The 41,397-nt window shown below is 56.9% G+C and carries 37 protein-coding genes; 8 read left to right on the top strand and 29 right to left on the bottom strand.

From position 1 onward, the window contains the following. Nucleotides 1-268: 268 nt before the first annotated feature. The 21 genes from glmS to rpmH form a co-directional block, all read right to left on the bottom strand. The gene (gene glmS, locus DW49_RS0108945; RefSeq protein WP_005613583.1) at nucleotides 269-2,104 is read right to left on the bottom strand and encodes a glutamine--fructose-6-phosphate transaminase (isomerizing); all 1,836 of its coding nucleotides are present in this window, start codon (nucleotides 2,102-2,104) and stop codon (nucleotides 269-271) included. A gap of 9 nt (nucleotides 2,105-2,113) precedes the next feature. Next, nucleotides 2,114-2,881: a DeoR/GlpR family DNA-binding transcription regulator gene (locus tag DW49_RS0108940; RefSeq protein WP_005613581.1), complete on the bottom strand. Its 768-nt coding sequence runs from the start codon at nucleotides 2,879-2,881 to the stop codon at nucleotides 2,114-2,116. Nucleotides 2,882-3,184: 303 nt separating this feature from the next. Then, on the bottom strand, nucleotides 3,185-4,552 hold the full coding sequence (gene glmU / locus DW49_RS0108935) for a bifunctional UDP-N-acetylglucosamine diphosphorylase/glucosamine-1-phosphate N-acetyltransferase GlmU (RefSeq protein ID WP_019333719.1): 1,368 nt from the start codon (nucleotides 4,550-4,552) through the stop codon (nucleotides 3,185-3,187). 124 nt (nucleotides 4,553-4,676) lie between these two features. After that, complete coding sequence (locus DW49_RS0108930; RefSeq protein ID WP_004882435.1) at nucleotides 4,677-5,102, bottom strand: F0F1 ATP synthase subunit epsilon; 426 nt, start codon at nucleotides 5,100-5,102, stop codon at nucleotides 4,677-4,679. A 44-nt stretch (nucleotides 5,103-5,146) separates the two neighbouring features. Then, nucleotides 5,147-6,526: a F0F1 ATP synthase subunit beta gene (gene atpD, locus DW49_RS0108925; protein WP_003377898.1), complete on the bottom strand. Its 1,380-nt coding sequence runs from the start codon at nucleotides 6,524-6,526 to the stop codon at nucleotides 5,147-5,149. Nucleotides 6,527-6,553: 27 nt separating this feature from the next. Next, the gene (atpG, locus tag DW49_RS0108920) at nucleotides 6,554-7,414 is read right to left on the bottom strand and encodes a F0F1 ATP synthase subunit gamma (RefSeq protein ID WP_005613576.1); all 861 of its coding nucleotides are present in this window, start codon (nucleotides 7,412-7,414) and stop codon (nucleotides 6,554-6,556) included. A 50-nt stretch (nucleotides 7,415-7,464) separates the two neighbouring features. Continuing rightward, the gene (atpA, locus tag DW49_RS0108915; RefSeq protein WP_003377895.1) at nucleotides 7,465-9,009 is read right to left on the bottom strand and encodes a F0F1 ATP synthase subunit alpha; all 1,545 of its coding nucleotides are present in this window, start codon (nucleotides 9,007-9,009) and stop codon (nucleotides 7,465-7,467) included. Between the two features lie 21 nt (nucleotides 9,010-9,030). Further along, nucleotides 9,031-9,567 (bottom strand): F0F1 ATP synthase subunit delta, encoded by a 537-nt coding sequence (locus DW49_RS0108910; RefSeq protein WP_003315956.1) that lies wholly within the window; start codon nucleotides 9,565-9,567, stop codon nucleotides 9,031-9,033. A gap of 12 nt (nucleotides 9,568-9,579) precedes the next feature. Then, nucleotides 9,580-10,050: a F0F1 ATP synthase subunit B gene (locus DW49_RS0108905; protein ID WP_005613564.1), complete on the bottom strand. Its 471-nt coding sequence runs from the start codon at nucleotides 10,048-10,050 to the stop codon at nucleotides 9,580-9,582. 57 nt (nucleotides 10,051-10,107) lie between these two features. Beyond that, entirely contained in the window at nucleotides 10,108-10,365 is a 258-nt protein-coding gene (gene atpE / locus DW49_RS0108900; RefSeq protein WP_002555987.1) for a F0F1 ATP synthase subunit C, read from the bottom strand. A 138-nt stretch (nucleotides 10,366-10,503) separates the two neighbouring features. Beyond that, the gene (atpB, locus tag DW49_RS0108895) at nucleotides 10,504-11,373 is read right to left on the bottom strand and encodes a F0F1 ATP synthase subunit A (RefSeq protein WP_003377888.1); all 870 of its coding nucleotides are present in this window, start codon (nucleotides 11,371-11,373) and stop codon (nucleotides 10,504-10,506) included. A 16-nt stretch (nucleotides 11,374-11,389) separates the two neighbouring features. Further along, nucleotides 11,390-11,797, bottom strand: coding sequence for a F0F1 ATP synthase subunit I (locus tag DW49_RS0108890; protein ID WP_003377886.1), 408 nt, complete (start codon nucleotides 11,795-11,797; stop codon nucleotides 11,390-11,392). Between the two features lie 146 nt (nucleotides 11,798-11,943). Further along, on the bottom strand, nucleotides 11,944-12,816 hold the full coding sequence (locus DW49_RS0108885; RefSeq protein WP_005613560.1) for a ParB/RepB/Spo0J family partition protein: 873 nt from the start codon (nucleotides 12,814-12,816) through the stop codon (nucleotides 11,944-11,946). Between the two features lie 9 nt (nucleotides 12,817-12,825). Continuing rightward, entirely contained in the window at nucleotides 12,826-13,617 is a 792-nt protein-coding gene (locus DW49_RS0108880; RefSeq protein WP_003377884.1) for a ParA family protein, read from the bottom strand. An 18-nt stretch (nucleotides 13,618-13,635) separates the two neighbouring features. Beyond that, complete coding sequence (gene rsmG, locus DW49_RS0108875) at nucleotides 13,636-14,280, bottom strand: 16S rRNA (guanine(527)-N(7))-methyltransferase RsmG (protein ID WP_003377883.1); 645 nt, start codon at nucleotides 14,278-14,280, stop codon at nucleotides 13,636-13,638. Next, nucleotides 14,277-16,169, bottom strand: coding sequence for a tRNA uridine-5-carboxymethylaminomethyl(34) synthesis enzyme MnmG (gene mnmG, locus DW49_RS0108870; protein WP_020318274.1), 1,893 nt, complete (start codon nucleotides 16,167-16,169; stop codon nucleotides 14,277-14,279). The genes rsmG and mnmG overlap by 4 nt, the downstream gene beginning before the upstream one ends. 580 nt (nucleotides 16,170-16,749) lie before the next feature. Continuing rightward, nucleotides 16,750-18,120: a tRNA uridine-5-carboxymethylaminomethyl(34) synthesis GTPase MnmE gene (gene mnmE, locus DW49_RS0108865; RefSeq protein WP_005613553.1), complete on the bottom strand. Its 1,371-nt coding sequence runs from the start codon at nucleotides 18,118-18,120 to the stop codon at nucleotides 16,750-16,752. A gap of 78 nt (nucleotides 18,121-18,198) precedes the next feature. Next, complete coding sequence (gene yidC, locus DW49_RS0108860) at nucleotides 18,199-19,887, bottom strand: membrane protein insertase YidC (protein ID WP_005613551.1); 1,689 nt, start codon at nucleotides 19,885-19,887, stop codon at nucleotides 18,199-18,201. A gap of 2 nt (nucleotides 19,888-19,889) precedes the next feature. Continuing rightward, a complete protein-coding gene (gene yidD / locus DW49_RS0108855) occupies nucleotides 19,890-20,135 on the bottom strand; it encodes a membrane protein insertion efficiency factor YidD (protein WP_003377879.1) in 246 nt (81 codons plus the stop codon). Beyond that, a complete protein-coding gene (gene rnpA / locus DW49_RS0108850; RefSeq protein WP_005738536.1) occupies nucleotides 20,128-20,529 on the bottom strand; it encodes a ribonuclease P protein component in 402 nt (133 codons plus the stop codon). The genes yidD and rnpA overlap by 8 nt, the downstream gene beginning before the upstream one ends. 16 nt (nucleotides 20,530-20,545) lie before the next feature. Next, nucleotides 20,546-20,680 carry a 50S ribosomal protein L34 gene (gene rpmH / locus DW49_RS0108845; RefSeq protein ID WP_002551315.1) on the bottom strand — a complete coding sequence of 45 codons (135 nt, stop codon included), beginning with the start codon at nucleotides 20,678-20,680 and terminating at the stop codon, nucleotides 20,546-20,548. A 582-nt stretch (nucleotides 20,681-21,262) separates the two neighbouring features. Between rpmH and dnaA the strand changes: the two genes are divergently transcribed. The 5 genes from dnaA to DW49_RS0108820 all read left to right on the top strand — a co-directional run bounded on the left by dnaA (nucleotide 21,263) and on the right by DW49_RS0108820 (nucleotide 29,993). Then, nucleotides 21,263-22,798, top strand: coding sequence for a chromosomal replication initiator protein DnaA (gene dnaA, locus DW49_RS0108840; protein WP_024419722.1), 1,536 nt, complete (start codon nucleotides 21,263-21,265; stop codon nucleotides 22,796-22,798). Nucleotides 22,799-22,836: 38 nt separating this feature from the next. Then, nucleotides 22,837-23,940 carry a DNA polymerase III subunit beta gene (dnaN, locus tag DW49_RS0108835; RefSeq protein WP_003377873.1) on the top strand — a complete coding sequence of 368 codons (1,104 nt, stop codon included), beginning with the start codon at nucleotides 22,837-22,839 and terminating at the stop codon, nucleotides 23,938-23,940. Nucleotides 23,941-23,962: 22 nt separating this feature from the next. Continuing rightward, nucleotides 23,963-25,066, top strand: a complete 1,104-nt coding sequence (gene recF / locus DW49_RS0108830; protein ID WP_003377871.1) for a DNA replication/repair protein RecF — start codon at nucleotides 23,963-23,965, stop codon at nucleotides 25,064-25,066. Nucleotides 25,067-25,070: 4 nt separating this feature from the next. Next, a complete protein-coding gene (gyrB, locus tag DW49_RS0108825) occupies nucleotides 25,071-27,488 on the top strand; it encodes a DNA topoisomerase (ATP-hydrolyzing) subunit B (RefSeq protein WP_005613516.1) in 2,418 nt (805 codons plus the stop codon). 132 nt (nucleotides 27,489-27,620) lie between these two features. Then, nucleotides 27,621-29,993 carry a TOTE conflict system archaeo-eukaryotic primase domain-containing protein gene (locus DW49_RS0108820; RefSeq protein WP_024419696.1) on the top strand — a complete coding sequence of 791 codons (2,373 nt, stop codon included), beginning with the start codon at nucleotides 27,621-27,623 and terminating at the stop codon, nucleotides 29,991-29,993. Between the two features lie 688 nt (nucleotides 29,994-30,681). On the opposite strand, the gene DW49_RS1000000132820 is transcribed toward DW49_RS0108820, so the two are convergent. The 4 genes from DW49_RS1000000132820 to DW49_RS0108795 form a co-directional block, all read right to left on the bottom strand. Next, complete coding sequence (locus DW49_RS1000000132820; protein ID WP_154655494.1) at nucleotides 30,682-30,855, bottom strand: hypothetical protein; 174 nt, start codon at nucleotides 30,853-30,855, stop codon at nucleotides 30,682-30,684. A 260-nt stretch (nucleotides 30,856-31,115) separates the two neighbouring features. Next, a complete protein-coding gene (locus DW49_RS0108805; RefSeq protein WP_005613512.1) occupies nucleotides 31,116-32,003 on the bottom strand; it encodes a transporter in 888 nt (295 codons plus the stop codon). Between the two features lie 28 nt (nucleotides 32,004-32,031). Next, nucleotides 32,032-33,063, bottom strand: a complete 1,032-nt coding sequence (locus DW49_RS0108800; protein WP_005613510.1) for a phenylacetaldoxime dehydratase family protein — start codon at nucleotides 33,061-33,063, stop codon at nucleotides 32,032-32,034. A 1-nt stretch (nucleotide 33,064) separates the two neighbouring features. Beyond that, complete coding sequence (locus tag DW49_RS0108795; RefSeq protein WP_005613509.1) at nucleotides 33,065-34,075, bottom strand: nitrilase; 1,011 nt, start codon at nucleotides 34,073-34,075, stop codon at nucleotides 33,065-33,067. Nucleotides 34,076-34,242: 167 nt separating this feature from the next. Here DW49_RS0108795 and DW49_RS0108790 point away from each other — a divergent pair, with 167 nt between their 5' ends. Continuing rightward, on the top strand, nucleotides 34,243-35,190 hold the full coding sequence (locus DW49_RS0108790) for an AraC-like ligand-binding domain-containing protein (RefSeq protein ID WP_024419694.1): 948 nt from the start codon (nucleotides 34,243-34,245) through the stop codon (nucleotides 35,188-35,190). 170 nt (nucleotides 35,191-35,360) lie between these two features. Here the strand turns inward: DW49_RS0108790 and DW49_RS0108785 are convergent, their stop codons facing one another. Genes DW49_RS0108785 through glyQ form a run of 4 tightly spaced genes read right to left on the bottom strand, consistent with a single transcriptional unit; the run spans nucleotide 35,361 to nucleotide 39,752 of the window. Beyond that, nucleotides 35,361-36,131 (bottom strand): lysophospholipid acyltransferase family protein, encoded by a 771-nt coding sequence (locus tag DW49_RS0108785; RefSeq protein ID WP_005613505.1) that lies wholly within the window; start codon nucleotides 36,129-36,131, stop codon nucleotides 35,361-35,363. 57 nt (nucleotides 36,132-36,188) lie between these two features. Next, complete coding sequence (gene gmhB, locus DW49_RS0108780; protein WP_005613504.1) at nucleotides 36,189-36,740, bottom strand: D-glycero-beta-D-manno-heptose 1,7-bisphosphate 7-phosphatase; 552 nt, start codon at nucleotides 36,738-36,740, stop codon at nucleotides 36,189-36,191. A gap of 13 nt (nucleotides 36,741-36,753) precedes the next feature. Then, on the bottom strand, nucleotides 36,754-38,808 hold the full coding sequence (gene glyS, locus DW49_RS0108775; RefSeq protein ID WP_005613502.1) for a glycine--tRNA ligase subunit beta: 2,055 nt from the start codon (nucleotides 38,806-38,808) through the stop codon (nucleotides 36,754-36,756). Beyond that, entirely contained in the window at nucleotides 38,805-39,752 is a 948-nt protein-coding gene (gene glyQ, locus DW49_RS0108770) for a glycine--tRNA ligase subunit alpha (RefSeq protein WP_003379468.1), read from the bottom strand. The genes glyS and glyQ overlap by 4 nt, the downstream gene beginning before the upstream one ends. A 79-nt stretch (nucleotides 39,753-39,831) precedes the next feature. Here glyQ and DW49_RS0108765 point away from each other — a divergent pair, with 79 nt between their 5' ends. Both DW49_RS0108765 and DW49_RS0108760 read left to right on the top strand, forming a co-directional pair. Further along, nucleotides 39,832-40,383: a DNA-3-methyladenine glycosylase I gene (locus DW49_RS0108765; RefSeq protein ID WP_024419693.1), complete on the top strand. Its 552-nt coding sequence runs from the start codon at nucleotides 39,832-39,834 to the stop codon at nucleotides 40,381-40,383. A gap of 37 nt (nucleotides 40,384-40,420) precedes the next feature. Next, nucleotides 40,421-41,308: a lysophospholipid acyltransferase gene (locus DW49_RS0108760; protein ID WP_024419692.1), complete on the top strand. Its 888-nt coding sequence runs from the start codon at nucleotides 40,421-40,423 to the stop codon at nucleotides 41,306-41,308. The last annotated feature ends 89 nt before the right edge of the window (nucleotides 41,309-41,397 follow it).

The raw sequence follows: 41,397 nt of genomic DNA, 5'->3' as shown, positions 1-41,397 counted from the left end.
GTACTGTTTGCGAAATAATTTACCCGTGTCCCGCAACCTAAGTTATTGATAAAATTTGAATTTTACGTTAGTTAGTAGCTGGTTTTTTCGAAAACAGTACACTAAGATCATTTGCTCGTCAAAACCTTGAAGTGCGTCCCGAGCACGGTGGCCCGGAAAATCGTCACCGGCTCCTCAATCGGGGAATTCGAAGGCGCCAGCGACAGACTTTATTTATTTCCGACAGACTTTATTTCGTAGCTTCAAAAAACCACGCCCTGTGGATAACTCACTCCACCGTCACCGACTTCGCCAGATTCCGCGGCTGGTCAACGTCCGTCCCCTTCAACACCGCCACATAATACGAAAGCAACTGCAATGGAATGGTGTACAGAATCGGTGCCAGCGCGTCGATGATGTGCGGCATGGCGATGACGTGGGTGCCTTCGCCGTTTTTCATGCCCGCTTGCTCGTCAGCGAATACGATCAACTCGCCACCGCGCGCGCGGACTTCCTGCAGGTTGGATTTGAGTTTTTCCAGCAGCTCGTTGTTCGGTGCAACGGTGACAACCGGCATGTCGGCGTCGACCAGTGCCAGCGGGCCGTGTTTGAGTTCGCCAGCCGGGTAGGCTTCGGCGTGGATGTAGGAAATCTCTTTGAGCTTGAGTGCGCCTTCCATGGCCACCGGGAATTGCGCGCCGCGCCCGAGAAACAGGGTGTGGTGCTTCTCGGCGAACAGCTCGGCGACTTTCTCGATGGTGCCGTCCATTGCCAGGGCTTCGCCCAAACGGGTCGGCAGGCGGCGCAGTTCTTCGACCAGTTGTGCTTCGGCGCCCTCCTCCAATGAGCCTTTGACCTGGCCCAGCGACAGGGTCAGCAGCAGCAAAGCGACCAGTTGCGTGGTGAAGGCCTTGGTGGATGCCACGCCGATTTCCGGGCCGGCCTGGGTGAGCAGGGTCAGGTCGGATTCGCGGACCAGCGAGCTGATGCCCACGTTGCAGATTGCCAGGCTGGCCAGAAAACCCAGCTCTTTGGCATTGCGCAGCGCGGCCAGTGTGTCAGCGGTTTCGCCGGATTGCGAGATCGAGACGAACAGGGTGTCCGGCTGAACCACAACCTTGCGGTAGCGAAACTCGCTGGCTACTTCTACCTGGCACGGTATGCCAGCGATGCCTTCAAGCCAGTAACGCGCGACCATGCCGGCGTGATAGCTGGTGCCACACGCCACGATCTGAACGTTACGCACTTTGGCGAACAGCTCGGCTGCCTGTGGACCAAATGCGTGGACCAACACCTGATGCTGGCCCAGACGACCTTCAAGCGTGCGCTGCACAACTTGAGGTTGTTCGTGGATTTCCTTGAGCATGAAGTGGCGATATTCGCCTTTGTCGGCGGCTTCTGCACCTTCGTGGTACTGCACCACTTCACGCACGACCGGCAGGCCGTCAACGGTCCAGATCTGCACGCTGTCGCGACGGATCTCGGCGATGTCGCCCTCTTCCAGGTACATGAAACGGTCGGTCACCTGACGCAGCGCCAGTTGATCGGAGGCCAGGAAGTTTTCCCCCATGCCAACGCCGATCACCAGCGGGCTGCCACTGCGGGCGGCCAGCAGGCGATCAGGCTGTGCGGCATTGACCACCGCAAGGCCGTAGGCACCGTGAAGTTCTTTCACGGCAGACTTCAGGGCAACCGCCAGATCAGGCGTGTCCTTGAGTTTGTGGTGCAGCAGGTGAACGATGACTTCGGTGTCGGTATCGGACACGAACACGTAACCCAGGCTTTTGAGCTGTTCGCGCAGGGCCTCGTGGTTTTCGATGATGCCGTTGTGGACAACTGCCAGCGTGTCAGCCGAGAAGTGCGGGTGTGCATTACGCTCGCACGGCGCGCCATGCGTGGCCCAGCGGGTGTGAGCAATGCCCAGGCGGCCGATCAGTGGCTCGCCGGCCAGCGCTTGTTCCAGCTCGCTGACCTTGCCGGAGCGACGACGGCGCTCAAGAACGCCTTCGTTAGTGAAGACAGCCACGCCTGCGCTGTCATAGCCGCGATATTCAAGGCGCTTGAGGCCTTCGAGCAAAATGGCCGTGATATTACGTTCAGCAACGGCGCCGACGATTCCACACATGGTTCTCTCCTAACTGACAGCGGCACAAATCAGATTGATGCCACGGGCCTGTATCTGATCGCGCGCTTCAACGGGCAGGCGATCATCAGTAATAAGGGTGTGGATACTGCTCCAGGGCAGTTCCAGATTGGGGATCTTGCGACCGACTTTGTCGGCTTCAACCATGACCACGACTTCCCGGGCGACTTCAGCCATGACCCGGCTCAAGCCCAGCAGCTCATTGAACGTGGTGGTGCCACGAATCAGATCGATACCGTCGGCACCGATGAACAACTGATCGAAATCGTAGGAGCGCAGTACCTGCTCGGCGACCTGCCCCTGAAACGACTCGGAATGCGGGTCCCACGTCCCGCCGGTCATCAACAGCACCGGCTCGTGCTCAAGGTCGGTGAGCGCGCGGGCGACGTGCAGGGAGTTGGTCATTACCACCAGGCCGGGTTGCTGGCCCAGCTCAGGAATCAACGCAGCGGTGGTACTGCCGCTGTCGACGATGATTCTGGCGTGCTCACGAATCCTTGAAACGGCAGCGCGAGCGATGGCCTTTTTATAGCGGGACACCGGCTGACTGCTTTCACTGATCAACTCGTGGGGCAACGGAATCGCACCACCGTAACGGCGCAACAGCAGACCGTTGGTTTCGAGTGCTGCCAGGTCCTTTCGGATCGTAACTTCGGAAGTTTCAAAGCGCCTGGCCAGATCATCGACACTCACTTCACCCTGCTCGTTGAGCAAGGCAAGAATATTGTGGCGGCGTTGTGGGGTATTGCGCTTCGACATGGCTGCCTTATGTTTCGTTTCGAAAGATAACGAAGGCAATCAAAACCTATTTTTGCGGGTTGGTCAAGGCCACAGGGTTTGGCAGGGCATTCTCAGTGGAGCATGAGGAACGAGATGCTTGTAACTAACGTTCCAGTGCCCCGCTCTCAGAAGTATGCATAGGCCAGCTGGACAAACCCGGAATGCATTTCGTGAGAGCGGACTTGTCCGCGAAAGCTATTCACAAAGATTCCAGGACGGAGGATGGCTTTCGCGGACGAGTCCGCTACTACAGGACATCATTTTTTCCGGGCTGTGGATAACTCAGTCTTTTCTGATTTTAACCGGGCGCTTCCAGCCTTCGATGTTGCGCTGGCGGGCACGAGCTACGCCAAGTTGCTCGGCGGGGATGTTCTGATTGATGGTCGATCCGGCTGCCGTCGTTGCCCCGTCAAAGATATCCACAGGCGCAACCAGCGAATTGTTCGAGCCGATGAAAACATCAGCCCCCAATGTGGTCTTGTGCTTGTTCGCCCCATCGTAGTTGCAGGTAATCGTACCGGCACCGATGTTGGTGCGCGCTCCGACTTCGGCATCACCGAGATAGGTCAGATGGCCAACCTTGGCACCCTCGCCCAGGTTCGCATTCTTGAGTTCGACAAAGTTACCCACATGCGCCTTCGCTCCCAACACACTGCCCGGCCGCAAGCGTGCAAACGGGCCGGCATCGCTGCCCTCGCCCAAAATTGCGCCTTCGATGTGGCTGTTGGCTTTGACGACGACACCCTTGCGCAAGGTGCTGTCCTTGATGACGCAGTTGGGACCGATCACCACGTTGTCTTCAATGACCACCTTACCTTCGAGGATCACGTTGATGTCGATCAGCACATCCCGCCCGACACTGACCTCACCGCGTACATCGAATCGCGACGGGTCACGCAAGGTAACGCCTGCGGCCATCAGACGGCGTGCTTCGCGCAGTTGATAATGGCGCTCCAGTTCCGAGAGCTGCTTGCGATCATTGGCGCCCTGCACTTCCATTGCGTCGTGTGGCTGTTCGGTCGCAACCACAAGGCCGTCATTGACCGCCATCGCGATGACATCGGTCAGGTAATACTCGCCCTGGGCGTTGTTGTTGGAGAGCCGCCCGAGCCAGTCCTGCAGATGGGAGGCAGGCACCGCGAGAATCCCGGTGTTGCCTTCGGTGATTGCCTTCTGCGCATCGTTGGCATCCTTGTGCTCGACGATCGCGCAAACGCGATGCTGTTCGTCGCGAACGATACGACCGTAGCCGGTGGGGTCATCAAGCGTGACGGTCAGCAGGCCGAGCTGACTGGCATTGACCCGCTTGAGCAGACGCTGAAGGGTTTCCACCTCGATCAACGGCACATCGCCGTACAGAATCAACACCGTTTCGGCCGTCAGCGCAGGCAATGCCTGAGCAACCGCGTGGCCGGTGCCCAGTTGCTTGTCCTGCATCACGAAATTCAGGTCGTCGGCTGCAAGCTGTTCACGCACAGCATCCGCGCCGTGACCAATCACCACATGTATGCCGACTGGGGATAACTGGCGCGCGCTGTGGATAACATGGCCGAGCATGGAATTGCCTGCCACCGGATGCAGAACCTTGGGCAGGGCCGAACGCATCCGGGTACCTTGGCCAGCAGCGAGAATAACGATATCGAGAGACATGATAGGACTACCAACTGAGCGGCAACCGGTGCCGTAGGCGGGCTGACGTGGGAAGAGGAAATCTGAAAAAGAAAAAGGGTAGCCGAAGCTACCCTTTTTCTCAATCGCGCACAGAAGTCAGCGGTTAACCGCCGAACTTCTTGCGAATTTGCTGAACGGTGCGCAGCTGAGCTGCAGCCTCGGCCAGACGAGCAGTTGCAGATCCGTAATCGAAATCCGCGCCTTTTTCGTTCAGGGCCTTCTCGGCAGCCTTGACGGCGGCCTGAGCAGAAGCTTCGTCCAGGTCGGCAGCACGTTGCACAGTGTCGGCAAGCACCTTGACCATGTTCGGCTGAACCTCAAGGAAACCACCGGAGATGTAAAACACCTCCGCTTCCCCACCCTGCTTGATCAAGCGGATCGGGCCCGGCTTCAGATCAGTGATCAGCGGCGCGTGGCCTGGAGCGATACCGATATCACCCAGGTTGCCGTGCGCAATCACCATCTCGACCAGACCGGAGAAGATTTCCCCTTCCGCGCTGACGATGTCGCAATGGACTGTCATAGCCATTTGCTTGCCTCAACCTAATTAGCGCCCGTTGCCGGGCGCCGGGATTACAGTTTCTTGGCTTTCTCGATCGCTTCTTCGATGCCGCCGACCATGTAGAACGCTTGTTCTGGCAGGTGGTCGTAGTCACCGTTGAGGATGCCTTTGAAGCCAGCAATGGTGTCTTTCAGGGAAACGTATTTACCCGAAGCACCGGTGAAGACTTCTGCCACGAAGAAAGGCTGGGACAGGAAGCGCTGGATCTTACGAGCACGGTTGACCAACTGTTTGTCGGTCTCCGACAGCTCGTCCATACCCAGGATCGCGATGATGTCTTTCAGCTCTTTGTAACGCTGCAACACGTACTGAACGCCGCGAGCGGTGTCGTAGTGTTCCTGGCCAATGACGTTCGGGTCCAGCTGGCGCGAAGTCGAGTCCAGTGGATCTACCGCTGGGTAGATACCCAGAGAGGCGATGTCACGGGACAGAACGACGGTGGCGTCCAAGTGGGCAAACGTGGTCGCTGGCGACGGGTCAGTCAAGTCGTCCGCTGGTACGTATACGGCCTGGATTGAGGTGATCGAACCATTCTTGGTGGAAGTGATGCGCTCTTGCAGAGTGCCCATCTCTTCAGCCAGGGTCGGCTGGTAACCTACTGCGGAAGGCATACGGCCCAGCAGTGCGGATACTTCAGTACCGGCCAGGGTGTAACGATAGATGTTGTCGACGAACAGCAGAACGTCGTTACCTTCGTCACGGAACTTCTCGGCCATGGTCAGGCCGGTCAGTGCTACGCGCAGACGGTTACCCGGCGGCTCGTTCATCTGACCGTAAACCAGTGCCACTTTGTCCAGAACGTTGGAGTCCTTCATCTCGTGGTAGAAGTCGTTACCCTCACGAGTACGCTCACCCACACCGGCGAACACGGAATAACCGCTGTGCTCGATGGCGATGTTACGGATCAGTTCCATCATGTTTACGGTCTTGCCGACACCGGCACCACCGAACAGACCGACTTTACCGCCTTTGGCGAACGGGCAGACCAGGTCGATAACCTTGATGCCGGTTTCCAGAAGGTCGTTGCCGCCAGCTTGCTCAGCGAAGGACGGTGCAGGACGGTGAATGCCCCAACGCTCTTCGGTGGCAATCGGACCAGCTTCGTCGATCGGGTTGCCCAGCACGTCCATGATCCGGCCCAGAGTCGCTTTACCGACCGGTACGGAGATGGCTGCGCCAGAGTCTGTTACTTCCAGACCACGCTTCAAGCCCTCGGTGGAGCCCATCGCAATGGTACGAACCACGCCGTCGCCCAGCTGCTGCTGAACTTCCAGGGTGGTTCCTGCCGCGCTTTTGACTTCCAGCGCGTTGTAGATACTCGGTACGCTATCGCGTGGGAATTCCACGTCGATCACGGCGCCGATGATTTGAACGATACGTCCGCTACTCATTAGCTGGTTCCTCTAATATTTGAACCGTTAAACTGCGGCAGCGCCGCCGACGATTTCCGAGATCTCTTGGGTGATCGCTGCCTGACGCGCCTTGTTGTAGATCAGCTGCAAATCACTGATCAAATCACCGGCGTTGTCTGTGGCGTTCTTCATCGCGATCATCCGCGCTGCTTGTTCAGCTGCGTTGTTCTCGACCACCGCCTGGTACACCTGCGATTCCACGTAGCGAACCATCAGGCCGTCAAGCAGCTCTTTGGCGTCGGGTTCGTAGAGATAGTCCCAGTGGTGCTTGAGCCCTTGATCCGGGGTTGCCACCAGCGGAATCAATTGCTCCACGGTGGGTTGCTGGGTCATGGTGTTGATGAACTTGTTGGATACCACGGACAGGCGATCAATACGGCCATCCAGGTAGGCATCCAGCATCACCTTGACGCTGCCGATCAAGTCGTTGATCGACGGCTCTTCGCCCAGGTGGCTGATCGCAGCGGCGACGTTACCGCCGAAGTTGCGGAAAAATGCCGCACCTTTGCTGCCGACCACGCACAGATCGATCTCTACACCGTTTTCACGGTTCACCGCCATGTCCTTGACCAGAGTCTTGAACAGGTTGGTATTCAAGCCACCACACAGACCACGGTCACTGCTCACTACGACATAACCGACACGCTTCAAAGGGCGCTCGATCATGAACGGGTGGCGATACTCCGGGTTGGCGTTTGCCAGATGACCAATCACCTGACGAATACGCTCCGCGTAAGGACGGCTAGCAGCCATGCGCATTTGAGCCTTGCGCATTTTACTGACCGCCACTTTTTCCATGGCGCTGGTGATCTTTTGCGTGCTTTTGATGCTCGCAATCTTGCTGCGAATCTCTTTTGCGCCTGCCATGTAACACCTATCAGGTTAGCAAGCGGGAGCCTTGCGGCCCCCGCTGCGGCTTACCAGGTTTGGGTGGCCTTGAACTTCTCGATACCGGCTTTCATGCCAGCGTCGATTTCGTCATTGAAGTCACCCTTAACGTTGATCTTGGCCATCAAATCGGCGTGATCGCGGTTGAAGTAAGCAATCAGCGCTTGTTCAAAGCTGCCGATCTTGGCGATTTCGACGTCAGTCAGGAACCCACGCTCAGCGGCATACAGCGACAGCGCCATGTCAGCGATCGACATTGGTGCGTATTGCTTCTGCTTCATCAGCTCGGTAACGCGCTGACCATGCTCAAGTTGCTTGCGGGTCGCCTCGTCCAGGTCAGAAGCGAACTGGGCGAATGCCGCCAGTTCACGGTACTGAGCCAGAGCGGTACGGATACCACCGGAAAGCTTCTTGATGATCTTGGTCTGAGCGGCACCACCCACACGGGATACCGAAACACCGGCGTTCACAGCCGGACGGATGCCGGAGTTGAACATGGCCGATTCCAGGAAGATCTGACCGTCGGTGATGGAAATCACGTTGGTCGGAACGAACGCGGAAACGTCGCCAGCCTGGGTTTCGATGATCGGCAGTGCGGTCAGGGAACCGGTTTTGCCGGTCACTGCGCCGTTCGTGAACTTCTCTACGTACTCTTCGGAAACACGCGATGCGCGCTCCAGCAGACGGGAGTGGAGATAGAACACGTCGCCTGGGTAAGCTTCACGGCCTGGTGGACGGCGCAGCAGCAGGGAAATCTGGCGGTAAGCCACTGCTTGCTTGGACAGATCGTCATAAACGATCAGCGCGTCTTCACCGCGGTCGCGGAAGAATTCACCCATGGTGCAACCCGAGTACGGTGCAAGGAATTGCAGCGCAGCGGATTCGGAAGCACTTGCAGCCACGACGATGGTGTTGGCCAGTGCGCCGTTTTCTTCGAGCTTGCGAACAACGTTGGCGATGGTCGATTGCTTCTGACCGATTGCTACGTAGACGCAGAAGATGCCGCTGTTCTTCTGGTTGATGATTGCGTCGATGGCCAGAGCGGTTTTACCGATCTGACGGTCACCGATGATCAGCTCACGCTGGCCACGGCCGACAGGAATCATGGCATCGACAGCCTTGTAGCCAGTCTGTACAGGCTGGTCTACCGACTTACGCCAGATCACGCCTGGAGCAACTTTCTCGACCGCATCGGTCTCGGTGTTGTTCAGCGGACCTTTGCCGTCAACTGGGTTACCCAGTGCATCGACAACGCGACCCAGCAGTTCCTTACCCACCGGAACCTCGAGGATGCGGCCAGTGCACTTGGCGCTCATGCCTTCAGCAAGAGTCGTGTAAGCGCCCAGTACAACGGCACCCACGGAGTCTTGCTCAAGGTTCAGCGCCATACCGTAGACGCCGCCCGGAAACTCGATCATCTCGCCGTACATTACGTCGGCCAGACCGTGAATCCGCACGATACCGTCAGACACGCTGACGACTGTGCCTTCGTTACGGGCTTGGGAGGTTACATCGAGCTTGTCGATGCGACCCTTGATGATTTCACTTATTTCGGAAGGATTGAGTTGCTGCATTGCTCTGCTGCCCCTTCAAACTCAAGATTTCAATGCTTCGGCTAGTTTCGCGATTTTGCCGCGAACTGAGCCATCGATAACCAGGTCGCCGGCGCGGATGACGACACCTCCTATAAGAGAGGCATCCTCCGCAGCATGCAGGCGCACTTCCCGGCCGAGCCGTGCACTGAGAACCTTGGCGAGTTTGTCTTGCTGTTCTTGGTTCAATGCAAAAGCACTGGTGACATCCACATCGACCGATTTTTCCTGCTCGGCCTTGTACAGGTCGAACAGTTCGGCGATCTCCGGCAGAAGCGGGAGACGGTCGTTTTCAGCAACGACGTGAATGAAATTCTGTGCCTTGGCATCGAACTTTTCGCCACACACTTCAATAAAAGTGGTGGCCTTTTGTGCGCTCGTCAGTCGCGGGGCCTTGAGCATGCGCTGCATGGTGTCGTCTTGCGACACCGCAGCAGCCAGGCCGAGCATGGCTGACCAATTGGCCAGTTGCTGGTGGGCCTGCGCATGCTCGAAGGCCGCCTTCGCGTAAGGTCGGGCCAACGTGGTCAGTTCTGCCATGATCGCCCTCGCTTAAATTTCAGCAGCCAGTTTGTTAACCAGCTCCGCGTGCGCGTTTTGATCGATTGTGGCGCCCAGAATCTTCTCTGCGCCATTGACTGCCAGGCTACCCAACTGGGCGCGCAAGGCGTCTTTGACACCGTTCAGTTCCTGCTCGATCTCGGCCTGAGCCTGAGCCTTCACACGGTCAGCTTCAACGCGTGCCGTTTCACGGGCCTCGTCGACAATCTGAGTACCGCGCTTCTTGGCTTGCTCAATGATCTCGGCTGCTTGAGCCTTAGCTTCGCGCAGTTGTTGACCCACTTTATCTTGGGCCAGCTCCAGGTCGCGAGCTGCTCGGGAAGCAGCGTCCAGTCCATCCGCGATCTTCTTCTGACGTTCGTGCAAAGCAGCGATGACCGGAGGCCACACGTACTTCATGCAGAACAGCACAAAGATGAAGAACGCAACGGACTGACCAATCAGGGTTGCATTAATGTTCACGCCAACACCTCGCTCGTTCGTTGTCCATCACACCAATCAACTCGAAAATTCGAGTGATCAGCCAGCGAGTTGACCAACGAAGGGGTTCGCAAAGGTGAAGAACAGAGCGATACCGACACCGATCATGGTCACGGCGTCGAGCAGGCCCGCAACGATGAACATTTTGACTTGCAGCATTGGGACCATTTCCGGTTGACGCGCAGCGCCTTCCAGGAACTTGCCGCCCAACAGGCCGAAACCGATTGCAGTACCCAGTGCGCCCAGGCCGATCAACAGTGCAACAGCGATAGCGGTTAGACCAACTACAGTTTCCATCTTTCCTCCCGACTTTTACGTCGTATTGGTTAGGTTTTTTTAATTGAAGCGGTAAAACAAAATCGTTTCTACATCAGCCCTTGCGGGCACCGCCTCGCCGATGGCGAGACGGTCATCAGACACGTCGTGAGACGAATCTCAATGGTTGTCTTCGTGCGCCATCGACAGGTAGACGATGGTCAGCATCATGAAGATAAACGCCTGCAGGGTGATGATCAGGATGTGGAACACAGCCCACGCCCACTGCAGAACAATACCCAGGCCGCTGAGCCACAACAGACCGCTGCCGAACATCACGGCGATCAGAATGAAGACCAGCTCGCCAGCATACATGTTGCCGAACAGACGCAGAGCCAGAGAAATAGGCTTGGCGATCAGCGTGACGAATTCGAGCAGGAAGTTGACCGGGATCAGCAGTGCCTGAACAAATATGTTTTTGCTGCCGAACGGGTGAAGGGTCAGTTCGCCGATGAAGCCGCCGATACCCTTGACCTTGATGCTGTAGAAAATGATCAGCGCGAACACCGACAGGGCCATGCCCAGCGTCGCGTTCGGGTCAGTGGTCGGTACGGCGCGGAACGGAATGTGCTCGTCGCCCGAGATCATCATCGCCAGTTGTGGAATCCAGTCCACCGGTACCAGATCGACCGCGTTCATCAGGAAAACCCAGACGAAGATGGTCAGAGCCAGTGGCGCGATGACCGCGCTACGACCGTGGAAACTGTCTTTCACGCTGCCGTCGACGAACTCGACCAGAACTTCAACGAAGTTCTGCAGGGCGCCTGGCTGACCGGAAGTTGCCTTCTTGGCCGCCATGCGGAAGATCAGAACGAAAATCAGACCCAACGCAACCGACCAGCCGAGTGTATCGACGTGGAAGGCCCAGAAGCCCATTTCCTTGGCTTCTGCTGCGGTGTGGGCAAAGCCCCAATCGCCATTGGGCAGGTGCCCGAATGTAAGGTTCTGCAAGTGGTGCTGGATATAGCCCGAAGCTGTTTGCTCTGCCATGGTTGCCTCAAACGCCCTAAGGTCTCGAAAGTCTTGTTCTCGTAAGCAGGGGAGCGAACCAGTTGACCACCTGGATCAACATGAACACGCCGAATACAGCCAGCGGCGCCAACGGCTTCACACCTGCGAACGTCAATGCAAAAAGCACTGCCGTGAAAATCAGTTTGCCAGCCTCGCCTGCGTAGAACGACCGCACGATGGCTTGCGCTGCCCGGGCCCCGGAGAACCGGAATGCCTTGTGGGCAAAGTATAAATTGGGCAGCCAGGCTATCAGGCCTCCGCAGAGCCCCGAATATCCCGCTACGACTCCTTGCCACTGCCACAGCACCAACGCGGCGATAAGCAGGACGATCAATTGAGCCAGCAATAACGGAAAAACCGCCAGGCGATAGAACGGCAAGCGGTCTGGCATGCGGGATTCCATCGCAACTGCTCCTCTGATGTCGGTCGCCATAATCAATAACTTGGCATAATTTGTGCCGACAAAATGCGCGCAGAGTATAGGGGCGGTTCAGCCCCTATTCAACAGGCGGGTAGTGATTTCCGACTACACGCTACAGAGCAATTGTTTCAGCGGATGTGAGCGAGCACTCCTTGCAGCTCATCCAGCGAGTTGTAACGGATGACCAATTGCCCCTTGCCCTTCTGACCATGGCGAATCTGCACTGCAGAGCCCAGACGCTCGGCCAGGCGCTGCTCGAGCCGGCTGATGTCCGGGTCGGCCTTGGCCGGTTCTGCCGCCTCGGGCTTGCCGCTCAGCCATTGCCTGACCAGTGCTTCGGTCTGGCGTACGGTCAACCCGCGTGCGACAACGTGTCGCGCACCTTCGACCTGCCGATCTTCACTCAGGCCGAGCAAGGCACGGGCATGACCCATTTCCAGGTCGCCATGCGACAACATGGTCTTGATGGCCTCAGGCAATGCGATCAGGCGCAACAGGTTGGCCACACTGACCCGCGATTTGCCAACGGCATCCGCCACCTGTTGCTGGGTCAGCTGAAACTCCTGCTGCAAGCGCTGCAACGCCATGGCTTCTTCGATGGGGTTGAGGTCTTCACGCTGAATGTTTTCGATCAGCGCCATCGCAATGGCGGTTTCGTCAGGTACGTCACGGACCATCGCCGGGATGGTCTCGACGCCAGCCTGCTGACTGGCGCGCCAGCGACGTTCACCAGCGATGATTTCAAAACGGTTGTTGCCGATCGGACGAACCACGATCGGCTGCATTACACCCTGCGACTTGATCGACTGCGCGAGCTCTTCAAGCGCTTGCGGGTCCATGTCACGGCGCGGCTGATACTTGCCGCGCTGGATCAGGTCCAGCGGCACATGCTGCAACTCGCTGGGCGGAGCCTTTACGGCCTGCTCTTCCAGCGAACTGACGGTTGGACTGCTCAGAAGTGCGTCCAACCCACGTCCGAGACCTCGTTTCTTGACGGCCATGGAAATTCCTTAGGTTGGCTGAGCGCTTTTTGCGCCCCGACGTTGACGACGAACCAGTTCGCTTGCCAGGGCCAGATAGGCCAGCGCACCGCGAGACGATTTGTCATACGCCAGCACAGGCATGCCGAAACTCGGCGCCTCGGCCAGCCTGATGTTTCTGGGGATAACGGTGTCGTACAGCTGTTCGCCGAAGTGCTCCTGAAGCTGCGCCGAGACGTCGTTGATCAGGCTCAGACGCGGGTCGTACATAGTGCGCAACAGGCCTTCGATCTTCAACTGCGGGTTGAGCAGTTCACCGATGCGCTTGATGTTATCCACAAGGTCGCTGAGACCTTCCAGCGCAAAATACTCGCACTGCATGGGGATGATCACGCCGTCGGCGGCAACCAGCGCGTTCAGTGTCAGCATCGACAGCGAAGGTGGGCAGTCGATCAGAATGTAATCGTAATTTTCCCGGATCGGCGCCAGCGCATTGCGCAGACGGCTCTCTTTCATCTGCATTTCCAGCAGCACCACTTCGCCTGCGGTCAGGTCGCGGTTTGCCGGAAGCAGTTGGTAGCCACCGTGTTCGGAGAACTGCATGGCCTCGCCCAGATCGCATTCACCGATCAACAGGTCGTAGACCGAGTTTTCCAGCGTGTGTTTATCCACACCGCTGCCCATGGTCGCATTGCCCTGGGGATCGAGATCGATCAACAGCACACGGCGCTTGGTCGCAACCAGCGACGCAGCGAGGTTGATGCATGTGGTGGTCTTGCCTACCCCACCTTTCTGGTTCGCTATCGCGAATACCTTAGCCATTCTTGCTTGTGTTCCCAATCATGCCGTGCGGCGCAGTATCAGCAGATGGCGTTGGCCTTGGCAACCCGGAACGGTCAAGGCTTGTGCGCTATCGAGGTGAAAATCAGAGGGCAATGCTACCAGCTCATCAGCAGGATGCAGCCCTTTCATTGCCAACCAGCGCGTATTGACGTCGCCCATGTGACGCGTCCAGCCAGCAAAGTCTTCGAGGCTGCTGAACGCCCTGGAAATGATCCCGTCGAACGGCACATCAGGCTGATAATTTTCTGCACGGCTGTGGATAACTTCAAGATTGTCCAGTTTCAATTCCAGTTTGACCTGTGTCTGAAACCGGGTCTTCTTGCCGTTGCTGTCCAGCAGCGAAATATTTCGCTCAGGAAACAGGATGGCCATGGGAATACCAGGCATCCCCCCGCCGCTGCCTACATCCATCCAGCGCGTACCTTCGATGAATGGCACAACGCTGAGACTGTCGAGCAGATGTCTCGAGACCATTTCGTCTGGATTGCGTACAGCGGTCAGGTTGTAAGCCTTGTTCCACTTGATCAACAGCGCCAGATACGCCAGCAATTGCTCATGCTGGGCCTCGCTGAGGTCGATACCCAATTCACGGGCACCTGTGGATAACTCTTGGGCGTGTTGCGGGGTGACCATAGAACTCAAGCGCTTTGCTCCAACTGACGGCCCGCGCCGCGTTTTTTCAAATGAATCATCAACAGGGAAATAGCGGCTGGCGTGACGCCAGGAATGCGCGAAGCCTGGCCGAGTGTTTCCGGACGAGTTATCCCCAGCTTGCTTTGAATTTCTTTCGACAGGCCAGAAATACCGGTGTAGTCGATGTCTTCGGGCAGACGTGTGTCTTCGCTGGCGCGCAAGCGGGCAATTTCATCCTGCTGGCGATCGATGTAACCGGCGTATTTTGTCTTGATCTCGACCTGCTCTGCGACCAGCGGATCAGTGCAGCCCTGACCTGTTAGGGCAATCAGGCTGTTGTAATCGATTTCCGGACGGGTCAGCAGATTGAGCAAATTGTATTCGTGGGTCAGCGGCGTACCGAAGTGGGCGGATATCGCATCACCCTGCTCGGTACCGGGGCGAACCCAGGTACTTTTCAGCCGTTGCTCTTCCAGCTCGATGCTTTCGCGCTTGGTGCAGAACGCTGCCCAACGCGCATCGTCGACCAGGCCCAGCTCGCGACCTTTTTCGGTCAGGCGCAGATCGGCGTTGTCTTCGCGCAGGATCAGGCGGTATTCGGCCCTGGACGTGAACATTCGGTAGGGCTCTTGCGTACCGAGCGTGATCAGGTCGTCAACCAGCACGCCGATGTACGCTTCATCACGACGCGGGCACCAGCTGTCTCGACCTTGTGCGCGAAGGGCAGCGTTGGTTCCAGCCAGCAAACCCTGGGCTCCCGCTTCTTCGTAACCGGTGGTGCCGTTGATCTGACCGGCAAAGAACAACCCGCCGATGACCTTGGTTTCCAAGCTGTACTTCAGATCACGCGGGTCGAAATAATCGTATTCGATAGCGTAACCGGGGCGAACGATGTGTGCGTTTTCCATGCCACGAATCGAACGTACGATCTGCAGCTGCACGTCGAACGGCAGCGAGGTGGATATCCCGTTTGGATACAGCTCGTGGGTGGTCAGACCTTCCGGCTCGATGAAAACCTGATGGCTTTCCTTGTCGGCAAAACGATGAATCTTGTCTTCGATCGACGGGCAGTAGCGCGGCCCGATGCCTTCGATCACACCCGAATACATGGGCGAGCGGTCCAGGTTGGACGCGATGATTTCGTGAGTCCGGGCGTTGGTGTGGGTAATCCAGCAACTGACCTGCGCCGGGTGTTGCTCTTTGGAGCCCAGGAACGACATGACCGGAATAGGCGTATCACCTGGTTGCTCGGTCATGACCGAAAAATCGACAGAACGCCCGTCGATACGAGGCGGAGTTCCGGTTTTCAGTCGTCCTACACGCAGTGGCAGTTCACGTAACCGTTGCGCCAGCGCGATCGACGGTGGATCGCCTGCACGGCCACCCGAATAATTCTGCATCCCGATGTGTATAAGTCCACCGAGGAACGTGCCAGTGGTCAACACCACGGAGTCGGCAAGGATGCGAAGCCCCATCTGGGTCACTACGCCACGCACCTGATCCTGTTCGACGATTAGGTCATCGCAGGCCTGCTGAAATATCCACAGATTAGGCTGGTTTTCGAGGGTTTCGCGAATGGCGGCTTTGTACAGCACCCGGTCTGCCTGAGCACGGGTTGCCCGTACGGCCGGGCCTTTGCGGCTGTTCAAGACACGGAACTGGATACCGCCCTTGTCGGTAGCCATTGCCATTGCACCGCCCAAGGCGTCGATTTCCTTGACCAGATGGCTTTTGCCGATGCCACCGATGGCCGGGTTGCAGCTCATCTGGCCCAAGGTTTCCACGTTGTGCGTCAACAGCAGGGTTTTGACACCCATGCGTGCCGACGCCAGTGCGGCCTCGGTACCGGCATGACCGCCACCGATGACGATCACTTCAAAACGGGAAGGGAAATCCACCACGCACCTCGTGCCTGTTGTCGATGAGAAATTGGGATAGCTGACAAGTATAGGGACTTACCCCACCTGAATGAAACCCGTTGGACAAAATTTAACCAGCTGTGGAAAACTCACGAATAAAGAAAATAAAAAGGAAAGGAAGTTTATAAAGCCTTGTTTTTATGTTTATTCTTACTGAGCATACTTCCTGTGGATAGAACTCTACAGGCCTTTATCTACCTAATGTACAGAGATTCAAAACTCTGTGTTCATGTGGGTATGAGGGGTTGGGATAACCGTCTTGAGCCTGTTGATAAAAAGGCTACTTGTCCACAGGCCGATTTATCTTCAGGTTTGCACCCTGCTTACCCACCGAGCTGAGGGGCAGTTATTCACAGGGCTTAATTCACAAAAAAAAGGCTGATACACAAAAAACTGTGCAAAAAATCCACTCGGTGAGGATTTTCGCGCGACAAAAATCAAACCCTGAGCTGAAAACTCAGTGGTCGGGTGCAGCATATGAGTGAAGGACGTAGCTAAAAGAAGGCTTTGACAGGCAGGGCGGTTGACCCGGAGCGGTCATACCTTCAACAGACGCCTATTATTTGCCAATGCAAAAGCTGGAGAAGATTCTGCCGAGCAGGTCATCGGAGCTGAATGCGCCAGTTATCTCGCCAAGCGCCTGTTGCGCCTGACGCAGGTCTTCGGCCAACAGCTCTCCAGCGCCTGCCAGGGTCAATTGCGCCCTGCCGTGTTCCAGCGAGTCACTGGCATGGCGCAGCGCCTCAAGGTGGCGCCGACGCGCGCTGAAGCTGCTTTCAGATGTCTGCTCATAGCCCATGCAGGCCTTCAGATGCTCACGCAACAGCTCAAGCCCCTCTCCTCCTGATCTGGCGCTCAGGCTGATTGTCACATGGCCATCGGCGCTTGTTTGCAGGGCAATGCTGTCGCCACTCAAATCAGCTTTGTTACGAATGAGAGTGACCTTCGCAGGATCCGGGCGCTGCTCAAGGAATTCCGGCCACAAAGCGAATGGATCTGCGGCTTCCGGGGCGGTTGCATCCACCACCAGCAGGATCCGGTCAGCTTCACCGATAGCCTTGAGTGCACGCTGCACGCCTATCATCTCAACCTGGTCCTGAGTGTCGCGCAAACCGGCAGTGTCCACGACGTGCAAGGGCATCCCGTCTATGTGGATATGTTCACGCAATACATCGCGTGTCGTGCCGGCAATCTCGGTGACGATGGCCGCTTCTCTACCCGCCAGAGCGTTCAGCAAACTGGACTTGCCCGCATTGGGACGACCGGCGATCACCACTGTCATGCCGTCCCGCAGCAGAGCACCCTGCCCTGCTTCACGTAGCACTGTGGATAACTCTGCACGCACATCGTCAAGCATACCCAGCACATGGCCATCGGCGAGAAAGTCGATTTCCTCTTCCGGAAAGTCGATGGCAGCTTCGACGTAGATACGCAGGCTGATCAATTTCTCGGTCAAGTTATCCACACGCAGGGAAAAAACACCCTGCAACGAGCGCAGCGCATTGCGTGCTGCCTGTGCAGAACTTGCCTCGATCAGGTCAGCAATGGCCTCAGCCTGAGCAAGATCGAGCTTGTCATTGAGGAATGCGCGCTCGCTGAATTCACCCGGACGCGCCAGGCGGCTGCCAAGTTGCAGGCAGCGTTGCAGCAACATATCCAGAACGATCGGCCCACCATGACCCTGAAGTTCCAGCACGTCCTCGCCAGTGAACGAGTTTGGCCCGGGGAAATACAGCGCAATGCCTTCATCGAGCACTTGGCCCGACTCGTCGGCAAAGGGGCCATAGTGCGCGAATCGTGGCTTGGGCATTCGACCGGTGATGGCTTGCGCGGTCTTGCCGGCCAAAGGCCCGGACACACGGACAATACCGACACCGCCGCGCCCCTGGGCGGTAGCGATGGCGGCGATGGTTTCACGAGGAACGTTCATGGTCCGGCTCCAGGACAAATGACGGATAGCAAAACGCCCCACTAGGGGGCGTTTTGTATAGCGTGTTCACAGGTTAGATCAGGCAGCTGCTTTCTTGGTAGCTGCTTCGATCTTGCGAGTGATGTACGCCTGCTGTGCGATCGACAGGGTGTTGTTCACAACCCAGTACAGAACCAGACCGGCAGGGAACCATAGGAAGAAGAACGTGAAAATGATAGGCATCATTTTCATGACCTTGGCCTGCATCGGGTCCGGCGGAGTCGGGTTAAGACGTTGCTGGATGAACATGGTCGCGCCCATGATGATCGGCAGGATAAAGAACGGGTCTTTGATCGACAGGTCAGTTATCCACAGGATCCACGGCGCCTGACGCATTTCCACGCTTTCCAGGAGTACCCAGTACAGCGAGAGGAAAACCGGCATTTGTACAAGAATTGGTAAGCATCCACCCAGTGGGTTGATCTTCTCTTTCTTGCACAGCTCCATCATTGCCTGGGACATCTTCTGACGGTCATCGCCGTGTTGTTCCTTGAGCACTGCAAGCTTTGGAGCCACGGCGCGCATGCGTGCCATCGACTTGTAGCTGGCTGCGGACAGCGGGAAGAACAGGCCTTTGATCAACATGGTCAGGACGATGATCGACCAGCCCCAGTTGCCCAGAATCGCGTGGATGTGTTGCAGCAGCCAGAAGATAGGCTGGGCAATGAACCACAGGAAACCGTAATCGACTGTCAGCTCCAGACCTGGGGATAACTCTTTGAGCACCGCCTGGCTTTTCGGACCTGCGTACAACGTGGCAGTTGTTTCGCCTTGTGCGCCTGGCGCAACCGACAATGTCGGGCTGGTGAAACCAATGATGTAGTTGCCTTGGCTGTCTTTGCGGGTCTGAACGGCGTTGGTGACGTTGTGATCAGGAATCCACGCTGTCACGAAGTAGTGCTGCAACCATGCAACCCAGCCACCTTGCACATTTTCCTTGATCTGGCCTTTGTCGATATCTTTCATCGACACTTTTTTGTACGGCTCGGCCGCAGTCCAGAGTGCCGCACCCAGGTAGGTGGCTGTACCGGTTGCGGTGGTCGACGAAGGATCGGAACTGGCATCACGCTTCAATTGCGCGAACAGATTACCGGCCCAGGGTTGTGCGCTCTGGTTATCCACAACGTAAGTCATGACCAGGTCGTACAGACCGCGCTTGAATGTGAAACGCTTGATGTAGTTGACGCCGTTTTCCGAGAATTTCAGCTCCACGACCATCGAGTCCTGGCCGTCAGCCAGTTGATAACTCTTTTGCGCGGAGGAATAAACCGGACGACCGGAGGCACGTGCATCAGGACCGTTGGTGCCGGTCAGGCCGCTCTGTGCGAGAAAAGTACGCTCGCCGCCGTTGTCGAACAGCTGGAAAGGCACGTCAGGACGATCCTGACGACGCGGGTACAGAGGCAAACGAAGCTGAACGACGTCACCACCTACCGGATCGATCGCCAGATCAAGCACGTCGGTTTTGACGTGGATGAGGTCTTTGCTGGCTACGGCCGGAGTTTCAAGAGGCGCTGCACTGGTGCTATTGCCAGTAGCGCTCGGAACGTCGGCACTTGCAGAACCATTATTACCAGCAGCCGTATCCGGAATACCCGGTGCGGTGTTGCTGGCTGCAACATTCTGGGTCGGCATGGCAGCCTGACCATAGTCTTGGTTCCATTTCAGGACCCCGACGTAGGTCACGATTGCCAGGGCAACGATCAGGATCGTGCGTTTAATATCCATGATTACTCGGCCATCGAAGAAGAACGGGAGGTGGGGACAGCTGGAACCGGGTCATAACCACCGGGATTCCACGGGTGACAGCGACCCAGGCGACGAATTGACAGCCAGCCGCCGCGCAAAAGGCCATGATTATCGATGGCTTCATACGCGTAGCAGGAGCAACTGGGGTAGAAACGACAGTGACTGGCCATCAGCGGGCTAATGGCATAGCGATAAAACTGGATCGGAACGAGTGCCAGTTTACGCATCGGTACTGTCTACCCCTGCAGGTTCGGACTTTTCTTCCGGAATGGGTCGGCTACGCGCCAGACGTTTCCAGAGCTTGCCGAAATGCTGAATCAGTTCAGGGTTTTCTACGTCACCCAAACCTTTACGCGCGACGATAACGATATCCCAACCGACCAAACTGTCTTGGTGTTGGCGAAATGATTCGCGCATCAGGCGTTTCAAACGATTGCGCTCGACGGAGAGCTTCACGCTCTTTTTACCTATCACAAGCCCCAGACGGGGATGATCAAGGTCGTTGTTGCGCGCAAGGAGCAGGAGATTTTTCCCCGGAACCTTACCGGTAGGGGAGTCAAAGACTGCCTTGAAATGCCGGGGAGTCAGCAAACGCTTTTCCCGACTGAAGTCTCGACTCACCTCCTGTGCCGATTTATCAAACTGCCAGACGCTTACGGCCTTTGGCACGACGACGCGAAAGGACGGCGCGGCCGTTTTTGGTGGCCATGCGTGCACGGAAACCGTGGGTGCGGGCGCGCTTGATAGTGCTGGGTTGGAAAGTACGTTTCATGGCGTGTTACCTGGTTCGTCCACTACGGGCCGGAATGGCCCCGTTTTAAGAGACCGGGGATTCTAGAGAAAGCGCGCCCTTAGGTCAATTTCCAACCAGCTTTTCTTCATATACGTCTTTTACAGGCCATTCATCCCTGATCCGCGCTTTCGAGCTGATGGCTTGCGTCAGTTATAGAAATAAAAAGAAAGAGAGTATTTAAAGCTTTTTTATAAAGCTTATAACTCTTACGCAGCGGTTTTCTGTGGATAACCTCCTACAGCCCTCTATATTCAATGTGTACAGAGATCAGAAAGGTTGTCGAGAAACGGTGCCCTGCCTGTGCCGCACCCTCGGAAAAACTGTGCATGGAATGCGGTTTTATCCACAGGCAAGTTGTGCACAGGGTTCAACCCTGAGTTATGCAATGGGCTGAAGTGAGGTTATCCACAGAGCTCGTGATGTGACCGCTTGTCGTGTCGCCAATCGATAAATCGTTGATTTATAGCTCTCTGTGAGCAACCTACATGTGGATAAGTCGTCCTCGGATCGTTACAATGGCGGCTGTTTTTGCCTCACCGGTTTTCAACTCAGGGGATATCCGTGTCAGTGGAACTTTGGCAGCAGTGCGTGGAGCTTTTGCGCGACGAGCTGCCTGCCCAGCAATTCAACACTTGGATCCGTCCGCTACAGGTCGAAGCCGAAGGCGACGAGTTGCGTGTGTACGCACCCAACCGCTTTGTTCTCGATTGGGTCAATGAAAAATACCTCGGCCGTTTGCTTGAGCTTCTCGGCGAACGGGGTCAAGGCATGGCGCCCGCTCTTTCCTTATTAATAGGAAGCAAGCGCAGCTCCGCGCCGCGTGCCGCACCGAATGCGCCATTGGCTGCTGCAGCGTCCCAGGCGTTGTCTGCCAATTCGGTCAGCAGCGTTTCAGTGTCTGCACCCGCCATGGCCGTTCCTGCACCGATGGTTGCAGCGCCAGTGCCTGTGCATAACGTTGCCACTCACGACGAGCCGTCACGCGACAGCTTCGATCCGATGGCAGGTGCAAGCTCGCAGCAGGCGCCTGCACGTGCCGAGCAACGTACGGTGCAGGTCGAAGGTGCGCTCAAGCACACCAGTTACCTGAACCGCACATTCACCTTCGAGAATTTCGTCGAGGGTAAATCCAACCAGTTGGCACGCGCTGCCGCCTGGCAGGTTGCCGACAACCCCAAGCACGGCTACAACCCGCTGTTCCTTTATGGCGGCGTGGGCCTTGGTAAAACTCACTTGATGCACGCTGTGGGTAATCATCTGCTGAAGAAGAACCCGAACGCCAAGGTTGTCTACCTGCATTCGGAGCGCTTCGTCGCGGACATGGTCAAGGCCTTGCAGCTCAATGCAATCAACGAGTTCAAGCGGTTCTACCGCTCGGTTGATGCGCTGCTGATCGATGACATTCAGTTTTTTGCTCGCAAGGAACGTTCGCAGGAAGAGTTTTTCCACACGTTCAACGCGCTGCTGGAAGGTGGACAGCAGGTCATTCTGACCAGCGACCGCTATCCAAAGGAAATCGAAGGCCTGGAAGAGCGGCTCAAGTCCCGCTTCGGCTGGGGGCTGACCGTCGCGGTCGAGCCACCTGAGCTTGAGACACGCGTAGCTATCCTCATGAAGAAAGCAGATCAGGCCAAGGTCGATCTGCCCCACGATGCGGCGTTTTTCATCGCCCAGCGTATTCGCTCCAACGTCCGTGAACTCGAGGGCGCGCTCAAGCGTGTCATTGCCCACTCGCACTTCATGGGTCGCGATATCACCATCGAGCTGATTCGCGAATCGCTGAAAGATTTGCTGGCGTTGCAAGACAAGCTGGTGAGTGTGGATAACATTCAGCGAACCGTGGCCGAGTACTACAAGATCAAGATATCCGACCTGCTGTCCAAGCGTCGTTCCCGTTCCGTAGCCCGACCGCGTCAAGTGGCCATGGCACTTTCCAAGGAACTCACCAACCACAGCCTGCCGGAAATCGGCGATGTGTTTGGTGGTCGGGACCATACGACTGTTCTGCACGCCTGCCGGAAGATCAACGAACTCAAGGAATCCGACGCGGATATCCGTGAGGACTACAAGAACCTGCTGCGCACTCTGACTACGTGATGACGCCAGTGCAGCTTATCAAGGCAAGGGACTAGACCATGCATTTCACCATTCAACGCGAAGCCCTGTTGAAACCCCTGCAATTGGTCGCCGGCGTGGTAGAACGCCGCCAGACCTTGCCGGTTCTTTCCAATGTGCTTCTGGTCGTGCAGGGCCAGCAGCTGTCGCTGACCGGTACTGACCTGGAAGTCGAGCTGGTTGGCCGTGTTCAGCTGGAAGAGCCTGCCGAACCCGGGGAAATCACCGTTCCTGCGCGCAAGCTCATGGACATCTGCAAAAGCCTGTCCAATGATGCGTTGATCGACATCAAGCTTGATGACTCGAAACTGATCGTGAAGGCAGGTCGCAGCCGCTTCACGTTGTCCACGCTGCCTGCCAACGATTTCCCGACGGTGGAAGAAGGCCCTGGCTCGCTGACGTTCAATCTGGTGCAAAGCAAACTGCGTCGCCTGATCGAGCGCACCAGCTTTGCGATGGCGCAGCAGGACGTTCGCTACTACCTGAACGGCATGCTGCTTGAAGTCAGTGCCGGAATCCTGCGCGCAGTGGCTACCGATGGCCACCGTCTGGCAATGTGCTCGATGTCGGCCGATATCGAACACGCCGACCGTCATCAGGTCATCGTGCCTCGTAAAGGTATTCTGGAGATGGCGCGTTTGCTGACCGAGCAGGACGGCATGGTCAGCATCGTGCTGGGTCAACATCACATCCGCGCCACCACGGGCGAATTTACCTTCACCTCGAAACTGGTCGATGGCAAGTTCCCGGATTACGAGCGCGTGTTGCCCAAGGGTGGCGACAAGCTGGTACTGGGCGATCGTCAGGCGCTGCGTGAAGCGTTCAGCCGCACCGCGATTCTGTCCAACGAGAAGTACCGCGGCATCCGTCTGCAACTGGCCAACGGCCAACTGAAAATTCAGGCCAACAACCCTGAGCAGGAAGAAGCAGAAGAAGAAATCGGCGTCGAGTACAACGGTGAGTCGCTGGAGATCGGTTTCAACGTCAGCTACTTGCTCGACGTGCTGAGCGTCATGACCACCGAACAGGTTCGCCTGATTCTGTCTGACTCCAACAGCAGCGCTCTGGTGCAAGAGTCGGATAACGACGATTCCGCCTACGTTGTCATGCCGATGCGTCTGTAACTTAATGTCCAGCGCAACCTAGATGTCTCTTAGTCGCGTCTCGGTCACCGGGGTGCGCAATCTGCACCCGGTGACCCTCTCCCCCTCCCCGCGTATCAATATCCTTTACGGCGCCAACGGCAGCGGTAAAACCAGCGTTCTGGAAGCGATCCATCTGCTGGGTATCGCCCGCTCGTTCCGCAGCAGCCGGCTGCTTCCCGTTATTCAGTACGAACAGCCTTCTTGTACGGTATTCGGCCAGGTTGATCTTGCGCAAGGTGGCCACAGCAACCTGGGTGTCTCACGCGATCGACAAGGTGAATTTCAGATTCGCATTGATGGCCAAAACGCACGCAGCGCTGCCCAGCTTGCCGAGATCCTGCCACTGCAGTTGATCAATCCCGACAGCTTCCGATTACTTGAGGGCGCGCCGAAGATCCGCAGGCAATTTCTGGATTGGGGAGTGTTCCACGTGGAACCTCGCTTCATGTCCACCTGGCAGCGCCTGCAGAAGGCCCTCAAGCAGCGAAACTCGTGGCTTCGGCATGGTACACTTGACGCCGCTTCGCAGGCGGCATGGGACCGGGAGCTGTGCTTGGCGAGTGACGAGATCGATGAGTTTCGTCGCGCCTATATCAAGGCACTGAAGCCCGTCTTTGAAAAGACTTTGAGCGAACTCGTTGAGCTCGAAGGTTTGACCCTTAGCTACTACCGAGGATGGGACAAGGAAAAAGAGCTGAGCACTGTGCTCGCCTCCTCCCTGAATCGCGATCAGCAAATGGGCCACACCCAGGCCGGGCCCCAGCGTGCTGATCTGCGCCTTAGATTAGGTGCCCACAACGCGGCAGATATCTTGTCACGTGGTCAGCAAAAATTGGTGGTCTGTGCACTGCGCATTGCTCAAGGACACCTGGTCAGCCAGGTCCGTCGCGGCCAGTGTATTTACCTGGTGGATGACTTGCCCTCCGAACTGGACGACAACCATCGACGCGCGCTTTGCCGCTTGCTGGAAGAATTACGCTGCCAGGTATTTATCACCTGTGTAGATCAAGAATTTTTGAGGGAAGGCTGGCAGACGGATACGCCAGTCGCATTGTTCCACGTGGAACAAGGCCGTATCACCCAGACCCACGACCATCGGGAGTGATTGCATGAGCGAAAACCAAACGTACGACTCGTCCAGCATTAAAGTGCTGAAAGGACTTGATGCCGTACGCAAGCGTCCCGGAATGTACATCGGTGATACAGACGATGGCAGCGGTCTGCACCATATGGTGTTCGAGGTGGTTGATAACTCGATCGACGAAGCATTGGCAGGCCATTGCGACGACATCAGCATCATCATCCATCCAGACGAATCTATCACCGTGCGCGACAACGGCCGCGGTATTCCGGTAGACGTGCATAAAGAAGAAGGCGTGTCGGCAGCCGAGGTCATCATGACCGTGCTCCACGCGGGCGGTAAGTTCGATGACAACTCCTACAAAGTATCCGGCGGTTTGCACGGTGTAGGTGTTTCAGTGGTTAACGCCCTTTCAGAACTTCTGTTGCTGACAGTACGTCGCAGCGGCAAGATCTGGGAACAGACCTACATTCACGGTGTTCCACAAGAGCCGATGAAAATCGTTGGCGAAAGCGACAGCACCGGTACCCAGATCCACTTCAAGCCATCTGCTGACACCTTCAAGAATATCCACTTCAGCTGGGACATTCTGGCCAAGCGGATTCGTGAACTGTCGTTCCTGAACTCCGGTGTTGGCATCGTCCTCAAGGACGAGCGTAGCGGCAAGGAAGAACTTTTCAAGTACGAAGGCGGTTTGCGTGCGTTCGTTGAATACCTGAACACCAACAAGACGCCGGTCAACGAAGTGTTCCACTTCAATGTCCAGCGCGATGACGGTATCGGCGTCGAGATTGCTCTGCAGTGGAACGACAGCTTCAACGAAAACCTGTTGTGCTTCACCAACAACATTCCACAGCGCGATGGCGGCACTCACCTGGTGGGATTCCGTTCCGCACTGACACGTAACCTGAACAACTACATCGAGCAGGAAGGTCTGGCCAAGAAGCACAAGGTCGCGACCACCGGTGACGATGCGCGCGAAGGTCTGACTGCAATTATCTCGGTCAAAGTACCTGATCCGAAGTTCAGCTCGCAGACCAAAGACAAGCTGGTTTCGTCCGAAGTCAAAACTGCAGTCGAACAGGAAATGGGCAAGTACTTCTCCGACTTCCTGCTGGAAAACCCGAACGAAGCCAAAGCCGTCGTCGGCAAGATGATCGACGCAGCCCGCGCCCGTGAAGCCGCGCGCAAGGCCCGTGAGATGACTCGCCGTAAAGGCGCGTTGGACATCGCCGGCTTGCCAGGCAAACTGGCTGACTGCCAGGAAAAAGACCCTGCCCTCTCCGAACTGTATCTGGTGGAAGGGGACTCTGCTGGCGGATCAGCCAAGCAGGGACGTAACCGTAGAACCCAGGCCATCCTGCCTCTCAAGGGCAAGATCCTGAACGTTGAAAAAGCACGTTTCGACAAGATGATCTCTTCTCAGGAAGTGGGCACCTTGATCACCGCGCTGGGCTGTGGCATCGGCCGCGACGAGTACAACATCGACAAGTTGCGCTATCACAACATCATCATCATGACCGATGCTGACGTCGACGGTTCACACATCCGCACCCTGCTGCTGACCTTCTTCTTCCGTCAGTTGCCGGAGCTGATTGAGCGTGGCTACATCTACATCGCTCAGCCGCCGCTGTACAAGGTCAAGAAAGGCAAGCAGGAGCAGTACATCAAGGACGACGAGGCCATGGAAGAATACATGACCCAATCGGCCCTTGAAGACGCCAGCCTGCACCTCAGCGAGTCGGCTCCAGGTATCTCGGGCACAGCGCTGGAGAAACTGGTTCACGACTTCCGCATGGTCATGAAGACCCTTAAACGCCTGTCGCGTTTGTACCCACAGGAACTGACCGAGCACTTCGTCTATCTGCCGCCAATCACCCTGGAGCAGCTGTCGGACCACGAGGGCATGCAAGCCTGGCTGGCACTGTTCGACGCGCGTCTGCGCACCGGTGAGAAGTCGGGTCTGGTCTACAAAGCCAGCCTGCGTGAAGACCGTGAACGTAACGTCTGGCTGCCAGAGGTCGAACTGATCTCCCACGGCCTGTCGAACTACATCACTTTCAACCGCGACTTCTTTGGCAGCAACGACTACAAGACCGTTACAGCGCTGGGCGCGCAGATAAGCACGCTCCTGGAAGAAGGCGCGTACGTGCAACGTGGCGAGCGCAAAAAGCCCGTCACCGAGTTCAAGCAAGCCCTCGCCTGGCTGATGGCTGAAAGCACCAAGCGTCATACCATCCAGCGCTATAAAGGACTGGGTGAAATGAACCCGGATCAGCTCTGGGAAACCACCATGGACCCAAGCGTGCGTCGCATGCTGAAAGTCACCATCGAAGACGCCATCGGCGCTGACCAGATCTTCAACACCCTCATGGGTGATGCGGTCGAACCACGCCGTGACTTCATCGAGAGCAATGCGCTGGCGGTGTCCAACCTGGACTTCTGATGAACGCTTGATCAAACATCTACCCCGGCGAAAGTCGGGGTTTTTGTTTGTGTGGTGCTTGAAACACACAAGCGTTCTGATGGACTAAGGCGCTTGGATGAATACTTTGAATACCGGGTAGAGGCCGATGCGGTGACAGACTCCAATAAGTTTGAAATGCTGTTAGCTGAGAATGCCAGGCTGATAGCTTTGCTTGAAGCTCATAATATTGAATGGCGCATACCGGCAGAGCCTGCTCTTATACCTGTCGCTGAATCTTCGCAATTGCTCGGTACTGATAGCAAGATCGCTCTGTTCCGAAGCTTGTTTCGAGGACGGGCAGATGTCTACCCAGTCAGGTGGGAAAGCAAGACGGGCAAATCTGGGTATGCGCCTGCCTGTGCAAATGAGTGGCGACCTGGCATCTGCGAGAAGCCCAGAATCAAATGTGGCGATTGCAGCAAACGCCAATTGCTTCCGCTCACGGATGAGGTGATCTATCGCCACTTGGCGGGTGCGCTGGTGGCAGGTATCTACCCCCTTCTCCCGGATGACTCATGCTACTTCCTGGCTGCTGACTTCGATGAAGCCGAATGGCGCGATGACGCATTGGCTTTCGTTCAATCGTGCCGTGAGCTCGGCATCCCTGTATCACTTGAGGTCTCTCGTTCAGGTAACGGAGCTCACGCATGGATATTCTTTGAGCGCAATGTAGCTGCTATCGACGCACGCAGTTTAGGTACTGCAATCATCAGCCACGCCTGCGAACGCACTCGTCAGCTAAAACTCAGCTCCTACGACCGGCTATTTCCCAATCAGGACTACCTGCCAAAAGGTGGCTTCGGGAATCTAATTGCCCTGCCTCTGCAAAAGCGGGCCAGAGCGGGAAACAATAGCGTCTTTGTGGATGACTCCCTGACACCCTACCCGGATCAATGGACCTATCTGTCGACCATCCAGAGAATAAGCCCGGAAGATATTCATCCACTCATCACGCAAGCGACAGGTAAGCAGAACCCTCTGTGTGTCTGCGTCGTTGAAGAGGAACAGGAAGCTGAGCCATGGAAAAAAACGTCGGCACCTTCAACGTTGTCGTGCCCGCTGCCATCCACTCTCAAGGTCACGATAGCTAACCTGATTTACTTTGAAAAATCGCAGTTGCCTCAACCGTTGTCCAACCAGATTGTGCGGATAGCAGCGTTTCAAAACCCCGAGTTTTATAAAGCTCAGGCCATGCGAATGTCGGTATGGAATAAGCCAAGAATCATTGGATGCGCTCAAAATTTCCCGGGGCATATTGGTTTGCCAAGAGGATGCCTTGATGCAGTATTTGCACTCTTGAAAGCGAACGGCATCACTCCTACTATTCAAGACGAGCGTTTCTCGGGTATTTCTATCGATGTTAGTTTCCGAGGCACATTGAGGCCTGATCAAGACATGGCAGTAAACGCCATGTTGAGTCATGACACGGGCGTACTTTGCGCTCCAACAGCGTTCGGAAAAACGGTGAGCGCGGCGGCCATGATTGCCCAGCGGGGCGTAAGTACGCTGATACTTGTCCACAGGACCGAGCTTCTAAGGCAATGGCAGGAGCGCTTACAAGCTTTCTTGGGGCTCGACAAATTATCTGTAGGCACTATCGGCGGTGGAAAAGCAAAGCTCACAGGCATCATAGATATCGCCGTTGTGCAGTCCTTGTCGCGAAAAGGTGAGATAAGCGACGTGGTCAAAGGCTATGGGCAGGTCATCGTTGACGAGTGTCATCACCTTTCTGCTGTGTCATTCGAGGCATTATTGAGAAGCAGCGCGGCAAAATATGTGATGGGGCTTACGGCAACCCCGATCCGTCGCGACGTGCAACACCCCATCATATTCATGCAGTGTGGGCCAATCCGACACACTGCTGCCCGGCCTCTCAGTGCACCTCATGACCTTTGCGTTCTTCCTCAGACATTGTCGAATCCAGTCGTGCTCTCTGACGGTTCTGGTATTCAAGACATATTCAAACACTTGGCAAGCGATGCGCAGAGGACAGAAAAAATTGTGCAGCAGATTGAATCAGCTTACCGCCAAGGCAGGAAAGTGCTGGTATTGACCGAGCGCACAGAGCACGTCAGATTACTTGAGGCGGCATTGGAGCAGCGAGTGGCTGATCTTTTCATACTTCATGGGAGTATCCCCAAGAAGCAACGTATTGCCTGCGTAAAAGCGCTTGAGTCCCTGCCTGCCGATGCTCCACGAGTACTTCTGGCGACGGGAAAACTTGTAGGTGAAGGCTTCGATCATCCCCCCTTGGACACGTTGGTGCTAGCAATGCCGGTTTCTTGGAAAGGTATCCTTCAACAATACACCGGACGCCTGCACCGAGCCCATGCAGAGAAAGCAGATGTACAGGTAATCGACTTCGTTGATACGGGGCACATAGTTCTTTCGAGAATGTGGAACAAGCGTCAAGCCGGATACAAAGCCATGGGTTACCGCATTGTTGATATTTCTGCCACTCAGGATCTGCTCCATCAAGGCTAACTATTTAAGCGAGAGTGGAGCATGAAATTCACCCTCCCCTCTGTTTTTACTCGGCGTAGCCCTGATACTTAATATGCCTTTGAAAAAATCGTGGCTGAACATCTACTGATCTGATCGTTCAAGCCAAGCGCACACCGTAGTTTCTACGTATTAAATGCGAGTCGCTCTGGGTAAGACCTTGATCAATTCGACATCGCGCCAGCGATAACAAATCTATGGTTAGGCAAAACGTCATCGCTGCTGATCTCGAACGGAACAGAGAGTGAGCGCCACTTGCCATAGGGTAGCGATGCGCGACAGAAATAGGACAGGCTCCCTTCCCCGATCAGAGAACCTTCATATGTAGCCCGCTCTGCAAGCAGAACTGCGCGAGCCCGTACACAATCCTCCAGCTCGCCTGTTTTGGAGTCCCACCCGAGTTCCAACAACGGAGCCAGTACGCCCTCGCTACCCGACTTTGCTGGGAGGGTCATGCTGGCGATATACAGCGGCGATTTGTCCCATCGACTCGATTGCCTCATGGTGATGACTTGTAACCCGGCCTTTTGGGCCGTGCTGATAGCTACGTCATGGGGCAGGCCCAGTAGAGCAGCCAACGCCCAGCCATCATGATCGTGAGTAAGCAAGCGTGACACACATTGATTGGCCCATCTCTCTTCATCCTTTCGCAGCATTTGCCAATAAGGCTTCAGGACGTTCCCAAGGCTTGAACTTCGTGTAATGCCCCTAAAAGGTTGATCTGATAATCAAGCGATGTGGGATCGTCGAGCAAACGAGCTGCGGTCGCCTCTACGACAAAATGCCCTTTCTCCTTCGCGCTACTAATCAGTTTTCTGACCTTCTGCGTAATGTCTTTAGCCATAGTGTGGACTTTCCTGGACCGGAACGACGTTCATGTGTGGCGTAGCAGTCCTATCAGGCGGGATTCTCGCCAAGCCCTGTAGGGATAATATTATGACTTTATCAGCACAATGTTCCACGTGGAACACATTATCGTGAGAAGCAAGCAGGCGTTTTTCACTCGGCCAGCGAACCCTCCAGGAGCTGGCTCGCTGAGTAAATGATGATTCACCAGCGTCTACTAAGGGGCCGATACACCACCTACATGATCGCATTCCAGCCCTAAAACAGCTTCGCCAAGCGCAGATTCAACCGGGACTTCTCCATAAAGCCCTGCTCCACTTCCACATCTCTACCGATCACTGCCTGTACCTGAACCGATGGCGTCAGCATGTGAGTGGCGCTCATGCGTATATACGTGGTGCCAAGTCTGTCGTCCTGATTGATGCCGCCCACCCGGTTTTCTCCGCCATTGATGTAGCCGCCACCCAACGCAAAATGGGTTTGTGGCGAAAGGTTGTAGCGCAGATAAGCCTGATATTCGTAGCGTGTTTTTTGTTCGAGCGTGGCACTGCCAGGGCCGTAGTCGGTGTTATGGCTGAACCATGACACATCGGCAGCGGTGTCGAGCGCCCATTTTTCTTTGAAGTGGTGGATGTAAGCCGCTTGCAGCAGAAGACGCCAGCGGTTTTCTCCGAGGTTTAACGCGTCATCGTTGTCGTAGCTGCCGGTGGGCACGTATAGGTAGGGTGCCAGAGAAAAGACATCCTTGTGGGCCGTGCTCAAGGTCCACTTCACCGGTGCGCCAAGAATCAGGTCGCCGGTGCCTGTGGTCTGGCCGAGCGAGTTCGCCTCGCCGCCGGCCTTGAGATGCCCATAGGGCAGAATGAATTGCGGCTCTATTACAGCGTTGTCAGTCAGCGCAAACGAGTGGATATAGCGCAGCAGACCGACATCGGTCTTGAGCCGAAAGTCGTCCGACACCTTGTGACCATTGCTGTAGAAGTCAGAGCTTTCAGCATGTTGTGCGTAGACAAGCAGAGCGCTCATGCCTGCAGGCAACGGCTCATAATCCCCTGCCGTGATCTCCAATGCATGAGTGACTGCCGAACCACTCAACAGGGTAAAGCCGGCCAGCGCTGAACGGGCAACCAACGTGAATCGTTGCATGATCTGTTTCCTCATAGATAAATGCGTGTCAGCGACTGAGCAGCCCGCTGCCCGGATGGCAGTTGAGGTATTCGAAGTACTGAGCCTCACTGGGGATGACCGCGATCTCGTGGTAGAGACGCAACTGGACCTGGAAGTTGAGCGTCTGCACGTACTGCATAAAGCCGCCGAAGATCGCTACATGGGTGGGATGAGTCTTCGCCCAGCGCTCCAGGTTGGCCAGGTCATCAAACCAGGCCAGGCCGAAACTCTTCTCCACAGGCTCGCCAGTCTCACTATCCAGGGCCTGCATGAACCGACAGTTCAGGCAGCCGACGGTGGCTCCCTCATCACGCAGAAACGTCATCCCGTTTTGCAGGACGGGTTGTATGTCGTTCAAGTACAGGTCGCGTTCCTGTCCGGTGGTACTGCTCCAGTCCTGGCCGGAGCGAATGAGGCAAAGATTGTCGCGGCCTGAAACGCGTACACGGCCTGGGCGCTCAGATGCTCCACTCGTGGGGCTGCTGCCGATCAATGCGTCGGTCTGGGCCAGAGGAATGCGGTCGCGAGAACTTCCCCAGTAGGCGTGTTCCAGAATCGGCTCGCTCATATGGGTGGCTAAATGAGCAACGCCTTCGGGCGTTCCCGGGGCAGAAAACAATGTTTCGAAACGCTCGGCGGTGGGGCAGACAACTTCGAGAAACCAGCCAATTGGTCCTGTTTCACGAGCCGGGTCTTGCCACCATTGGTTGAAACCCGAGTCGCTGCGCCACTGATAAAACGCATCCACGTCTCGCCAGTAAGCAATGGCAAGGCAGGTATGCAGGCCATTGGCATCCACGCAGCGCGCGCTGTCCCAATACTGAGGACCTGAGCCCGCGACGAAATACTTGGTGATAGGTGCAAGGTCCAGCAGACCTACTGGATGCAATGCCTGGATGCCGAAGTAAGCCATCACCACCTGCCCTGCCAAGGGATCGAAACGCGCCGACCACGCAGGAAAAGGTGGTTGATAGCCTTTAGGTACATTGCTGTTCAGCGTGCGCGGGGTGCGCAGATGGTCAGGAATGGCTGAGCGCATGTCACACCTCCATCGCAATGACTGGCTGAGTCGGCTCGGCAACCTCGCTGCCAATTGGCAGGCCAGGCAGTTCCACCACGCAAGGGTTGGGATTGGGGTTGAACATCAGGCGTGTGACGTCGGGGCGCGAGTAGTGCCCTGCCGGGTCGGCCGCGACTTTGGCGAAGATCAATGCGGCAGGATCAAGTGTTGCGTAAAGCAGGCCTTCTTCATGCTCGCCCAACGGGGTGGCGAGGTCGCTTCCGTCCGGGCCAAAGATGCGTGCATTCCCGCCGCCGGCTTGCAGCAAGCTACGTTTGGCATCGCTGTCACAGAGCATCTCGATCATTTCCGGAGAGACCACTGCGCACGGTGCAATGACGAAGCACTGCCCTTCTGCGGCATAAACGCGTGAAGCAGCCGTATTGACCTCGGGGCCAAGTGCGCGGGTGGCGTTCTGGTACAGGCTGAAGCTGGGCCAGGCGGCTACGTGAATCTGTTCGTTCTGCGCGTACATGGCGTATTTCGAGAGCGGTTGCAGGTGCTCCCAGCAGCAAAGGGCACCCAGTACGCCTACAGGTGTTTCAAAGGGTCGCAATGATGCCCCGTCGCCTTCGCCAAACAATGTACGTTCTACATGCGTCGCCTTGAGCTTGCGTCGCGTGCCAACGGTTTCGCCTTGATCGTCGATGATCCACTGACCGATATACAGCGAAGCCTTGCTGCGCTCGCTGTAACCCAGCACCACGTAGATACCGTGCTGACGAGCTGCATCACTGATGCGTCGTGCCTGAGCACTGTCCAGCACCAGAGACTGCTGGTGATAGCGATGCACCAACGGCATGTTCCAGGCCGGTGCGTCCAGCCACAAAAACCACGGGTAGCCCGGAATCCACGTCTCGGGGAATGCAATCAGACCGGCTCCGGCGGCCGCTGCCTGCTCGATCAGGGCTATGGTCTTGTCTACCGTGGCGTCCAGATTCAGGAACACGGGCGCGGCCTGTACGCAGGCAACTTTCAGTGGCGTTTTCATAGTCATAAGCTCAAATGGCGGGTAGATGGCCACAGGCTATTGGCTTTTCCGGCAGTGGTATTAGGACGAAAAGGAACCGCTTTTTGACTGCCGTGCACTGACCGGCAGGAGTGGTTTCAGACTTGCATGGCGAAAGGCTTGAAGCATCGAAGTGCAGGTTGAACGCGATGAGCATCTTTTTCGATACCGACAATATTGCAGCGCGAGAACGAGCAGAGTTCTGGCAAGAGGTGGTGTGCAATACCTTTGTACCGCTGAGCTGCGCCTTTTCGGATCGGAATAACTTCCAGGGCCGGCTGCGCTCGCACAGCATCGCTACGCTGTCATTGGTTGACGTACAGGCTTGCAGGCAAACCGTTGTTCGCGACGCCGCGCGAATTTCCCGCAGCGACGATGAATTTGTGCTGGTGAGTCTGGCGCTTGAAGGCAGGGCGCAGGTTTCCCAAGAGGGGCGCGAAGCAATATTGGAGGTCGGCGACTTTGCTATCTATGACACTCGTCGCCCTTACCGGCTGCACTTCGGCAGTGCATTCAGGCAGACCGTGGTGCAAATCCCGCGCAAGAGTCTGCAACAGCGCCTGTGCAATCTTGAGTATCTGACGGCGTTATCAATGTCTCGCGATAACCCGCTAAATGGATTGGTGTTCGACTTTTTCACCGGCCTTGCCGCCCTCGAGAATCGAGTGGGTGAAACACAGCAAGTTCGGATAACTGAGCAAGGGCTGGACCTGCTGGCAATGGCGCTGTCCGAGCGGGTCAAAGGACAGGCACAGGGCTCGAAGCGCAGCGCCCTTCTGCTGCGCATCAAAGACCACATTCAGTCCAACCTGACAGATACAACGCTTACCCTCCCCTGCGTCAGCGCCCGGTTCGGAATAAGCACTCGCTACCTCAACAGCCTTTTTCACGACGAGGAGACATCGTTCGGTCGGTACCTGCTGTCTTCACGGTTGCAACACTGCGCCAACGATTTGCGCGAACCACTGCTGGTCAATCGGCAGATCAGCGAGATCGCCTGGCGCTGGGGATTCAGCGATGTGGCGTACTTCAGCAGGGTGTTTCGTCAACGGTACGGATTGACTGCGCGGGAGTATCGGACAGTCGTATCTCGCTAGAGGCCTTGAACAAAAAAAACCGACCCTGTCGAGGTCGGTTTTTTGTACATCACCAAAACTTATGCACGTTTTACGTGCTTTTATGGCTAACAGAAATATGTATAGGAATTAACAGGTTAAACGCCATTTTTGGATTTTTTCAGAATTCCGTGCACAGGTTATCCACAAAATCACGCCGGGACTTTTTCGGTGCTTGTCGTCGGTGCAACCGGTGAGCCCATTGCGCGTTGTGTGTCCTCATTCCAGGTCTGAACGCGCTCGTTCAACGCAGCAATGGCGCGCGGGCCTGTACCTTCTGCGTACATCGGTTCGCCGATGACCACCTGAATAGTGCCTGGCTTCTTCCCCCAGCCATCGCGAGGCCAGTGTTTGCCTGCGTTGTGAGCAATAGGCAGAACCGGCAGGTCGGCGTTGACCGCCAGTGCCGTGCCGCCACGCGAGAACTTGCCTACCTGGCCGTAAGGCACGCGTGTGCCTTCCGGGAAGATCAGCACCCAGACGCCGTCCTTGAGCAATTCGTCGCCCTTCTTGGCGATTTCCCTGAGTGCAGCCTTCGGGTTGTCACGGTCGATGGCGATGGGGCGCAGCATGGCCATCGCCCAGCCGAAGAAGGGCACGTACAGCAACTCACGCTTGAGGACCTGGCTCAGCGGCTCGAAATACGCCGACAGAAAGAAGGTTTCCCACGTGCTTTGATGGTTGGAGATGATCACGCACGGCGTTGTCGGAACGTTGTCTGCGCCGGTCACTTCTACCTTGATGTTCAGGAACACCCGTGTCAGCCACAGTGCGCAGCGGCACCAGTAGACATTGATAAAGCGATAGCGGGCCTTGAACGGCAGAAACGGCGCGATGAAAAAGCTCAAGGTGCACCACAGCAACGAGCTGGTGCCCAGCAACAGGTAAAAGATGAAGGTCCTGATTGCCTGCATGATCGACATAGTTACGTTTACCGTACGGGCAGGTGCCCGCTCCTTGAGCGTCCTGAACCTGGAAGGTCAGTTGTTCAGTGAAGCGCTAGTGTGGATAAGTTCTGCGGCAACTGCCGCCAGATCGTCAAAAATCAGCGTACCTGTCGGCACTTCGCCGTTCATCGTCTTGCGGCCTTTGCCGGTCAACACCAGCACAGGCTGAGCATCGACGGCCAGCGCGGCTTGCAGGTCACCTTTGCTATCGCCCACGAACCACAGGCCCTTCAGGTCTGCCGAGTAGTGTCGGGCAATGGCCTGGAGCATGCCGGGTTTGGGTTTGCGACAGTCACAGCCATCGTCTGGCCCATGCGGACAATAGACGATCAAACCAACCTCGCCACCCTGCTCTGCCACCAGCGTGCGCAAGCGCGCGTGCATGGCGTCCAGGGTGGCCAGGTCGTAATAACCTCGGGCAATGCCCGACTGGTTGGTGGCGATGGCCACCGTCCAGCCGGCCTTGCTCAGCTCTGCGATGGCCTCGACCGAGCCAGGAATGGGTATCCACTCCTCAACCGACTTGATGTAGGCGTCGGAGTCGTGATTGATCACGCCATCCCGGTCAAGTATCAGCAGTTTCAACAGCGTCCCCTTGTCAGCCCAGCAGCGAGATATCGGCAACGCCGAGGAACAGGCCGCGCAAGCGCGCCAACAAGGCATAACGGTTGGCGCGCACATTGGCGTCTTCCGCGTTGACCATCACCGCTTCAAAGAACGCATCGACCGGCTCCCGCAGCATCGCCAGACGCGCCAGCGATTCGCTGTACTGACGCTCGGCAGCCATTGGCTGGACCGCATGATCAGCCTGCTGGATTGCCGAGTACAGCGAGAACTCGTTGGCGTTGTCGAAGTACTTGGGCTCGACGGTCTGGGCGATGCTGCCCTCGGCCTTGCTCAGCAGGTTCGATACGCGCTTGTTCACGGCAGCCAGTGCGGCGGCTTGCGGGAGTTTGCGGAAAGCCTGCACCGCCTGAACGCGCTGATCGAAATCAAGCGCCGAGGCGGGTTGCAAGGCACGCACCGAGAGGTACACGGCCACTTCGACGCCTTCGTCTTCGTAACGCGCACGCAGACGGTCGAAAATGAACTCCAGCACCTGCTCTGCCAGGCCCGCGGGCTTGACCTTGGCACCGAACTGCGTGACCGCGAACTTCACGGTCTCGACCAGGTTCAGGTCCAGCTTCTTCTCGATCAGGATCCGCAGGATGCCCAGCGCCGCACGACGCAAGGCATACGGGTCTTTGCTGCCGGTGGGCAGCATGCCGATACCAAAAATACCGACCAGGGTGTCGAGCTTGTCAGCGATGGCAACTGCCGCACCGGTCAGCGTGGTCGGCAGCTCAGCACCTGCGCCACGTGGCATGTACTGCTCGTTGAGCGCCAGCGCGACATCTTCTGCCTCGCCATCGGCCTTGGCGTAGTAGTAACCGGCGATGCCCTGCATTTCCGGGAACTCGCCAACCATTTCACTCGACAGGTCGCACTTGGACAACAGCCCGGCACGCGCCGCACGCTGGGCGTCGCCGCCGATGCGGGGTGCGATGTAGGCGGCAAGCTTGGAGACGCGCTCGGCCTTGTCGAATACGCTGCCCAACTGGGCCTGGAACACGACGTTTTTCAGGCGATCGTTGAAGGTTTCCAGCTTCTGCTTCTTGTCCTGCTTGAAGAAGAACTCGGCGTCGGTCAGGCGTGGGCGAACCACTTTCTCGTTACCGGCGATGATCTGGGCCGGGTCCTTGCTCTCGATGTTGGCCACCGTGATGAAGCGCGGCAGCAACTTGCCGTCGGCATCCAGCAGGCAGAAATACTTCTGGTTGTCCTGCATGGTGGTGATCAGGGCTTCCTGAGGCACATCAAGGAAACGCTCTTCGAACGAACACACCAGCGGAACCGGCCATTCGACCAGCCCGGCCACTTCGTCCAGCAGGCTTGGCGGCACGATGGCGGTGCCTTCCTGTTGGCTGGCCAGCTCTTCGACGCGCTTGCTGATGATCTGGCGACGTTCGTTGAAGTCGGCCAGTACGTGAGCCGCGCGCAGGTCGCTGAGGTAGCCGGCAGGCGAAGAAATACGCACGTCTTCCGGGTGATGGAAGCGGTGGCCGCGAGAATGACGACCGGCGCTCTGGGCGAGAATCGTGCAGTCAACCACCTGATCGCCGAACAGCATCACCAGCCACTGGGTCGGCCTTACGAACTCTTCCTTGCGAGCACCCCAGCGCATGCGCTTGGCAATCGGCAGGTCGTTCAGCGAGTCTTCGACAATGGTCGGCAGCAGCGAGGTGGTCGGCTTGCCGAGAATAGTCTGGCTGTAGCGCAGTTTCGGGCCGCTCTGATCGATTTCGCTCAGGTCGACGCCGCACTTCTTGGCGAAGCCCAATGCTGCCTGAGTCGGGTTGCCGTCAGCGTCGAACGCGGCCTGACGCGGCGGGCCGTCCAGGTTGACGCTGCGATCCGGTTGTTGCGTGGCCAGTGCGGTGATCAGCACGGCCAGACGACGCGGCGCGGCGTAGACCTGTTTGGCGCTGTAGGTCAGACCTGCGCCCGCGAGGCCTTTTTCAATACCGGCGAGAAAAGCATCTGCCAGAGACACGAGGGTCTTGGGTGGCAGTTCTTCGGTGCCCAGTTCTACCAGAAAATCTTGAGCACTCATTGCGCTGCCTCCAGCTTGGCCAACACTTCATCGCGTAGATCGGGCGGCGCCATCGGGAAGCCGAGACGGGCCCGGGCTTGCAGGTAGGCCTGAGCCACCGAGCGGGCCAGTGTGCGTACGCGCAGGATGTATTGCTGACGCGCGGTCACGGAAATCGCGCGACGGGCATCCAGCAGGTTGAAGGTGTGCGAGGCCTTGAGGACCATTTCGTAGCCCGGCAAAGGCAGCTCCAGCTCGATCAGGCGTGCGGCTTCGCTTTCGTAAAAGTCGAACAGTTCGAACAGTTTGTCGACGTTGGCGTGTTCGAAGTTGTAGGTGGACTGCTCCACCTCGTTCTGGTGGAACACGTCGCCGTAGGTCACTTTGCCGAACGGGCCGTCAGCCCACACCAGGTCGTAGACCGAGTCCACGCCCTGCTGGTACATCGCCAGACGCTCGAGGCCGTAGGTGATTTCGCCAGTCACCGGGTAGCACTCGATGCCGCCGACCTGTTGGAAGTAGGTGAACTGCGAGACTTCCATGCCGTTGAGCCAGATTTCCCAGCCCAGACCCCAGGCGCCCAGCGTCGGCGATTCCCAGTTGTCTTCGACAAAACGCACGTCATGCACCAGCGGATCGAGGCCGATGTGCTTGAGCGAGCCCAGGTACAGTTCCTGGAAGTTGTCCGGGTTCGGCTTGAGAATCACCTGAAACTGGTAGTAATGCTGAAGGCGGTTCGGGTTTTCGCCGTAACGGCCGTCAGTCGGCCGACGGCTTGGCTGTACGTAAGCGGCATTCCAGGTTTCCGGGCCTACGGCGCGCAGAAACGTGGCGGTGTGGAACGTGCCGGCGCCTACTTCCATATCGTAGGGCTGAAGTACCACGCAACCTTGTTCTGCCCAATATTGCTGGAGGGCGAGGATCAAGTCTTGGAAGGTACGCACGGCTGGCGTAGGCTGGCTCACAAATTTCACCTGTGCTGGGCTGCGATTCAAAGAGCGGGAGTATACCCGATTCGGCCGCACGTCCACTCCTGGGAGCCCTATGACACGCTGCTTTTGGTGCAACGAAGACCCCTTGTACATCGCTTATCACGATCAGGAGTGGGGAGTGCCGCTGCGCGATGCGCAGAAGCTCTTCGAGTTGCTTTTGCTCGAAGGGTTCCAGGCAGGTCTGTCGTGGATCACGATTCTCAAGCGCCGGGCGCGTTATCGCGAGGTGCTGTTCGGCTTCGATGCCGAGCGGCTGGCGCAATTGAGCGATGCCGAGATCGACGCGCTGATGCTTGATCCGACCATCATCCGCAACCGCCTCAAGCTCAAGGCCGTGCGCACCAACGCGCGGGCCTGGCTGGCGCTGGAAGACCCGGTCGGCCTGCTCTGGTCGTTTGTCGGTGGCAAACAGAAGATCAACCATTTCAAGGATCGCAGCGAGGTCCCGGCCATTACCGTCGAGGCCGAAGCGATGAGCAAGGCGCTGAAAAAAGCCGGCTTCACCTTTGTCGGCCCGACCATCTGTTATGCCTATATGCAGGCCACCGGCATGGTCATGGACCATACCGTCGATTGTGATCGGTACGCGATCCTGAGCCGCTGACGTTACACTACCCGCCTCGAGAATCTGGGAGTCATCTGTGGATAAGTTCAAAGGCGCCGTAATGGTCGGGGCGTTGCGATTGTTTGCGCTGCTGCCGTGGCGAGCCGTGCAATGGGTCGGCACGACCATCGGCTGGTTGATGTGGAAACTGCCCAACCGCTCGCGTGAAGTGGCGCGGATCAACCTGTCCAAGTGTTTCCCCGAACTGAGCGAGCCCGAGCTGGAAAAGCTCGTCGGCCGCAGCCTGATGGACATCGGCAAGACGCTCACCGAAAGCGCCTGTGCGTGGATCTGGCCTGCTCAAAAATCGATCAATCTGGTGCGTGAAGTCGAAGGGCTTGAGGTACTCAAGGAAGCGCTGGCGTCTGGCAAGGGCGTAGTCGGGATTACCAGTCACCTAGGCAACTGGGAAGTGCTCAATCACTTCTATTGCAGCCAGTGCAAGCCGATCATTTTCTATCGGCCGCCCAAGTTGAAAGCGGTGGATGACCTGTTGCGCAAACAGCGCGTGCAGTTGGGCAACCGGGTGGCAGCATCGACCAAGGAAGGCATTCTCAGCGTCATCAAGGAAGTGCGCAAAGGCGGCTCGGTTGGCATTCCGGCCGATCCGGAGCCAGCTGAATCAGCGGGTATTTTCGTGCCCTTTTGCGGCACCCAGGCGTTGACCAGCAAGTTCGTACCGAACATGCTGGCTGGCGGCAAGGCCGTCGGCGTGTTCCTGCACGCCATGCGCCTGCCGGACGGTTCGGGCTACAAGGTTGTGCTGGAGGCGGCTCCCGAAGCCATGTACAGCACCGACACCGAAACCTCGGCAGCGGCGATGAGTAAAGTGGTCGAGAAATACGTGCGGGCCTACCCGAGCCAGTACATGTGGACCATGAAACGCTTCAAGAAACGCCCGGCGGGCGAGGCGCGCTGGTACTAGAAAAGACCGGACGCGGAGCGTCCAGAACTGCATGCGACGCGGAGCGCCGCACGATAGTTAAGGTTATCGTTCCGCACGCTCCAGCGTCG

Origin of the sequence: Pseudomonas avellanae BPIC 631 (genome assembly GCF_000444135.1) — a bacterium.
GTDB classification, from domain to species: Bacteria; Pseudomonadota; Gammaproteobacteria; order Pseudomonadales; family Pseudomonadaceae; genus Aquipseudomonas; species Aquipseudomonas avellanae.
Note: the sequence above shows the minus strand (reverse complement) of the source record. Positions and strands in the feature narration are given on the sequence as shown.

Excerpts from the sequence above, each read along its gene's own strand:
- glmS (WP_005613583.1), bottom strand. The coding sequence starts at position 2,104 with ATGTGTGGAATCGTCGGCGCCGTTGCTGAACGTAATATCACGGCCATT.
- DW49_RS0108940 (WP_005613581.1), bottom strand. The coding sequence starts at position 2,881 with ATGTCGAAGCGCAATACCCCACAACGCCGCCACAATATTCTTGCCTTG.
- glmU (WP_019333719.1), bottom strand. The coding sequence starts at position 4,552 with ATGTCTCTCGATATCGTTATTCTCGCTGCTGGCCAAGGTACCCGGATG.
- DW49_RS0108930 (WP_004882435.1), bottom strand. The coding sequence starts at position 5,102 with ATGGCTATGACAGTCCATTGCGACATCGTCAGCGCGGAAGGGGAAATC.
- atpD (WP_003377898.1), bottom strand. The coding sequence starts at position 6,526 with ATGAGTAGCGGACGTATCGTTCAAATCATCGGCGCCGTGATCGACGTG.
- atpG (WP_005613576.1), bottom strand. The coding sequence starts at position 7,414 with ATGGCAGGCGCAAAAGAGATTCGCAGCAAGATTGCGAGCATCAAAAGC.
- atpA (WP_003377895.1), bottom strand. The coding sequence starts at position 9,009 with ATGCAGCAACTCAATCCTTCCGAAATAAGTGAAATCATCAAGGGTCGC.
- DW49_RS0108910 (WP_003315956.1), bottom strand. The coding sequence starts at position 9,567 with ATGGCAGAACTGACCACGTTGGCCCGACCTTACGCGAAGGCGGCCTTC.
- atpE (WP_002555987.1), bottom strand. The coding sequence starts at position 10,365 with ATGGAAACTGTAGTTGGTCTAACCGCTATCGCTGTTGCACTGTTGATC.
- atpB (WP_003377888.1), bottom strand. The coding sequence starts at position 11,373 with ATGGCAGAGCAAACAGCTTCGGGCTATATCCAGCACCACTTGCAGAAC.
- DW49_RS0108890 (WP_003377886.1), bottom strand. The coding sequence starts at position 11,797 with ATGGAATCCCGCATGCCAGACCGCTTGCCGTTCTATCGCCTGGCGGTT.
- DW49_RS0108885 (WP_005613560.1), bottom strand. The coding sequence starts at position 12,816 with ATGGCCGTCAAGAAACGAGGTCTCGGACGTGGGTTGGACGCACTTCTG.
- DW49_RS0108880 (WP_003377884.1), bottom strand. The coding sequence starts at position 13,617 with ATGGCTAAGGTATTCGCGATAGCGAACCAGAAAGGTGGGGTAGGCAAG.
- mnmE (WP_005613553.1), bottom strand. The coding sequence starts at position 18,120 with ATGAACGTTCCTCGTGAAACCATCGCCGCCATCGCTACCGCCCAGGGG.
- yidC (WP_005613551.1), bottom strand. The coding sequence starts at position 19,887 with ATGGATATTAAACGCACGATCCTGATCGTTGCCCTGGCAATCGTGACC.
- yidD (WP_003377879.1), bottom strand. The coding sequence starts at position 20,135 with ATGCGTAAACTGGCACTCGTTCCGATCCAGTTTTATCGCTATGCCATT.
- rpmH (WP_002551315.1), bottom strand. The coding sequence starts at position 20,680 with ATGAAACGTACTTTCCAACCCAGCACTATCAAGCGCGCCCGCACCCAC.
- dnaN (WP_003377873.1), top strand. The coding sequence starts at position 22,837 with ATGCATTTCACCATTCAACGCGAAGCCCTGTTGAAACCCCTGCAATTG.
- recF (WP_003377871.1), top strand. The coding sequence starts at position 23,963 with ATGTCTCTTAGTCGCGTCTCGGTCACCGGGGTGCGCAATCTGCACCCG.
- gyrB (WP_005613516.1), top strand. The coding sequence starts at position 25,071 with ATGAGCGAAAACCAAACGTACGACTCGTCCAGCATTAAAGTGCTGAAA.
- DW49_RS1000000132820 (WP_154655494.1), bottom strand. The coding sequence starts at position 30,855 with ATGGCTAAAGACATTACGCAGAAGGTCAGAAAACTGATTAGTAGCGCG.
- DW49_RS0108805 (WP_005613512.1), bottom strand. The coding sequence starts at position 32,003 with ATGCAACGATTCACGTTGGTTGCCCGTTCAGCGCTGGCCGGCTTTACC.
- DW49_RS0108800 (WP_005613510.1), bottom strand. The coding sequence starts at position 33,063 with ATGCGCTCAGCCATTCCTGACCATCTGCGCACCCCGCGCACGCTGAAC.
- DW49_RS0108795 (WP_005613509.1), bottom strand. The coding sequence starts at position 34,075 with ATGAAAACGCCACTGAAAGTTGCCTGCGTACAGGCCGCGCCCGTGTTC.
- DW49_RS0108790 (WP_024419694.1), top strand. The coding sequence starts at position 34,243 with ATGAGCATCTTTTTCGATACCGACAATATTGCAGCGCGAGAACGAGCA.
- DW49_RS0108785 (WP_005613505.1), bottom strand. The coding sequence starts at position 36,131 with ATGTCGATCATGCAGGCAATCAGGACCTTCATCTTTTACCTGTTGCTG.
- glyS (WP_005613502.1), bottom strand. The coding sequence starts at position 38,808 with ATGAGTGCTCAAGATTTTCTGGTAGAACTGGGCACCGAAGAACTGCCA.
- DW49_RS0108765 (WP_024419693.1), top strand. The coding sequence starts at position 39,832 with ATGACACGCTGCTTTTGGTGCAACGAAGACCCCTTGTACATCGCTTAT.